The sequence below is a fragment of the Methanosphaera sp. BMS genome (assembly GCF_003268005.1).
Classification (GTDB): domain Archaea; phylum Methanobacteriota; class Methanobacteria; order Methanobacteriales; family Methanobacteriaceae; genus Methanosphaera.
The window spans coordinates 346,028-403,698 of record NZ_CP014213.1; the positions used below are offsets into that span (position 1 = coordinate 346,028).

The window sequence follows — 57,671 nt, forward strand, 5'->3', positions numbered from 1 at the left end:
ATGATAATATATTCAAAGATGTAAAATCAATATCTGAAACAATAATTCATAACAATTCTGTAAGTGTGACAATATACAATAACACCTACATTAACTCAACTATAGACTTTGATAATCTTAGTATAGAAAATCCTGGAAAAGTCTTTGCCGGTGATAACATAACATTAAAAGCTAATATAGCACTAAGTCACCCTGAATATTATGATGAAAATCTACTAAATCAAACACAATACAACTGGTACATAAACGGTGAAAATATAATAACAAACAGCACAGAATACAACATAACCGTACCAGAAGACATGATGATAATCCATATTACCCCAACGATTACCAACACACGTAGTGACTTATTAGTTCTTACACCAACAGTTGTAGGTGATAAAATAATTACACCAGAAAATATAAACAAAAATCTATTTGAGGGAGAACTAATTGGAATAAGTTCAAACACTAGATTAATATTCCAAGGAGACTTTATAAATCTAGGAGAAATATATTCCAAGACAAACGCTACTGTATTCGATGGAACAAATGCAACATTTGTCAACACATCATTTGTAATAGAAGCAAATGATAATACAATACAAAATATGAACATTAACAACACAGATACTTCAAACTACATAATAACTACAATGGGAAACAACAATCTCATAAGAAACAATATTTTAACTCAATATAACTCTGATGGACTAACTGCAGCAATAAAGGATGCAAACAGTAAAAATACGATAATAACAAACAACAGTATAAGCGTAACCGGACCTGCAAGAGACATTACATATGGAGAAGGAGCATCAATTGCTAACACACAGGCAATACTATCAATAAATTCAGAAAACTCCATAATCGAATACAACAACATAACAGTACAAAACAGTACAGACTCTGAACTAGCACCATTTGGTACAATAGAAGCAATAACAGCACCACAAGGAACCAATAACACAATTCAGCACAACAATATAATAGTGACTGGTTCCAGATTTGTATATGGAATAAACACACTAGATAATATAATAGAAAACAAGATTATTTTCAATAACATAACTGTTACAGGTTATCGTTATACTGATGGAATACAAGTGGGTAATGGTGCACAAAATAACATAATCGCTAACAACAACATAAACCTCACATGTCTTAACACCACAGAAGTCGATGAAGCAGCAATAAGCTATGGTATAATAGTAACAAGCCAGGGAGGACAAATATCTAATAATAACACCCTAACTCAAAACAATATCCTCATTAATGGGGCAGTAAACTATGGAATGGAAATTTATACAGCATCAAACACTAACATATCTAAAAACAACATCACACTAAATGGAGTAAAATCTATGGGAATAGGATATGCACATTCACCTAACAGTACTGTAACGGACAACAAAATTATCATAACTGATGATACAACTCAAACATTAAATTCAGTAACTGAAGAAATACAACCATTAAGTGTTGGAATAAGAATACAACAAGACTCAGAAAACATCACCATAGAAAACAACACAATAAAAACCAATGATGTGGCAAAAACTGATAAAACTATAAATACTGAAGATATTAATACCATAGCCAGATATAATAAACTAACATCAAGTACTGGGTATGGACAAGACACAATTATCACAATCCCAGAAAATGTGTTGATACGAGACAACAAACTACCAACAATAACAACAATGCAAATAGCAAATGTAATCCTAGCAAACAAACCAGTAGAAATAACTGCATATGTCACTGATGAAGACAATAATCCAATAACCGGTGGATATGTAACATTCAGAAAAGGATGGGACAACATAGCAAACATAACAGTAACAGATGGAATAGCAACTTCAACATTTACCTTTACAGAATTAGAAACATTCACATTAATCACAACTTACTGGCCGACAAGTACAGAAGTAATAGCAAGCAGTGATGAAAAAACAATCACAATAGAAGATGCTCGAACAATAATTAGTATCGATGAAGTAAGTGCTACAGCAGGACAAACTGTGACACTAACAGCTAGAGTTACAGATCAATTGGGTAACAACTTCAACGGTGGTAAAGTGACATTTAAAGTAAACGGTAAAACAGTTAAAGATGCAAACGGTAAGGTGGTGTATGCCAAAGTTGTTGATGGTGTAGCAACAGCAACCTATGAAGTACCAATGGATGCATCAGGTAAAGACCTCAACATTACAGCAGTATACTCCGGTTCAACCAAGTACGACAAACAAACAACAACCACCACAGTCACAGTAATAGAAGCAACACCAACACTCACAATAACACCATTCAATGAACCAGTAACCACGGGCTCAACAGTAACACTCAAGGCAAAAGTAGCACTCGGAGACACACCAATAACAACAGGTAAAATTGTCTTTAAAATCAATGGTAAAACAGTTAAAGATGCTAACGGTAAGGTAATTTATGCTAAAGTAGATGTTAATGGTGAAGTATCAGTAGATTATAACCTTGGTGATCTTAAGGTTAATACCTACACTGTTGAAGCTGTATTTACAGCAAGTGGTTATGACAAACTAACAAGTAATACAACAATGACTGTTGTAAAAGCTTAAAAGTAAATAAATTACAAGTAAATAACTAAACCTCAAAAAAAATGTAGGATGGAAGTAATCTCATATACTTCCATTACTATTTTATTCTTTTTATGCTTTCTTGATTTATTAACATGAAAACAGCCTCTTAATGATTTTATTTTATAATGACTGGAATTTATTTTAAGATAAGTATATATACTAATAAGATAAATAATATTACTCATGCTAGTGACTTTCAGTTGATAACGGAAGCATAGTAAAAACATGGAAAATGTTATTGTTAGAATCTTTAACAGATTCTTTTAACATAACATTTTATAAAAACTAATTTTAAATATTTATCTATTTTATTATAAGAGACTTTTTTTAACCATTTCATAAAATTTAATAATTTATTACTATAAAATAATATATTGTAGGTATAGATGAAGATCCTCTATTGTTTTATAGAAAAATTGTTTCCATGTGCAATTATCTATTAAAACACTAATATTGAAAAAATGGGGGTGAAACTATGGATTCCGTTATCACACCAGTATTAACTTGCATAATGTTATTACTTGGAATAATAAGGGAATCGATTCTCTTATACATAGTAATCAAAGGTTAATCTCCAATTCAGTAAACAATCGATAGTTAAACGATTAAGGATACGGATATACCTACACTCTTTTAACTTACTACCTCATTTTAACATATATTTACTCTGCTTATTTTAAAACATGACACAACACCACAAATAACCAACTGAATACTCGACACTAAAATACCACTAAAACTCAAAAAAGGAATATACAACCTAACAATCAAAACAGGAAACAACAACTACTACAACGGACTAAACAAAACAGTGAAACTAACAATAACATAAAGCATAATAATTTATACTACCTGCACAACTTTTTTTACCAATACTACCAGAAGCACCACACGTCATAATAAGAGAACATAGTCTGTTTTTAAAAATAATAGAGAAGTGACCAAAATTCTCACAACACACAGATTTTCATATTATATATCCATTAATCTTAATTTTTTCTATTGAATATATATAAAACTTATTTTGTTAATTTACCATTATGACTGCTTTTTTTAAAAATTTTTTCAATATTCCTCCATTGTCTTTTTTTCATTCATTTGACAATATTTCCATCGTATTTTTTAATTATTTTTCTTAAAAAGTATTTATATAATAAACTACATATCATTAATTAGTTATAATTAAAATAAAGACTATGACTTTAGTTATACCTAAATTTAAGTATTTTTTTTAGGTATTTTTATGTATTGGTTTGTTAATGTTGTTTTTGTTTGATTATAACTGGTTTTAGTAAATTTTTTTTTTAGTGATGAAAAATGAGGTCTGGGAAATTTGATGAAAGTTTGAAAAAGTTTATTGAAAGAAAGTACATCGAGGATATTCAGGAGGATTATCTTGTGTTTTTTGTGATGTTCTTTGTGGAGATGTATTGTCATTCGATTTATGAGGATTTTGAGTCTAAGGGGTGTGGTCGTCCTCGTTTGCCTGTTAAGAATATGTTGACTTTGATTTTATATTGTCATATAATTAAGATGTTTTCACCAGGTAAGATTGCAGATTTTACACGGACAGATTCTGTGTTTAAGTTGATTATGGAAGGAATTAATGTTTCTCGTACTAGTGTAAGTCGTTATCGTTGTTATTTTTTAGATTATTACACTGAAATTTTATCTAAGAGTCTTTTGTTTGCATATGATTATGATTTAACGGATTTTTTTCGTGTTGCAATTGATGGAACAAAAATCAAGGCTTGTAATTCTTCTTTTAATTACATTACAAAGAAGGATTTAAGAAGGTTATTGCGTATACTTAAAAATAAGCGATATGGTAAAGAGGAGGTTTTGTTGCTTAAAAAACCTGCTCAACAATTTTATAATAATGGTAATATGACTGTAGAACAGAAAATAGCATTTTTAGAAGAAGCTAAAATTCAGATGAGAATATATGGTAAAAAGAAGATTCCATTATATGATCCTGATGCACGATGGATGTTAAATAAGAAAAATAAAATAGAAATATCTTATAACATACAAACATGTGTTGACACACAAGCGCAATTGATAATGGGAGTTTATAACTCTCAAAATGCAAATGATTACTTTGAATTATCGTCAACAGTGAAAATAGCAATAGAAAATAGTCCAGTAAAGCCAAATGAAGTGTTAGCCGATGCCGGATATAACAGTGAAACTACCTTTGTATTCCTGAATAAAGAAGAAATCGAAGGATATATCTATAATTCAACACAATCACGAATAGATAAAGGCAAAAGACGAACTAACCCATTTAGCATGGATAATGTAACCATACATTATGAAGAAAATTATATTGAATGTTTCATGGGTTATCCAATGTTTAATCTATACGCATACCCCGTCTCTGATGAAAAGAAAGAAAAAACGGGACTACCTTTGGATACTAAAAGAATATATGTTAATACAGAAGCCTGCAAGGATTGTCACTTAGAAATGAGTGTTTAGGAAAACAAAACCATAAAACATACACAATCTATGGTTCACCAGAAAAAAGAGAAATGACCATGAAAATGAAGACAGAAGAAGCTCAAAAGGTTTATAACGAACGAGCACCCACAGTAGAATCACCCTTCGGAACATTCAAACAATTCTACCATATTGACATACTATTCTTCAGAGGACGAGAAAAAATCCAAAACATAATGAATCTCTAAGCAATAAGCTATAACCTTAACAAACTCTATGAAAAACTCTTAAACAATTTAATAACAGAAGATGAAAAATATATATCTTTTGTTAAAGAAATAATAACCAAATATAAAATATAACCTAAAAATAATCCCATATAATAATGGATAGGTAAAACCCCAAACTACACAGGATAACCCACGCACTCAAAAAAAATACATATACATTTAAATAGTATGATTTAACATAGGAAATATTACACTAAAAAAATTTACTAAAACTTGATGGATCTTTCCACAAGTTCCATCATTTATATTAAACTTCAAAAAACATGATAAATACTTATTTTATTGAAAAAACACTATTTTTAAAGTAATTTAACATATCAAAAATCAAATGAACTATAATTTAATTATAAACACAGTATATTTTGTATATGGAAAAAATAAGTACTTAACTAATTTTGGTCAGGTCTCTGTTGAAGTGGTCCTGATTCATATTCCCCTTTTTTCAACACAAAACTTTATCTGTTTTTTCAACTTTCCCATTCACGTGTAGCTATTGTGGATGAAATCCAAATTGTTTTAGAGTAACTTCTCATTTTCTTATTTTCTAGTAGATAGCCTTTATTAATCATTAATTAGATAAATAAATGTATACTATATTAGATAAAATATAAATTTTGATTATTTGAATTTAAATGATTATCAAATTCATTATTCATTTTATAAAAAAACAATTGGGATTTTAGATTATTATGACAGAGTATATTGAACGTGAAAATCAGAAGTTTAAGAGCTTTATGAAAGATGAGATTGACGGCGGATTAATGGAATTTCTAGAAAAGGAATATGGATATATCTATGAGTCCATAGTGGATGAAGAATATATCATAGAATACCCTGATTTTTCAACATTCTTTGAACTGACCTATGACAATAAGGTTGTAGGATTCTACACGACCGATACCATATTTGACAACAAGGTACTGGTATGTATAAATGAGTTTTATGTACTGCCGGAGTTCAGGTCAAATAAGATCTTCCTATACCAGATTATTAACCTCCTGCAAACACCAAACATAACTGTAGTTCTAAGAAAGCCTACAAGAATAGTTGTTGATATTTTAATCAGCAATGGACTGGCATTTGAATTTGCAGACAACCTGATATTTACCTACATCAAGTTTATAAATAACTATGGAAGCGTATTTGTTAACAACAAGATTAAAAAGGCATATCATACGATTGACTCCAAATACCTCGGATTGAATGTAATGGGAAACGTCTATGACTACAAGCACTGCATGACCATATTTGATGATGTGAATGAGATTTTTGTCAAGAAGCCATCTACGATATGTTTTAGTATGCCTAGAAGGTATGACGTTAAACAATACAATCTAGTTCCAAAGCTTAAAAAGATTGACAAGAATTATCTAAGACAAATACGAAGAAATATTAATAAAAACAGGGACAGGGTATATGAGATATCCACAATCATATACAATAACATATACAGCGGCCTTAACGTGGATAACCTTATAGGAACAGAGGACATGCTACATGAATATACGATAGAACTGCTAGAGGAACATGGCCTAACAGAGGATGATGGACAAAAAATAAGAAGTAAGATACAGCAAGCCTTGGATGAGGAAGAAATACTTCCTAACACCATAAGAAGAAGATTCGAGTACCTTCTCTTAAACCCTGATGCAGATGCACTGGCAGGGGAGGATGACACAGAGGGAGTATGTCCTTACTGTGAAGGTGAAGTAGCATATAGCCTTGAAACATGTGAAATCTGTGGATACAACTTCTATAAGGATGCTGATGAACAAACAACTGATGATGATATTCAAGAACGAGAAATAGATGAAAAGACACAACTTGAGGTTGGCTTCCTTGAGTCTATAGACACAGATGTATATGATGTTGGGGAAGTCTTTGATGCACAGTTTGAGGTAGCCGCAAATGAAGCACTAGGATTAATAGACATGTACCAGAACGAGCCACTGAGAATAAACATAGAGGAAGTACATCACATAAAGGATGGTCTTGTATTGGATTATCTCTTGGAAAACGATTACATAGAACAGAAACAAAACGACAACTATGATGAATATGTCTATAAGATAACCAAGAAGGGAAGAAGACACTATAAACAAAACCCTATAACTAATCTTTACTCTTCAAACCTTCAGGGATTTGACTACTACAAGTTCAAGAAGTACTACAATGACAACATAGCAGACACTAAAAAAGAGGAAATAGTGGAAAACTACATACAGAACATAGAAGCTACTGCAATAAGTCAAAACGACTATGCTACATATAATCAGATACTATTGAACAATCTATTAACATCAAGAAACATACAGGGAGACAAGGAGTTTCTCATACAAATGTTAAAGGCCATGATTTGTCAGTTAAATGAATATAAACTAGCAGAGGATAAAAAAAATCTGCTTCCTATAAAATTCGAAATGGACAATTACATGCAACTGTTTGATGTGATAAACGAGGATTATGATTTAATAGAGTTATATGTAAAGGCATATAATGACATAGAACTTGAGGATTTAAAGATAAATAAGGAAGATAACCTGGAAGCATTACAGAAACTGGCAGAGACAAAAGATCTCTTAAGATTCAATCTTGCTATAATGGAAAGCAGTGATGATGAATAATCTAATTTCACCCCCTTTTTCCAATATCTTTTTTTTGATGAATATTTTTTTTGAAGTATTTTAATTAAATATGCTATGGGTTTAAGAGAAAAAGATCATTCCAACAGAAACTATATATATACCGGAGATATATAACAATTTAATGTGATATAAAAGTTAGGCATCTTTTTTGTTATGGAGCTTAACGCTTTCCGCTGTTAAACGTTGTTTTCATGTTTGTTAAAGTTGTAATGAAAACAAGGTTATTTTCAAACAAATGAGTCTTGTTAAAAACTCAAATGCTTGTAAGTTTAGTACTATTATTAGTACTAATACTTCAAACATTGTAATCACCTCATTAAAGAATACAAAAGAGAAAAAATAAGCTTTTGTGCAGCGTTCTACTACTGGGTTATTTTTATAGTGGAAAGCTTTGCTACTTTTGCAGAACACAGATACCATCTGATAAATTTTAAAAATAATTTTTAGGAGAATAAAATAATCTAGGTTACTCCCCTAAAAAAAATATATTAACGCACACTACTTCCAGCCAGCAGACTCTTTAAGAATAATAGTATTAAAAACTACTAATAATATGTTGAATTTTAAACTATTTAAAGAGTATTATTTATTTATATTAAATTTAAAGTATGGAATTTAGTTTTTAAAAAATTTTACTTCGCTATACCGCATATAACGAAGAAAAAAATGATGATAAAACAAAACATTTATTTCTATAATTTAAATAGTCCTCTTCATAATATGTTTTGCATATTAAGTAATTCACATATTATCATAAAAAACGACAAACAAGGGAAAAATATGGTGAAGAAAATAACAAAATGATTTTGATAAAATGTTTAAAAAATAATAATTAAAAACGGATTTATGATGATAATGTAAAACAATATAACTTACATCTCGTTTTGAACAAAATAAAAAAATGAAATACCTAAATTACTAGTTACAGATTCCTAACGACATTTATTTCTAAATTATCTTATCATTAACCCATTAAAATTGGAAATTAACTCTATTAAATATTAAACTAACTTCCACAAAAACATATAAAAAAAGAAATATAAAGAGTTTAAATAGATGTGGCAGAGCAATTCTATTTTGATATGTTTCAACAAGATTTAGTTGATGTTATATTCAGAATAATCAAAATTTAATAGTATTTTGTTTAATATATTCCAATGCTGTCAAGTTAAGATAGTTTTTATGTGAAATTTTTTTTGTATTGTGTTTTTTTTTAGAATGATCTTTTGTTGTTGTCGTTGAATTTGTGTCCGTAGTCTACTGGTTCTCGGGTTGTTGTTTTGGTTTCTTCTTTTATGGGTATTAGGTTTTTTTGTAGTATTTTGAATATTTTTTGTATTGCTTGTTGTTGTTTTTCTTCATCAGGAGTTAGTAAGTTGAGTAATTCTTTTTTTACTAGTCCTACTGCTATGTTGAAGTTTGTTGAGTATTCTTTGTATTGGTGTTTGTTGTTTTTTTGGGGTTGTCGTGTTATTTGTTGGTTTGCGTCGTGTTTGATTACTGTTGCTATGTTAAATACGTATACGTCTGAGTAGAAGTCTTGTTCTATGATTATTTTTCTGCGGCCGGAGAAGTTTTCTGTTTCTAATTTGTTTTTTAGTTTGTCGTAGTTGGTTTCTATTGTCCATCTTTTGTTGTATATTTCTTTAAAATCTTGTATTGTCATTGTTTTATCGAATACATTGGTTGTTAGTGTTTCTATTTCTCCGGTTGGTAATTTTATGTTTATTATTCTTATTTTGAGTTTTTGTTCTTTGTTTGCATAGTTTCTTAATTTTTCGTCTTGTATTGTTTTTATGAATGATTTAGTTAGTGGTACTTCAATTATTTCATCATCAGTAGTCATTTTATATCTTTGATCTATGAATGTGTCTTTTTTTAGTCGTATTACGAAATATGAATTTAGTTGCATTATTTTTAACATTAGTTTTTTTGAACCATAACCTCTATCACATATTGATATTGTTTTTTGAAGGTTAATCTTATTTTTAACATCTTCTAAATGGTCAATGGCAAGATTAGGTTCACCAGACTTTCTGCTGGTAATGGTAGAACTTAAAATAAATTCATTTAGTACATCAACCATTGTAGATACTCTGGCAGTAGCCGTATGTTTGGAATGATCAATATTATCTTCAATACCAAAATCTTCACGGATAGTAGGATAATTCGGCAAATCAAATATAGAACCATCATGAGCTGCTAAATAATAACCTTTAAATGTTTTTAATTCGGGTTCCGTATATATTCTTTTTAATAAATCACCATTTATATCAATATATGCCTGTGGGTCAATAATCATCCTTCTTTCAGAAATAGCCTGTTTAGACACATCCATATCCATTTCACCCCAAAATTCTTCCATAAAATACAAGGCCTCTAATGCAGTTGTACGTCCACGATTCCATGGAACATATTTCATAATACATTCCTGAGGCAACTTACGATTACGAACAAAATTATTTTCTCCTAATATATATTTTTCACAAACATAATTATTAAAATTTCCTAAATTATCCAACAAATGATTACATAAAAACATAATTACCATCAAAATACTATTACTCAAATCCACACAAAACAATAATAAAAAACAAATATAAACACAATGTGAATTAACTAAATAATAATATATAATAAGTAATATATAAATCAAACTATAATTTATTCTTAAAATAATCTCAAATAAAATAAACACTTATAATATTCAATATAATTAAATACACTATGGGATTAAGTAAAATTAAAGTAAATAATGGTTAGAATAAGTAAACTAAGGTATAAAAATAAGTAAAAATCTTAACTTGACAGCATTGGTTTTTATTGTAAAGTTTATATATTGAATTATAAATTATTACTTAGGAGTAAATTTGTATGATTATTAGGACTACATTAAATAATTTTTATCAGACAGCAATCCCGAAAAGAGTTAGAGAAATTTTGGATGTTCAAGCTGCGTCTTATGTTGAATGGGATTTAGATGAAGAAAATAAAACAGTTACAATGAAATTTATAAAGAAACCATCCTTATTGGATATAAGTAAAATTAGCAGGAAGTGAATATAGAAATGACTATGGGTTACTTAATTGATCACACATTAATTGAAGCACTTTTTGATCAAACTCATGAAAATCATGAACAAACGTTATCTTTAATTTATTTTCTTGATCAAAAACAATTATACATTACATTCAGTGAATTAATTAAGGTGATGAACTTCTGTAAAGAATATGATAATGAAACAAAGAAGGAAATGTTCCGGTTAATCACAGAAATTACAAAGGTATTAAATATTTATGAGAATGAAATATTTAAGAAGATATTGGGCATATATGTTAGATTCAATGGTAAATTCGATTTTTCAGACTGTATAAATATTTATTATATGAATTACCGTAAATTTTGGAATTTTGTATCCTTTGATGATAGATATGACAAGGTTGATAAGGTCAAACGCATATATAATGTGAAAAATGGAGAAATTATTAAGAAACAATAACGAGAATCAGATAAATAGATTAAACTTCTTTAAATATGTCAATAATTCAGAAACTTGAAAAGATTTAAAAAAAGGACTATTAATTACATTAAATTTGATAATATTTGTGATGGTATAATACCAACAAATTTATATATATTATAAGGGAGATAATAACATATGAAAAGAAATACTAACCAAGATATTTGTTTGTATGAAAAAAGAATAATTTTTCAGGAAACTATACGTGGATGGTCAATCGTTATAATGCCCGATAATATTTTAATAGATAATTATGAACATGGATTTCCACATATTCACCCCGATAGAGTTATGATAAAGACTAAAACACTATATGAAACATTATTTATTGTAAAAGCCCATATTGAAAAATATAAAAAAGTTGAATTGGATTTATTGAGGGAGGAGTTATTGAAATGATGATAACATTAATCAAAAGACAAAACGGTACCGATGTAATTAAAGATTTAATCCAAAAATATGGTTCTAAAAAAGAATTAGAACGTTTATTTAATCAAACAAATAATATGGAAATGTTAATTGATTTAGAAAATTGGAATTATTTCTTAGAAAATCCCCATGAAACTATTGAAAAAGGAAAAGCTTTAGTTACTAATAAAATTAACTTAACCCAATTAGATTTTGAAGTCCTATCTGCAATTAAATACAATGAAATAACTTCTATTAGAGATTTAGCTGATAAAATGCATAAAGATGTTAAAACTATTCAACCTAAAGTTCATAAATTATCTGAAAATGGTTTTATTCAATTAATTGATGGAAATAAAAATAGTAAGATTCCCATTTTGAATTATGATGAAATAAGATTAGAAATATGATTTTTTTTCATCATCATATTTTTATATATCATTTTGATATAACGTTTCTATTTCTTAAGTCCTATTTTTACTTTTATAATCTTCATTAATCTTTTAAGAATACTATTAACCGCATTTTGAAGATTATCCTTATTACAACTAAAATCTCTTCACATACTTCTTGAACCGTTAACAACATTTCAAAAGTTAAACCTTCTACAAGCTTAGATTTATTAAATAATTCATTAATGTGAAAGATACATCATTTTCAAAGATGATAATAAAAAAAATAGTTTTAACTGTTTATACCCATAAAGGAATTAACTATTTATTATTCTTCTCTATACTCAAATATAAATAAGAATAAAATGGAAATTTTTTTCTTCGTTATACCGGACTTAAAAAAAATGGGGTTTTCAATAAATTCAATTAAAGATTTAGTATTTCTTTATACATTTCTTTTAATTCTTTTTTGTTATGTTCTGTATAATATTCATTTTCTTCATCATTTCCTATTGCAAATAATAATAATTCATAAAAGACTTTATTTAGTGATTTGCCTTTCTTAGTCAGATGGTATTCTGTATTTTTAGGGTCATCTTCATCGTTTTCTTTATATATTAGTCCGTTGTTTTCCATTGTTTTTAGACATCTTGCTAATGATTTATTGTCTAGTGTTTTCCTGTTGGCTTTAAATTCATTGAAATGACTTTTTCCTATGAATAAATCCCTTAATATATGTAATGTCCATTTGTTGCTGATAATTTTAGTTGCTGTTTCAACCGGATTTCTTTCATACTTTTTTTCGTAGAATTCTAATTTTTCTGGATCAATATTCATATATTTTTTTATATATTTTTTATGATTTATTTCTTTTTTAAGATGACATTAATGCCACTTTATCTTTAAATATTCATTTAATTAAATTCATATATTGAAAAAGGATTATTGTAATAACAATTTAAAAGGTGCTTGAATGGGAAATAATGAGAATGTTAAAAATAATGGTAATAGTGTGGTTATGACTACTTTTTTAGCCGTTTTGTTTGCTGTTGCGGGTGGTCTTGCAATTGGTAACTTATATTGGGCTCAACCATTGCTTGTGCAGATTATGACAAGTTTTGGTTTGTCAGCTGCAAATGGGGGATTATTGGTTACTGCTACTCAGATAGGTTATGCCTTGGGTATTTTATGTATTGTGCCTTTGGGTGATTTTGTTCAAAGAAAAAAATTAATTTCTATTGTAATGTTCTTATCAGTGCTTACACTAGTTGCTTGTGCTTTATCACCTTCTTTTATCATATTGACTTTATCTTTATTTAGTATGGGTCTTGTCACTATATCAGGCCAAATTATATTACCTCTTGCAGGTGATTTAAGTAAACCTGGTGATCGTGGACGAATTGTGGGAATCGTTTCCTCCGGTATTACTACGGGTATTTTGTTTTCTAGATTTGCCAGTGGTATTATTGCTGGTTTATGGGGTTGGAGATCTGTTTATATTATTGCAGCAGTTTTAAACCTGATAATGACAATAGTCATATTGTATGTTTTACCGGAAATTCCAGTTAACAATAATCTTGATTCATATAAGAATCTTATCATCAGTGTATTCACAACATTTAAAAGACATAAAGTACTGCCCAATATACTGTTACATACTGGATTAATCTTCGGTTTAATATTTAATTTATTTTGGACATCATTAACATTCTTATTATCTGGAAATCCATTTAATTACAATACATTCCAGATAGGGGTTGTTAGTTTATCCGGACTTGTCGCTGCAGTATTGGGTGTAGGCCTGGGAAAATTACAGGATAAAGGCTTTAGTGTACCTGCACTAGGAATATTTGTATTAACAACTTTAATAACTATGATATTCGGATATATTTTCTCTGATTCCATAATTGCAATAGTACTTGTTGCTGCAATATTTTCCATAGCGGTACAGGGAATAAGTGTTTTATCTCAAGCAAGATTATTTGCCTTAGCAGATAATGAACGTAGCAGGCTAAATACTGTATTTGTAGTTAATAATTTCATATTCGGAGCTATTGGAAGTGCACTTGCATCATTTTTATGGTCATTTGGTGGATGGTCTTATGTAATGTTGGGTGCAATAACGATTTCAGTAATAGCATTTATAGTATGGTTATGTTCAAGAAAATCATTTATAAAAATGGATAAAAAATTTGGAATGTAACATCCCACCTGCTTGATTTTTAAATGGGTGTCCGCCAAAATTAATTTTACACTGGAAATGGTACAACTTCAAATTTTTTAAATTCAATTATTTTTATAATTACCTTATTTTTAAGAGTTATACCTATATGTGAAGATATACTTTTAATTATTTTTCATATAAATATTTATTTTATTCTTATTATTGTTAATAATCCCTAATTATTTAGTTAAGTTTATATAGTAGGTTATACATAATTATTATTATAAAATGAATTAAATGGATTGTTTATTTATGGTTATGAAAAATATGGATAAGAAACAAGCTAAACTAATTATTAGAACTAATGATTACAATGTTCCAAGTGATCATATTTCTCGTTTTGTTGTTGATTTTATCGAAGATGCTTATGAAAAATTAGACATTAAAGTAAATGAAAATAATAAAGGTAGACCTTCTTATAACCTTTGTTCAATGATTAAATTACTTGTTTGGGCTAAATTAGAACATATGGATAGTGCGAAAATTATTGAAGAGATGGCAAAATACCATGATATATTTAAGTTTGTTTGTGATGGAATTACTCCTTCAGAGCGAACAATACAAAGATATCGGGATGAATACGGAGAATATTATGAGTTATTTCTACAAATGACACTGAAAAAAGCATCAGAAGAAAAATATACAGAATTTAATCACGTGGCTATCGATGGAACTGTGAAAAAAGCATGTAATTCTAACCACAATACAATCTCAGAAAAAGAAACCCAACTATTACTTCAATACTACAAAGGAGTTCAAATTGATGAAGATAAACTTGAAAAACTTCATAAACCTGCTAAAAAATTATATGAAAATCCAAATTTAAGTAACGAAGAAAAATTAGAAATATTATACGACATAGAAACAGAATTTACACTCACTGGACAAGATAAAATACCAATGAACGATAAACAAGCACGTAAAATGAAAGGAAAAAAAGGAAACTTCTTAATAGCTTATAATATACAATCAGCAGTTGATTATGAAACAAAATTAATTTGTGCAATAAATGTCACACAAAGTCCAACAGACCATTACCAACTACCAGCAATAGCAGATAAAGCAATAAAAAATATAGAAAAAATACCAGAACATATGAGCGCAGATACAATCTATTTAAATCCCACAAGCTTATCTTACTTTAAAAATAAGAATATTGATGGATTAATACCAACAAGAAAACAATCCAAAGAAATAATAGGAAAATTAAACAAAAATCCATTTCATAAAGATCATTTCGAATATATCGGAGAAAAAGATGTATTTAAATGTCCATCAGGACAATATTTAATATTTTACAATCAATACACAATACCAGACAAAGACCCAGAAAAACCAGCAAAAATAAAACGATTATACAACAATTACACAGCATGCAAAAACTGCAAATATCAAAAAGACTGCATATCACAAAAACAAACACACAGAACCATCACAGAAAACGGTAACAGATTACAAATAGAAATGTACTTTAAAATGGAAAAAGAAGAATATCAAGAAGAATATAGTAAAAGACCATGTGTTGAAGGACCATTCGGAACATTCAAAGAATTTTATCATATAGAACAAGAAGTTGTAATAGGAAAAACAAAAACAGAAGAAAGAATCTACTTAGATGCATTAGCATATAACATAAAAAGATTATACAACTTAAAATACAATAAAAACAATCAAAAAGAAGATATAATGAATTTTTGCGAAAATATATCCGTTACACACCAATTAGCACTTGATGTAAATATATTTTAAAAAAAATCAAAAAATCATTTTTGGCGAACACCCAAATTCAAATAAAAAAGCTAAAATTGTAAAAAAAATAGGAGTATAAAACATAATGAAGTTCGTTAAACTTCTCTATAACGAAGTAAAAGACGATACATTAAATCTGAAGATTGACCACGAAAAAACAGTATAACTGGAAGATATGATAATCTAATCAATCAACACCCTGCAAAGAAAAATTGTTGTATTAAAAAAAACCCATCTGCATTATGAAAAAAGCAGATAGACCCAAAAGGAAATGTTACATTTGTTTTGAAACCTAAAAAAAAAGATTTTGAATAAATCAAAATCCCAAATAGAGGTACACTTATAGAAGACTATACATGTGGTTTGAACATACTGTTTGCAGTCATCATTGTATTCAATAACAGTATAACAATCAAACAAGAATTCAATAATGAATTGAATCAAGCAATTAGTCTTTTATTGTGTATAGATAAGGGAATAACGTTGTGGCTTTAGCCACGTTTTTCTCCTTTAATTTATTGTTTCATGTTTTTGTATTAAATAATGGTAAATCATGTTGAATGATTAAATAAGCACTATGGAATATTATATCCTCAAATGATATCCATAATAACTTTTACCATTACTTGGCTTAATTAAAAACATTACAAAAATTAAGCCAACTGATATTTATGTTAATAAAGAATATGAATATTCGTATTTGTTAAGATAATCCCTGTGTAGGTGGAGAAGTTTATGTCTAGCATTCCACTAATAACTTTAACATTAAAAAATCTTAACCTGACGACATTGGTGAAAAACATACTTTGGAGAACATTCTAGCATCAAAAAAAATATGGAAATAAAATCTTTATAATGATGAGAATGTTTTGTAGGGTATGTATATTATGTTATCTTCTTTAATAATCTTGTTTGTATTGTTTGAAATAATTATTCCATGGGGACTTCCATAATTTTTAATAGCAGCACTTACCTGTTTTCTATCTTTTTTTCCTCGTCCTACCTCTATAGGAATTGGACTTTGAAAATCTTTCTGAATTAAGAAATCAACATTTTTCTTATTTGAATCGTAGAACAAATATTTATGTTGAAGAGGTGTGTTTGAAAAATTGTTATATAATAATGTTGCTATTAAATTTTCAAGTAAAACTCCCTCATATTCTTCATTTCTTGTTGTATTATTACCAAATGTTAATGTTAATGCATGTTTTAGGCTGCTGGATGCAAAGTAATATTTCCATGATTTTTTAGATCGTTTAGATGCAGTTCCAAAAGCTTCAACATGAAATATTAAATGAGTTTTTTCAAGTGTATCCAGTATATTTTTTATATTTGACAAGGAAGTCTGTAAACGTTTGGATAATTTTTGTTGTGATAAATCATTAGATCTTTGTAATGCAAGCTGTGTTAAAACCCTTTGTATATTCACTTGGTTTTCTGTTGTAAAATTTCTAATATTGGCCATATCATTATGTACAATTTTTGATATGACATCCATTAAATATACTTGTTGTTCATATGTATTATTTATATGAAATAATGATGGAAAACCACCATATTTTATATATAATCCCCATTGATTCGTGTTATATTCAGGAATATTTATTAATTTATTCTTTAATTCATTTTCATATCGGACTGCATCTTTAATATCTGCATCAAATAAAAGTTTATCCAATATATTTCCAGGCATATTAATATTTAAATTATATTTTAATTTTAAATACTGTGAATAATTTAATGGAGGAATATCATATTTAATCATTCTTCTTGCAGCATCAGCATTAAGTTCAAGATTCAATGCATTTGATCCGGTGAAAATCATGAAAATCTTTTGGGTTTTATCAAATATTATTTTTCCAGCTAAAGCCCAATTCTTATCATATTGTGCTTCATCAATTAATAGAAAAATATTTTTATCTAATGTCATTATCTCTCTTTCATGATAATACTTTAAAAAAGCATCAACAACGTCTTTAATAGAATAATTACCAATATAATTTAATTCTTCACAAGAAAAATACAATATTTGATTAACCGATACATTATTTTTAAAAAGATAATCATATACCTGAAATAACAAGGTACTTTTACCAACCCCACGTAGTCCCGGTAAAACTATGAAACGATGAAAATAATCATCATTTAAAAATTCATCAATATATGATTTTAATTGATTAAACTCATTTCTCTCTTTAAATCGAGTATTGTTCATATATAGCTTTTCATTTAATTGATTAGGAAAATTAATTAATTGACCGTCAATATATTCTATCAATAAATTGTCATAATCCATAATACTCACTTCCCCTTCCTTTTAAGTAACCATGACATTATATATATAATCAATAATATATAATCTTATTCATTTCAGAGAATAAGATTGTATTATTCTTATTCATTTAAGAGAATAAGATTCTATTATTCTTATTCATTTCAGAGAATAAGATTGTATTATTAACATTTCTATTTCGAATTGAATTAAAATCACATCCAAGTAAATAAAGAGGATAAAAAGGATATCATTAAACTCCCATTAATCCAATTATACATTAGACAAGTTTATAGATAAAATAATCATAAGTACACATCAGCTTCCTACAATACAATAAAAGAAAATATAAAATTCCCAAAAAACGACAATAAAACACAAATCAACACATAAAAAGCATTATACCTTATTTTCCAAAAATGAGAAAATAGGATATCTTTGTATATCATGAGGTTAAATGTATTATTAAAATCAAGAAAAACCGACCGAAAGTCGAAAAATTATTGATTGGAATATGAGGTTAATTATAATATAAAAAACAGTTAATCGTTTATTTTTGGAGGTAACTATGAAAAAAGGGGAAAAAGGAAACAGGAGTTGTTAAAGATTGCCTATGATATGTTTCTTACACAAGGATATGAAAATACCCGAGTTGACCAGATTATAGAAAAAGCACAAATAGCTAAAGGCACTTACTACTACTATTTTCAAAGTAAAGAGCAGATGCTCGAAGAAGTCATAGACATGATGATTGATGATGAGACCGAAATGGCAAAGCAGATTATCCTAATGGACATACCAGTACCGCAAAAAATAGTTGGAATAATCACATCAATGAAACCTACCGAAGAAGAACAGCCAATAAAAAACACCCTCTTCCAACAGGAAAATGTGTTAATGCATTATAGGGTCAGAAAAAAATTAATCGACGTTCTTATTCCGCTTTTATCTGAAGTTGTGGATGAAGGAGTAACTGAAGGCATATTTGAATGCGACAATATAGCCGAACGTGTTAAGATGCTGCTTATCATCAGCGATGGCATGTTTAATGAGGGTACATTTACCGAAAATGATATTTACGTCTTTATAGAAATGACTGAAAAACTTTTTGGAGCAGAAAAAGGAACGATGAATTTCATTTATAATCTGATTGATAAGAGCGATATGGAGGTGGTCGAATGAACAATACCGGAAAATACAAATATAAACCAGTGCTCTTTTTTGCATTGGCATATATCTTTACTTGGATTTTTTGGATTCCGGCAATCTATTTGCCCGAAAGCATCAGTCCATTACTCCTGTTGTTAGGTCTTATGGCACCAGCCATAGTCTCTACAATTTTTATCATGCTGTCAAAATCAGATGCACTCAAACAAGACTTTAAAAATAAGATGTTAGGCTTTTACAAAGTAAAGTGGCTCAACGTAGTTTGGGCTGTAATTGTATTTGCCATTGTAATAGGTTCTTCGATCCTCTTGTCTGTAGCATTTGGACAGTCATTGAATCAGTTTTCCCTTACTGAAGACTTTTCCTTTACAGGTGTTGGAATAGCCGGGCATTGATTACCATTACGATTGCTTCAATTATTGAGGAGGTAGGATGGAAAGGATACTGTGAGGATTCAATCGGTAACTATATGAACTGGTTTTGGGAATCCATGATTTTTGGAGTACTATGGTCTTTATGGCATTTTCCATTACTCTTTATTCAGGGAACGTATCAGGCTGGACTTATGGTAAATCCTCTTTATGTGGTTAACTTTTTTGTAAGTGGAATCCCCATGGAATTTGTCATTACATGGGTCTATCTTGAAAGTGACCGTTCAATATTGGCTTGCATGATATTTCATTTCTTTGTCAATTTCATGCAGGAGAAAATAGCGATAACTCCCGAGACAAAATGCCTGGAGACGATAGTGATAACAGTGCTAACAATTATCATAGTCCTGGTTAAAAAAGACATGTTCTTTGAAACACGTCACATCGGAAAACTGCCCGAATACACCGACAGGTAGCAATAATAGATGTTTTTCACATATAGCTGTGTGTAATATGTGCAGGTGGTGCTTAGATTGAACTACTAGACAATTGTTATACAAAGCTTGTGGAGTCATACCTTCATTTTTTTTGGAAATTGAGTCATGCTTTACATATCATCTAAGCTACCATTAAAAAATTAGAATTGTAATATAAAATAACTTCTTTTAATCAATTTTTGAAAATAGAATTTTTCCAAAAAAAATCATTTTTGGCTAACACTCTATTAAAATGTAAGTTTAACAAAAAATAATAAATAAAAAAATCATATTTCTAATTTTATTTCATCATAATTCAAAATAGGAATTTTACTATTTTTATTTCCATCAATTAATTGAATAAAACCATTTTCATATAATTTATGAACTTTTGGTTGAATAGTTTTAACATCTTTATGCATTTTATTAGCTAAATCTCTGATAGAAGATATTTCATTATATTTAATTGCAGATAGAACTTCAAAATCTAATTGTGATAAATTAATTTTATTTGTTACCAAAGATTCTCCCTTTTCTATGCTTTCATTTGGATTTTCTAAGAAGTAATTCCAATTTTCTAAATCTATCATCATTTCCATATTATTTGTTTGATTAAATAAACGTTCTAATTCTTTTTTAGAACCATATTTTTGAATTAATTCTTTAATAACATCGGTTCCCTTTTGTTTTTTAATTAGTGTAATCATCATTTTAACAATTCCTCCCTTAACAAATCTAATTCAACTTTTTTATACTTTTCAATATGGGATTTTACAATTAACAAGGTTTCATACAAAGTTTTTGTTTTAATTTCTGCTCTATCTGGATGAATATGTGGAAAACCATGTTCATAATTGTCTAATAATATATTATCCGGCATAATTACTATTGACCATCCACGTTGTGTTTCTTGAAATATTATTCTTTTTTCATATAAATAAATATCCTGATTGGTGTTTCTTTTCATATAATAATATTTACATTATAATATATATATATAAATTTGTTGGTAATATACCATCATTAATTTTAATGAAAAGTTATATTAAACATCAATCAACATAGTACGATGTCATACTGTTTTGCCTTAAATAAAATTTATTTTGATAATAAAAAGTTTTATCTACTGATATGGATTGAAGTAGAATTATTATAATTATATATAAATCAGAGATCTAATGATTTTTTATATCCTATTTTAGTCATAGTTTAATCTTAAGTGGGGGGATGATTTTAGAGGGAAAGGTAAATCGTTGTACCAGTAATAATTCTTTGTCTTATAGGAATTCAAGGAGTTTTAATAAAAAAATAAAAAAGAGGTGGTTAAATTATTGTTTATGGAGTTATTTATTTGAATTTTTTTAGAAATCAAATTAAGAATTCCACCAATTTTATTTTGAATATCTTTAGGAGGATGAGGTATTTCTATTTTTCTAATAAATTTCATAGGTATTGTTGGTTGTGAACTTCCAACTAAATAATTTTCCATTTGTTTTAAAAAGCCATAACTTTGCATATAATTTAATAAAAAATCAGGATTAATCTGTTTTGGAGTTATTTTAGCTAAATTAGGTGCTAAATGATATTTATCATTTTCAATAATTTTTACAGAATCTCCCCATCCATTTCCAGTATAGGTTAATAAAATATCATTTTTGTATAATTTACTCCTTGTCAATTTTTCAGAGGTTTTATTATCTATATATTTAACATCAGTTAAATCTAATTTGTTATTTTTAATATTTAATGCACGTAATGCTATAATTTCACCTTTATCCTGATATTCAATATATTTAGAGAATTCAAAACCTGCTAGTTTAGTTACATCAGCTACTTCTTCTAGTTTAATATGCTCATACATTTTATAACACCTTGAAAAATAAAGATTTAAAAATAAAAACAATATTTTTTCTCTTCGTTAACCATGTATATAACGAAGTGGAAAACATAAAAAAAATAGTATCTGGTAAATGCTAAGAGATAACTCGTTACAGTCGGATAAGTTAGAGAGGTTGCTCTCTCCTCCTCTCCTCAGAACCGTACGTGTCACTTTCATAACATACGGCTCAAGCATATTAGTTATCTGAAGAAACTAAGTCAAATTAAAAAAATTATTTTATATTCCATATAAGCATTGGTAATTATTTTTAAATTTAAATCTTTCAAAGTACTCATTGAATTCACTTTTATACGGGGTTGCTTTATATTTAATGCACCACGCATATTTAATATGAATCCAACTCATACGTTTAAGTTGATTACCTGTTTCAGGATTAGTAAACAAATACTTATCTTTTATCGTTTTATCCCTACATGGTTTAAAGTGTTTACCTTTAATCCACTTATGAGACTTCTTAGGATATAATCTCTTAAGAAGACGAATAATACGATATATAATAAACCAATCCATCTTTTCAAAGGTTCTTTCTGCAGCTGTCATTCTCCAATAATAAGCAGTACCAATTATAAGATTATTTAAGGAGTCAATAAAACTTTCTATGTCTCCCCCATAAGCTTTTATAAAGATACGCCGTGCTTTATCTTTGAATGAAACAATACTACTCTTTGACGGTTTTGTAAGAACCACTTTTCTATTTCTACTGAAATATGATTTAATATTGATTCCTAGAAAATCAAAACCATTATCAATATGAGTAATTCTAGTTTTATCCTCAGCTAAAGTTAAACCCCTCTTTTCCAAGTAAGAATTTAACAGTTTCGGCACTTTACATGCATCCTCTTTTGTTCTACAAAGTATTACAAAATCATCAGCATAACGCACCATAACATACTTAGACACATTACTGTATGTATACGAGCCATCTTTTCTGCGGATACGAGTGTATTTAATATCTAATGCTTCCTCCATTCCATGCAATGCAATGTTAGCAAGAAGCGGAGATATAATACCCCCCTGAGGTGTACCACTATCGGACTTATAAAATACATTATCGTCTAAGTATCCTGCTTTTAACCAGAGACTAATGGTTTTAGAGGCTGGAAAATACCGTACTTGTTCCATGATATAATCATGGTCAAGAGTATCAAAACAAGATTTAAAATCACCTTCAAATATCCAAGGACGATTAAATCCACGTACATGACTGTGAATCTTTGCTATAGCATCACTAGCACCTCTACAAGGCCTGAAACCATAACTATTGGCTTCAAAATGATGCTCCCAAATAGGTTCCAAGGCAATTTTACATACCATTTGGAACACACGATCACGTATGGTTGGAATACCCAAAGGTCTTAATTTACCATTCTTTTTAGGAATATAAATCCTACAAACAGGCCGAGGCCTATGTAGATTAATTTTACAATCCTTAAGCTGGTAAAATAGTTTCATACGCTCAGCATTTGTCATGACAATTTCAGAGTCAACTCCTGCCGTACGTTTACCACTATTTATTTGAGTAACTACTCTTATAGCCCACAATAGTGTTCTATTATCATTTAAAAGTAGTCTACAATGGCTTCGAACTCTTCGATAGTCACCAGATTCTTCAGCACGAATTATCCGCTGTTGTATCTTATATATGCTTCGACTTACATAGTTCCATTTAATATTGGACCATTCACTGTCGAGTTTGTCCAATTCCGTGGACTGACACAAATTAATATTTGCACAGTTTTCTTCATCTGAAATTTGACTCATAAATTAATCACATCTAAGAATACAAATTCGTTTTAATTCATGTTATACACCTGTTAAAGTCAGCATATCCACAAGAGTTAATTATTTGTTAAATTCCCCTTTATCTTAACGATAATGTGGCATTAGCTTCCTTAACATCCTTTAGCCAGTAAGGTCTTAGAATTCCCTCACAGAAACCCCTACCAGTAATGTATTACTGGACTTTACTGGGCTTACCAAGTTTATCTTTTGTTAGACTACGACACAACTTAGGCCCTCCCATTACACCGACAGACATACGGGTTGTAATCTATAGACGTCCTTTTTTACTTCGTCTGACCTGCCTGCAATTACAACACATCCTTCAATCATCCTAACGTGTTGTTCCCTTTCACGATGCTTATAAGAGTTCATTTATCATTAGCCAATATTGGTCTTTCTCTCGCCCTCCACTTCATGGATGCTAGAAGTAAGATTAGGCTTTACCTATCATGCAACCCACCCCACTGTTACCAATGACGCAGTTTCAAGGGAGAATAACCCATACAACAGGATTAAAAGTATCCGTTAATTAGATACTATACTAACACACACTCAAAACAAAGTTTCGAGTGAGAACAAATTAAAGACAATCGCTTGTCGCACAAAAAATAAGGGGGGTCGGGATAATTCACGAACAAAGTCATTTTTTTCTAATTTTCTCCCAAATACCATATTTTTTAAAATGAGAATAAATGAAAATTATTGCTAACAGTAATCCAATACTAGCAAATAGTATCATACGTTGATCTTTTGTAAAAACTGCAAATATAAAGAATCCAATGAAAAAAATACTATAAATAAAATTTTTTCCCTTTGGAACTGAATCTAAATGATAAAATTCTGAAAAATTATACAAACGTTTATCAATTTTTTCTAAAAAATCCATAATACTCATATAATCACCAACTACTCAGGAATAGATAAACCAAAGTAGGAATATCCCCAATCAATAGCATTAGAATAAAAGATACTACTACTTTCCTCTTCAATCATTTCTATAAAACTATTATATGTATTTATTTTTATACTTGACATTAGTATAACTCTTCCTTCATCAAATAAGGGTAGTCCTACTTTGTCTAATAATTGTAATCCTTTTGCAACACTTCTTATCTCTCCATATGGTACTATGGCTGATCCTATAATCGTTGGTGCTGCTTGTGTCCAATAATATGGGTTTAACATATCGGATGGTTCATCTGCTCCGGCAGCATGTAAACATAAACCAATACCCATACCAACTATGGCTGCTCCTACAACTACGGGTAGCATGGTTCCACCTTAAGCTAACACTATTGTCATTCCGGCTGTTATTGCAGTACCTCCAGCCCAATCTTCAAAGAAACTAACCATCTCATCAGACATGCTTTGACTTAACTCTAAACCTTCCTGCATCATTTCAAGATTTTCCTGACCCATACGATAACCAATCGCATCAATGTAATTGGTTAAATTTCTAAGAGCCATTGAAAATGCATCTGTTCGTTCATCATGATAACAATCACCTTGACCATCTATTGTTGTGGCACCCTTTAAATATTCAGGATTTCCAAAAAACAATGTTTCGAAAAAATTTGAAGTGTATGTCCAAACAATCCCTGTATTTAATTCAATGATAAACTTATACTCTGTATCATCAGATGGAATTACTTGAATGGTGTTATTATCTTCATAATATGTTATATTTAATGTTGATTCATTTAAAGACTGATAAAATATTTGAAAAGCACTAGTGGTGCTTTGACCTGAAGCTTGTAATGCCATTCGTTCACATTCAGATAACATTAATGTAGATATTAATCTAAAGTATAGTTTATTAGATTCATTTCCCCATATGTTCAAACCCAATGTTGGATCAGGTGTTGTCATATAAGTCATTCCAGTAAGATGTACTCCAATAAGTATTTGAGCTTCTTGTTGTCTGGAAAAAGCTATATTCAACTTGTCTGCAAAAAATTTGCTTGTTTCATCATAGAAGTATATGGTTGAAAGTGCTGTTAAATAGGTTCCATAATATGATTTAAGTACATTAGTATTATAGTTATCTTTAAGATTCATGTAGGACTTCAATATACTTGTATTTATTAATTTATTAGTTAAAACATATGTTTGTATCGTGTTAAAAGATATATCTGACTTATGCTCTGAAGTCAATATTTCTGTTTTGGATATCATGTCTGGATTATGGTTTGAGATAAATCTAGTGAAAAATTTTTTACCTCCTTCCATATTATAAAAATACATGTCAACAATTTTTGTACGTTTATTATTATTAAATGCATAAATACTGGTAATATTGTTATTATTAAATAATTTACTAATACTAATCGTGTTAATATCACCATACACACGATTATAATATTTAATAACTAAATTATAACCATCTTTATATAATAATACTCCATTTTCATTTACAGGAGCGTTATTTGATATTGTTGTAGTATTTATTCTATAATTGTAGAAATAATATTTTCCATTGTTTAAATTATTAATGAATGTTTGATTAGAGGTGTATAATTTAGTATTACCTAGTGAAATCCACATGCTTTCATATGGAATCTCCATTGAATAAGTATAATTCATTACGGTTTTAGTTCCATTATGTGGATTATAATTAATGGTTTTAGAGTATTTATCACCATATTGCGTGTATACTTCAATATTAGTATTTGTATCTGTTGTGAAACTGCCGGGGTTGTTTATAGTTTCTTCTGGTGTTTGTGTTTGGTTGTATTGGGTTATGTTGAATTTTCCTGGCTGATTGGATTGTATGATGATCTTCTGCTGTCCGTTGTTCCATATATTGGATGCGTTGAATATTGTTATTGTTGGTCTTTCATCTGGATGTTGTACTGGCTTGTAATTGAATACCTTTGACTTATATAGTTGTATGTCATCCTGTGTGTAGTATTTGAGTCGTGTGTTCTTGTTCAGGTTTATTTTATCATTGTTCTTGGCGGTTTTTACTGTTGAACTGTTTAATGGGTTGGATCCATCAGTGGTATAGTAAACTGTGCAGTTTAGTTTGTTTGTACTGAACTGTATTCTCTGCACATTATTTACGAGCGTCGTTAATGGTCTTATTGCTGTTACTGGTGGTGTTATTATTTTATCTGGTTGATAAAATATTACACTAGATGTAAATCCTTCATCATCTACAAGGATAGCTCGTACTTGTGTTTTTATGGATATCATTACCTTTGTGTTATTATTCCATGTGTTGCAACTGGTGTTGGGTTGTGAACCATTTCTTGTATAGTATATTTTACCTGGTTTGTTGATTTTGACTGTTATGTTCTGGTAGTTGTCACGTACGTCGGTGAGGTTTTTAATGCTAACTACCGGTTTTACTGCATTCATCCTATAACTGTATACATTACTTGTTATTGAGCCATAGACTGAGATAAATCGTAGGTCAGTATTATTATTTATTTCGATAGGTGCATTGTATTTGGTACTATCTATGGTCGGCGTGCTGCCGTCGGTTGTATAGTATATGCTGGTTGTGGGTAGGGTATATGAGATGTATACCTGTTGTTTTTTATTGGTAATCGGCGTTTTGTATACGATGTATGGTGTGGATTCCTCACCGAGTTTCATTGACAGTACCACGCCACATTCACCGTTAGCTTTAACTGCAAAATACTTCAAGGTCTTACTACTATCATAAATAAATGCCTTGGTATACTTGGTACTACTGCTTGTTGGTGTTGCACCATTTAATGTATAATAGACGGTACAGTTATTTACTCCACTAAAAGTAGTATTATATGTTGTTGATGTAAGCTTGTTTAACACTACCTTCACACTCAAAGCTGTGGTGGTGTTACTTACAATAGCAGGGGTATCTCCACTTCCCCTAGTATTACCTTGGTTATGGCGGGTTGAATCTGTGGATTTGTCATTTTCCTCGAATTCTTCCTCATCTTCGTCAATTGACGTATCGTTTAATTCTATTATCTCTGAATTTTCATATCCGTCCTCGAAATTATTATCAGGAATAATTTCATCATCATATAAATCTTCATCCATGTCCTGTTTTAAATTATTATCATAACTTGCACTTGCAGTAGTACTTATGCTGGAGTCACTTGATTTGCTGACATCCATGGCACATACTACACTAATACAAGAGAGAATAATAAACAAAAACAAGATTATCTTCTTATAATTAATAAATATTAGCCTCCATTCTTTTTATTTTATTGATTATTCATTTATTAAAATACTTATTTTGTTGTTAATTGTAAAAGTCAATTTGATTTTCTTTATATCAAAATCGATTAACAACATCACAAGTTATGTCTTAGGTTATTAATAAACATTACTATTAAAATAAAAATCGAACTCTTTAAAAAATTGTGTGGGGTTGAGATTATTTTAGTCTTGGAGTAATATATAAAAATATCTTCTGAATCAGTTGAAAAATAATAAATGTTTGATAAAATTACTTGTTATGGGTGGTGGATATAATGAAGTGGAAATATTAAAAAATACTACGATGTCTAATAAAATGCTAATAGATAACTTCTTACAAAAAAATAAGGGGGGTCGGGATAATTCACGAACAAAGTCTTTAATAGTCTTGTCATAGTTATTGTGATATAATTTTTTGCCCATGAATTTTCTAATTTTAAAATCTTGTCATTATGTCTGTTTTATGTTCCAAGTATTCTGTTAAAGTTTTATAATTTCCAAGTGTCTCTTTATCCAACATTTCTTTCCATAATTTATTGGCTTCTTTGAAGGTGATTAGTTGAGAATCTATTGCATATTCAAGTATGTCTCCCGTTTTTATCCAAGGTATGTTTTCTGCTTTTACAGTCAAAGCAACATCTCTTGAATTGTTACTTGCCAGTATTCCATCATATATTTTTGCAAGAGCCAGTGCGGATGCTTCACCATTTTCGATGATTTCTTTAATGTAAATGTTATGTTTAAATTTGTAAAACATTATTATTTCTTCCATGCTCTCTACATTTTTTATTTTAATGAATTTTTTTCAATCAGTAGATTTACTTCCTTTTTAATATCATATGGTGCTTGAAGGAATTCTTCATAGACATAGCTCGGTATTGTAATATATTCAAATAATTCCTGTAGGATATCTGTTCTATTTATCATTATAAAACAGCTTAAACAATCAGTATCTGCGAATATTGCATTGTTTTGCATGGTTAGCCTCATTTAATCTTTCCATACCTTATCTTCACAGAATGCATCTAGTAATAGTTCATCTCGTTTTGCAAATGAGATTATATCATCCTCATACAATGTATTTAATAAGTATATATAGTTTCCATCTGTAGTATTGCCTTGTGTGTATGGCTCGTATAGTTTCGTATTATATCCAAGTTTGCGTACATTGTTTACCGGGTTATTTTTGTATTTATTATACTGGTTGTATGTGATTTTTTCTAAATTTCTAAGTCTCCACATTAATGCATGGTGGCTAATTTGGAAGTATTGCTCTGCATGTATTATTTCATCAATCGTCCATTCTGTTATATTGTTTACCTGTTCATAATAGCTTAAAGCTCCATGAGGAAGCAGTAGACATGATGCAAACTGATCTGCTTTCTTTTCAATCTTATCATTGCTTTCATTTAGGCATGTGACTAATCCTTCATCAAATCTCAGATGATATATTTCATGACCAAGGTTAAATCGTTGTCTTGCATATGTCTGGGTGGAATTAATAAATATTACCGTTTCATCATCAAATTTGCTTGAAGCACCACTTACCTCATCGCCCATATCCATAAACACTATTGTCAGGTTTTTTATTTTATTTTCTGCCACAGCGAATATGTCTATTGGTACATTTTCATCTATAAACCATTCGCGTCTGCATTTATTTGCCTCTTCATTCATTTCAAAATGATATTCCGAGTTAATCATCCGTATAATTCTCCTCATACAATTCTTTCATATATTTAAGATTATTGATTATTCTATTCATTCGTGCTATTGTTTTTAAATTGATGGATTTGTTATCCTTTCTGAATGCTATAGTGTTTTTATCATAATTTCCTTTGCCAAATATTAAATATTCTTCTGAAACATTGAATAAATCACATAGTTTTAATATTTTTGTAATGTCCAAGTTTCTTTCATTTGATTCTACCTTTGCCAGTAGGCTTTGACTGATATCTAAGAATTCACCTACTTCCCGTTGAGTAAAATTATGCTTTTGTCTTAAGTATTTTATTCTCATACCCATGCTATCTTCCATATTATTTTCACCTCTATTAAAATAATGTGTCATTAATAATTATAAGTATTACTTTAATTAATAACAATAACAATTTTATAATATTCTTAATAATTACTTTTATTAAGAAAATAAGTAGTATAACATCTTAATTCATAGCATGATTATATAAGTCATCATTATAACATTATTAAATATGGTTATTTTAATGACAATTAGAGTATAAATATTTAATTTCAGAATTAACATTTTTGATTCTTAAATCATCTTATTAAACATTCTTTTTACACTTTGTTATATTAACTCTCTATATTAATTGGAGGAATCTTATTGCCCAGTAAATGATTTGTTGTATATGGATATAGCGAAGTATAAAAATATAATCCACATCACAAACAAGACAAAGACAAGACAATATGAGAATAAGGAATATGTCGATACAAAAGAACAGGTAACTAATTGTCCATGTTTTATATTTAAAGAACTCTAGCCGTTTGTTTGTATTTTTATTTAGTGTTGTTGTTTTTTGAAAGTTTTTTCCAGTATCTTTTTAAATTTAATTTATGGTGAATATTGTCGTATGATTGGTGTTGTTTGTGATGTTTTGTTAAGTATCTTTTTGTGTAATTATATTATTCAATTTATTTTTTTTATATTATTGTATATTATTCTATATTTAACATCGAAATATTTAAATAGTATTATTATTATACTATTTTTAGTGAAAATATTTTAATAATAATGCTCGTATCATGTGAATTGTAAAACACATATTTGATGTTGTTTTGAAATATTTTTTCATGATGGTCGAACTGTAATTAAAAATATTTGTAGGTTATAAATTCAGTTATTCTATTTTAATATGGAAAAATAACATTATTTAATCCTTCAGAAGGGTGTTTTGGAATTGATATTTGTAGACAGATACAGTAATACAAATCAATGTCAAATATCTTCCATTTTGTAAATAATCATCTTTAGGCTCTGTAGAAAACCTTGCTTTGAGTGAAGTATGAGTAATAACTCAAATATAATTTTTTACAGAGGGAATATATTCTATTTCAATATTATCCTTTCTTCATCAATATACAATTCTCACTCATATTGAGTAATTGTATTTGTCATTTGATTCCTGCCTAATTGCCGCCAACGCAGCATAGTAAGTGGTACAGGCGATCCCCGGGAAACCCTCGGTTCATATAAATAAATATAGTAATCAATATTGTATTTGATTAATTATTTTTAATCCTTCATGATGTATATTTTTAGCAGCATTAATGTCCCTATCATGTCTATTACCACAATGGGGGCATGTCCATGTTCGGTTGTTTAGTGTTAGGTCTTCTTTGTGGTATTTACAGTTGTTGCATGTTTTGCTGGATGGGTACCATTGGTCTATGTGTATTAGTTTTCGTCCGTGTTCGTATGCTTTTTGTTCTAGTATTCTGATGAACATGTGCCAGGATTTTTCTTGTATACTTCGTGATAGTCTGCTGTTTTTTAGCATGCCTTTAATGTTTAGTGTTTCCATAGAGATTACGTGATATTTTTCTGTTAATCGTTGTGCTATCTTATAGAAATGATAGTCTAGTATGTTATGTCTTTTTTCATATGCTAAGGCTATCTTCTTTTTGATTTTATTGTAGTTTTTGCTGCCAATTTCTTTTTTGGATAGTTTTCTTTGTAATCTTTGTATTTTCTTGTCTAATTGTATGATCTTGTTTTGTTGTGGGAAATGTATTATTTCGCCCGTGTTTATTGTGACAAAACGTGATATTCCCAAATCTATACCACAACTGCGATTATTAATCTTAAAAACATGTCTTGTGACATCTTTACATAAAATAGATACAAAATATTTACCGGATGCTTTTTGTTTAACAGTGACAGATTGTATTTTGCCGGATATCTTTTGATGTGTACGAAATCGTATCCAACCTACCTTGGGAAGACGAATACGTTTACCTTCAATTCTGATGTTGTTATTGATATTATTGGTTTTATAAGATTGTACTGGATTATATTTACTTTTATAGCGTGGATACTTGTTAAGGTGTTTAAAAAATCTGTCAAAAGCATTTTCTAAATTTTTCAACGATTCAATCAAAGCTTGTGAATCAACTCGTTTTAACCACGTCTTAGACTTCTTCAACTCAGTCAACATAGTCGAACAATCATAAAAAGACAAATACTCTCCATTATCTGAGTATACTGTCTTTTTAGCATCCAGAAAAGTGTTAAAAACAAAACGGCAACAACCAAACTGATTAATAAAAAAACTCTCCTGAACCTCATCAGGATAAATACGAACAACAAAACTCTTATACATAACAACTATCTACACACCAAAAATAATGAAATATTAAATACATATAATAAAATATTACTAATGGTATAGTTAATAATTTTATTTAAAGTAGTATATAAATATTTTGATAAAAGTATTACTTTTAATTGTTTTTTCATAGGATTTCTACAGAGCCCATCTTTAATTAAAAGTGGTATTTAGTGATAGTATTAGTTATTGTCCGATTTTCACGGCTAAACACCCGTAGTTATATGATGTTAATCATTTATTATGGAGTTATAACAGTAATTATATGAAATGAATTATATACTATATTACAATAGATTATGATGGTGATTATTATGGTTAACTCTACTCGCATATATCAACAAAAATCTTTTAATGTTAAATATAATACTATCAAATTTTCTTCTGAAATAATTAATAAGGTTGTCCTGTTTAATAATAAGGTATTTGAGGAATTTAAATCTCTGGAAGAAAATGGTGTTTTCGTTAATGATAATTATTATGAATACATTACAGAATTAAATCAGAAAGTTTTTGATTCATTATCAATAAACAATTATAATGATTTTTATAAAGCATTAGGTGCTATTAAAAGTTCGGAATTATTGGTGGATAATGCCATTGCAAATAATGATTTAGAAGCTTTAACTGAAGGATTATATGGTTTAGGTTTTCTTTTAGAAGATTTGAATTTATTTGGGAGGTAAATTTTAGTTATATTATGATGGAAATAGTTTTTAATAGAAATAATTTTAATAATAGAAGAAAGTTTTATGATGATGTCTACTTGAACAGATTGGTTGATTTATCTATTGCGAATTATAACATATCATGATTGAATATCTTTATAAGATACATGTTTTATTCTTATAATGCTCTTGACTATGAAGAGATGTTATCATCATTTAACTTAATGTATAATGAATCAATCTCTTGTCTTTTTGAAGTATATGGATTATTTTTACAGTGGAATGTTTATGAAAAATATAATCTCGGAGAAGTAAGAGGAGCTTTTCTTGAATTGTTAACATTCAAGTTATTGAAAAATATTCATGACAATTCCAATATACATAGAGAGTCATATGTTAAGCTGGATGACTATCGAAGTCATTCATGGGATATAATTGTTGAAATAGATGACATTTTAGAGTTATATGAGTGTAAGTTTTCATTCGAATCATTAAAGAGAGGTCAATTAAATCAGATATTCGGTTCTATAAATAATTTAAATGCTAATGTATTTCTAATATTTTACCAATTAAAACGAAAATTAACTGATAATATTGAAATATGGTGAGAAAATACTTCTAAAGATAAGTTTGATTACTTGATTAATTCTGTAAATATCATCACGTTGGAAGATTTTTCAGATGGAAATCCCTTTTTAAAATAAAACATTCACCCTTCCCTCAACTTTTTTATAGTGCGACGAGCAATTGTCTTTAATTTTGTTCTCACCTAAAACAGTGTTTTATGTGTTTTAGTATTGTAATCCTTTTGGGTTACATTTAACCTTGTTGTATGGGTTATTCTCCCTTGAAAACTGTGTTACTGGTAACGATAGGTAGGTTGCATGATAGGTAAAGCCTAATCTTATTCCTAGCATCCCTAGAGTAAAAGCGAAAGAAAGATCAATAATTGGCTAATGTTAAATGAACTCTTATAAGCATCGTAAAAGTTGGCAGTGCGATAGGATGAATAAAGGATGTACTGTATTTGCAGGCAGATTAGACGAAGTTATAAAAGTACGTCTATATGTTACAACCAGTATGTCTGTTGGAGTAGTATACGTTAACCGTTAACAATCAAGCCCTAGAAAATAGGATATCGATTAAAACTAAAAATAGTTCACAACACAAAAATACAAAAGCGTCAACCGATATCCACGATAAAAAATTTACCAAATACATATAAATAAGTATTAATAAAATAAATATCAAGCTTTAATCAATTTAAGAAATAAATCTACTTGAATTGATAAAAGTTTCAAAATTACGATTTAAATCATATAAAAAAAACAATAAGGGATGAATGAATATGAACAGGAAAATAATAAAGATGTTCATACTTGTTACGCTACTGGCACTGCTTGCAGGCATAGCAAGTGCAACAGACGTATCCGATGATACGGATGCTGGTGGTATTACAGAAGAAGTATCGCTACAGGATACACAAATGGTATCACAGACAGATACCATAACAAAAGAAGCAAATGTAAATGATAACTTACAGGCAGATGAAAGTAAAATCAAAAAAAATAAGATAAACAAGACCAATCTTAAAAAAGCAGAAAGATATGCATCCTCTTGGGATGAACTTACTCGAAAAGTTTCTGATGCAACAGAGGATACAACCATTACCTTAACTGAAGGAACATATACAAACACAGGTACAATCACATTGAACAAAGAATACATATTAACAATAGATGGAAATGGACAAACAATAAATGGAGACCAGAAGCAGGTATTTTTTATTGCAAGCGGAAGTTCTCTAATTCTAAAAAACATAACAATAACAAATGGCAGATCATATAATGGTCCAATATACAACAGCGGAGCTTTAACAATCACCCATTCCACACTCTACAACAACAACGCAAACAGGTTTGGTGGAGTAATATACAACAACGCTGGAGTTACAACCATAACCAACAGTACACTAAACAACAACAACGCAGAATATGGAGGAGCAATATACAACACCAACTTAGGAATTATAAACATAACCAACAGTACACTAAACAACAACACTGCAACAGGACAAGAATATTATGCAGGGGGAGGAGCAATATGTACTTGGCATGCAACTGCAATCATAACCAACAGTACACTAAACAACAACAACGCAGAATATGGAGGAGCAGTATACAACTGGTATAATACTGCAATCATAACCAACAGTACACTAAACAACAATCATGCACGTGATTCAGGAGGAGCAATATATTCTACGGGAATTGTGAACAGTACATGTAACATATTTAGCAATAATACTGCCGGTAACGAAGAAACGATAGATTTAAACGAATATAATTATGGAATACTTAACGATAACACATACAATAATACAAGTATTGCATTAAACCTTGAACTATCCGTTGAAGATGATAAAACAATATTTGTAGAAGGTGAGGAGATAGCCTTAAATATTAATATGGGATTAGAACATCCAAACTACTATGATACAAATGTTTTAGAACAAATAGGTTTTAATAAAGATTTGAACAAAACATTTTACATCAATGGTGTGGAAAATGTTACAACTAAAGATGAAAACATCATATTAAGCAATTTAGAACCAGGTACCTACACAGTTAATTATGTAATTGAGTGTAATATGCGTAATTATACGTCAAACAATGTGATAGTCAAGGTTTTCAGTTCAAATCAAATTAACGAAATGAATGTGACAAACTACACTGAACTAATAAATACTATAGAACGAGCAAAAACCGTAGGATATAATACTCTTATAATTAATTTACTGTCCGGCAATTATAATGCTACAGGAAACATAACTTGGAAAGACTCTGATACAAAAAATATCGTCATAAAGGGAAATGGATTAACATTAGATGGACAAAACAGATACCAATTTATACAAATAGCAAGTGGACACAATCTGACGCTGGAAAACATTACCTTAACAAACTACACGGCACAAAATGGGGGAGCAATACAAAACCAGGGAACACTAACAATAATCAACAGTACATTAAACAACAACCATGCTTATACTTCAGGAGGATCAATAGAGAACAAGGGAAATACAACTATAATCAACAGTACACTAAACAACAACAACGCAGAATATGGAGGGGCAGTATACAACTGGTTTAATACTGCAATCATAACCAATAGTACACTAAATAACAATCATGCACGTGATTCAGGAGGAGCAATATATTCTACGGGAATTGTGAACAGTACATGTAACATATTTAGCAATAATACTGCCGGTAACGAAGAAACGATAGATTTAAACGAAACAAATTATGGAATACTTAACGATAACACATACAATAATACAAGTATTGCATTAAACGTGGAACTATCCGTTGAAGATGATAAAACAATATTTGTAGAAGGTGAGGAGATAGCCTTAAACATTTATATAGGTTTAGAACATCCAAATTACTATGATACAAATGTTTTAGAACAAATAGGTTTTAATAAAGATTTGAACAAAACATTTTACATCAATGGTGTGGAAAATGTTACAACTAAAGATGAAAACATCATATTAAGCAATTTAGAACCAGGTACCTACACAGTTAATTATGTAATTGAGTTTAATATGCGTAATTATACGTCAAATAATGTGATAGTCAAGGTTTTCAGTTCAAATCAAATTAACGAAATGAATGTGACAAACTACACTGAACTAATAAATACTATAGAACGAGCAAAAACCGTAGGATATAATACTCTTATAATTAATTTACTGTCCGGTAATTATAATGCTACAGGAAACATACTCTGGAAAGACTCTGATACAAAAAATATCCTCATAAAGGGAAATGGACTAATACTGGACGGACAAAACAGATATCAATTCATACAAATAGCAGCAGGACACAATTTGACGTTGGAAAACATTACCTTAACAAACTACACGGCACAAAATGGAGGAGCAATACAAAACCTGGGAACACTAACAATAACCAACAGTACACTAAACAACAACCATGCACGTGATTCGGGAGGGGCAATATATTCAGAGGGATATGTGAACAGTACATGTAACATATTTAGCAATAATACTGCCGGTAACGAAGAAACTATAGATTTAAACGAAACAAATTATGGAATACTTAACGATAACACATACAATAATACAAGTATTGCATTAAACATGAAATTATCCGTTGAAGATGATAAAACAATATTTGTAGAAGGTGAGGAGATAGCCTTAAATATTAATATGGGATTAGAACATCCAAATTACTATGATACAAATGTTTTAGAACAAATAGGTTTGGATAAAGATTTGAACAAAACATTTTACATCAATGGTGTGGAAAATGTTACGACTAAAGATGAAAACATCATATTAAGCAATTTAGAACTAGGTACCTACACAGTTAATTATGTAATTGAGTTTAATATGCGTAATTATACGTCAAACAATGTGATAGTCAAGGTTTTCAGTTCAAATCAAATTAACGAAATGAATGTGACAAACTACACGGAATTAATAAACACTTTAGAACAAGCAAAAACCGTAGGATATAATACTCTTATAATTAACTTACTGTCCGGTAATTATAATGCTACAGGAAACATACTCTGGAAAGACTCTGATACAAAAAACATTATCATAAAGGGAAATGGACTAATACTGGACGGACAAAACAGATACCAGTTCATACAAATAGCAAGTGGACACAATCTGACGTTGGAAAATATTACCTTAACAAACTACACGGCACAAAATGGGGGAGCAATACAAAACCAGGGAACGCTAACAATAATCAACAGTACATTAAACAACAACCATGCTTATTATACTTCAAAGGGAGGAGCAATACAAAACCAGGGAACACTAACAATAACCAACAGTACACTCTACAACAACAATGCATCCATTTTTGGAGGAGCAATATACAACGACCAATATGGAAATATAATCATAACCAATACCACACTTCACAACAACACCGCAAGCGAGGGAGGAGCAATATATAACAACGAGGGAACTACAATCATAACAGACAGTACACTCTACAACAACACCGCAGGCGAGGGAGGAGCAATATATAACAAAGAGGGAACTACAATCATAACAGACAGTACACTCTACAACAACACCGCAGGCGAGGGAGGAGCAATATACAACTACTACTTGGGAAATACAACCATAACCAACAGTGTATTCTACAATAACAACGCAAACGAAGATGGGGGAGCAATATACAACGTTAATGGAATTTTTAATATTACAAACAATATCTTTTATAAAAATACACCAACAAACTTCATCATAAACCAGGACAACCACATACAAATAAAACATGATGATCGTTTCATCAGCATTGGTGATTTCAGTATCATAGTAGATGATGAAAAAGTATTCAATGGTTCTAGTGCTGATGATTTTAATAAGTATACTCTAGGTGATCATTACATTAAATTAATACTCAACGGTACAGGAACAAATACAATTAATAACGTATTCATACTTAGAAAATCAAAGACAAAAAATGTAAACGGTTATCATGAATTGATAGATGCAATAGGAGAAGCAAAACTTGAAGAATATGATAAATACATAATTAATCTGGGTTCTGGAGATTATAATGCAATATCTAATATAAGATTGAGTGATTCAGCTACAAAGAATATAATCATAAATGGTAATGGACTGACACTTAATGGAAAGAAAGAATTTCAATTCATACAAATAGCAGAGGGATACAACCTGATATTGGAAAATATCACGATAACAAACTACACGGCACAAGAGGGAGGAGTTATATATAACAATGGAAATTTAAGCATCAGAGATTCCACACTAGAAAACAACCAAGCAACAGAAACAGAAAGAGGAGACATTGGAAATGCTCTTGCTAAGGGAGGAGTTATATATAACAATGGAAATTTAAGCATCACAGATTCTACACTAAGAAACAACCAAGCAACAGCAACAGTAGCAGCGGTAGTAGCAATAGGAGGCTCTGGAAATGCTTATAGTTATGGTGGAGCTATATATAACAATGGAAATTTAATCATCACAAATTCCACACTAGAAAATAATCAGGCAACAGCAATAGAAGAAGACTTGGGAAATGCTTATAGTTATGGTGGAGCTATATATAACAAGGGAAATTTAAACATCACAGATTCCACACTAGAAAACAACCAGGCAACCGCAACAGGATTCTTTACAACTGATGCTGAAGGAGGAGCAATATTTAACTGGAATGGAAATACAACCATAACCCGCAGTACACTCCATAACAACAACGCAAAAATTGGAGGAGCAATATATAACGACCATGGAACTGCAATCATAATCCAAAGTACACTCTACAACAACAATGCAACAAGTGGAGGAGTAATATACAACTACTTTGGAATTTATGAGGTTATACATACTATCTTTTATAATAATACACCAGCAAACTACATAATAAATGATGAAAAGTATATCCAATTGGATAATTATAATGATAACTATATTCCAGGGGATGTCACTTATGCCATTTACCTCGATGACGAAGAGGAATGTGTATACACCGGACAGTTAAATGGTTATACTGTGCCTAGAAATCATATGATACGTTTAGTGGTAAACGGTACTGATACAAGTGCTTTTGTCGATAATACATTCATATTATACTTCTATGATAAAATGTTAAGAAACTACTCAGAACTAGTAGAAGCCGTTGAAGATGCTAAAAGATCCGATGAAGAGGAATATTACATTTACCTATTACCAGGTGACTACAATGCAACTGATGATATGACCTGGGGCAGTGCAAGTGGCAGTACACGTAAATTAATCATAAATGGAAACGGACAAACACTAGACGGTATTAAAAACCATCAATTCATGACAGTAGATGAGGGTTATAATTTAACATTATACAATATCACACTAAGCAATTACACGGCAACACAAGGAGGTGCAATAAATAACAATGGTATTCTTAGTATAACAGATTCCAGCCTCACAGACAACACTGCAACAGGACAAAATGGATATGGAGGTGCAATATTCAACTATGGTACTCTTAGCATAACCGACTCCAATCTCACAGACAACACTGCAACAGGACAAAATGGACGTGGAGGAGCAATATACAACAACCGTGGTACTCTTAACATAACAGGTTCCAGCCTCACACACAACAACGCAACAGGACAAACTAGATTTGGATATGCGGGTGCAATATTCAACTATGGTACTCTTAGCATAACCGACTCCAACATCACATACAACACCGCAACAGGACAAGAATATGGATATGGAGGTGCAATACACAACCTTAATGGTACTCTTAACATAACAGGCTCCAACCTCACAGACAACATCGCAACAGGACAAACATATGATGGACGTGGAGGTGTAATATTCAACACTGGTAATCTTAACATAACAGACTCCAATCTCACAGACAACACTGCAACAGGACAAAATGGATATGGAGGTGCAATATACAACGATAATGGTTATTCTCTTAGCATAACAGGCTCCAAGTTAACAAACAACAAGGTAACAGGACAAACATATGATGGACGTGGAGGTGTAATATACAACAATGGTGGTACTTTTAGCATAACAGGTTCCAACATCACAGACAACACTGCAACAGGACAAAATAGAGATGGACGTGGAGGTGTAATATTCAACACTAGAGGTACTATTAACATAACCAACACCAACCTCACACACAACACTGCAACAGGACAAAATGGAATTGGGGGTGCAATATACAACCATGGTACTCTTACCATAACAGGCTCTAACCTCAACAACAACACCGCAGCTGGACAAAATACTGGAATTGGAGGAGTAATATTCAACGATGGTGGTACTCTTAATATAACAAACTCCAACTTCACACACAACAACGCAACAGGACAAGAATATGCAATTGGAGGTGTAATCTACAACACTGCTATGGGTACTCTTTCCATAACCAACACCAATCTCAACAACAACACAGCAACAGGACAAAATGGACTTGGAGGTGCAATATACAACCACAATGGTGGTATTCTTAACATAACCAACACAAACCTCACACACAACAACGCAACATATGGGGGAGCAATAGTTAACAATGGTACCAGTAGTAATTTAACAATTACTGATTCCAAACTAGAAAACAATAATGCAAACAAAGATGGAGGAGCAATCTACAATAAGCAGGGTAATGCTTTGATTGAAGGTAACACTTTCATAACTAATACGGCAGGCACATCAGGATCTGCAATAAAGGATGATAGTGGAAGTGCTACGATTCATGATAACATTAATGCAGATACATCCACCTACAGCTCAACAATATATACAGATGGAAGTGATGTTAGTATGATAAGCAATGTATTCTATGAACTTAATACCAACATTAATATATCATCCAATAATAGTAATCCTAGTGTGTTTGAAGTGGTTAACTTGACTTTCTTACTCAAAGATCAACTAGGAAACCCACTTGCAAATCAGATTATTAACATAACAATCAATGATATAAGATATAATATCACTACAAATGATGAAGGATACAATACTCTGGAGTACACCATTCAAGCTAATGAAACGATAATTAATGCAATATATCCTGGAAATGACAAATACTTCTCTAACACTGCATCGCTAGTTATGTATGCTCAAAAACTGGGCACACAATTATTAGTAGATGATGTGAATGCCAAGGTAGGTGAGGAATTTACAATAAACGGAACGCTCAACACTAAAAACAATACTCCAATAAAAGATGCAACAATAAAGATAACAGTCAATGATAAAACAAACACCACAACCACAAATGAAATCGGACAATTCAACATGACCTTCACACTAGACAAAATGGGAAAATATCCAATAACAGTAACATACCTTGGAGACAAGATATACAATCAATCCATCAACAACACAGCAAAAGTCACCGCAACAAAAACAGACACAAAACTAACACTAAACGTATCCAACACGACAGCAGTAAACAACACAAAAATAAACATAACAATAAAATTAACAGACAACAATAACAATCCAATAGAAAACCAAGACATAAACATCACAATAAACGATGAAATAATCACAGTAAAAACAAACAATAATGGAACAAACACCACAGAATACACCACTAGCAAAATAGGATCACAAACAATCACCGCTACATACCATGGAAACAACATGTACAACAATAACACAACAACAACACAAATAAAAGTGATAAAAATAGATACCAAACTAACACTAAAAGTATCCAACACGACACCGGTAAACAACACACCAATAACCATAACAGCCATACTAACCGATATAAACAACAACAAACTAGCAAACCGGAACATCACATTTACAATAGATGATAGAACATACACCACACCAACAAACAATGAAGCAATAGCAACACTAAACTACACGCCAACAACCCCTGGAAAACAAGCAATAACAGCAACATACAATGGTGACAGCCAATACAACAACAACACTGCAGCCACCAGCATAACAGTCAAAAAGATTAACACTAGAATAGATTTAAAAGTATCCAACACGACACCAGTAAACAACACACCAATAACCATAACTGTTACACTAAAAGATACGGATGGTAACAAACTAGCAGGCCAGAACATTACAATAATAGTTGCCGGTAAGACATTTAACATTAAAACAAATGCTAATGGAGTAGCCATACAAAGCTACACGCCAACCAGGGTAGAAACCCAGACAATAACAGCTAAATACAATGGTGACAGTCAATACAATAACAGCAGTACAACTGCAAGTGTAACTGTCAAGAAGATTACCACGAAGCTAACACTTAAAGTATCCAACAGCACACCGGTAAATAATACATCCATAACGATTACTGCTACATTAACAGATGAGAATAATAATAATAAAGTGGCAAATCAAAACATTACAATAACTGTTGGTGGAAAGACATTCAAAGTAAAAACTAACAGTAATGGAATAGCAACACAAAGTTATACTCCTACAAAGGTAGAAACCCAAACAATCACTGCTACATATAAAGGAGACAGTCAATATGTAAACAGTACTGCTACAGCAAACATAACCGTCAAGAAAATCAACTCAAAATTGACAGTAAAAGCATCCAATACAACGCTGACACTAAACACGTCAATAAATATCACAGCAATACTAACAGACGCTAACGGCAACAAATTATCAGGACAGAATGTTACAATAAATGTTGCCGGTAAAACATATACGGTAAAAACAGATACTAGTGGTGTGGCAACAAAAGCATACACGCCAACAACCGTTGGAAAACAAACAATAACAGCCACCTACAAGGGCGACAGCAAGAACAACAACAGCACAGCAACCATGAACATAACAGTTAACAAGATTAACACTCAACTAACACTAAAAGTATCTAACAATACACCAAAAGTAACAGACACGATAACAATCACAGCAACACTAACAGATAAAGACAACCAAAAACTATCAAACCAAAACATAACAATAACTGTTGAAGACAAGACATACACGGTTAAAACCAACAACAATGGAATAGCAACACAAACACACAAACTAACACGGGCAGGATCCATTAACATCACGGTCAAATACAATGGAAACAACAACTACAACCCAAGCACTACATCCACTAAGGTCACTGTAAAAGAAAACATTCTAAACACCAGAATGAAAATAACCGTAAACAATACCAAGCCAAGAGTAAATGATAATGTACTGGTAACGTTCACATTAAAGGATGAGAAAAACAATCCAGTCAAAAATCAGGAAATAAAAGTGTCAATGAACGGAAATAACACTACAGTAAAAACCAACAACAACGGAGTAGCAACCACCAACTACACGGTAGCCAAGAAAGATAAACTTGTAAACATAACGGCAACGTATAATGGTAATGCTACACTAAAAGCCACAACAGGCAACCTGACAATAGATAAATACTATAAGGTGGACATGGAACTACTCACAGGGTCATTTGACTCCAAACCAGGTCAGACAGTAAAGCTCATAGCACACATCAAGGATAATGGCGTAGACATTGACGGTGGACAACTGGTATTCAAGTTAAACGGTGTAAGCCTCAAGGATGAAAACGGCAGTGCAGTAATAGTAAACATCAAGAATGGACTGGCAGTACTCGAATACAAGATACCAGACACACTTGGTGCACGTACACATAACTTGACGGCGGTATATGCTTCTAATACTTATGGAAGGGTTGAGCTAACGACTCCTATGACAATTGGTAAGTACACGACACACATCGACGTAAACCCACTATACACAACCACGGATAAGATTACAATCAAGGCACAGATTGTTGACCAGAACAACCAGGCACTAAACAAACAAACCACCATTAGTATAAAAGTAAACGGTAAAAGCTACTCATTAAACACAATAAACGGTACAATAGACTACCAGATTAGTCAAACATTAAAAGACGGATACTACAACATCACAATAATTAGTGGTGAAAACGGTAAATATCTAGGAGCAAACGTAAAAACAGTACTCATAAAAAGCAACTCTACGATAAAGACAAACTACATAAACAACACCCTAAACAAGGATACGACAGCTAAGAGTGGAGACACCAAAACCAGCAACATCATGAGCATACTCACAGGAGCAAGCACGGTTAAACCAGGTGACAGACTAAAACTAATAGCACACCTATCCGAGAATCAAGTAGACATAACAGGTGGACAACTTGTATTCAAACTAAACGGAGTAAGCCTCAAGGACGAAAATGGTAACGCTGTAGTAGTAAACATCAACGATGGACTAGGAGTACTTGACTATAAGATACCAGACACACTTGGTGCAAGAACACATAACCTAACCGCGGTATACTCCTCCAAACAGTATGGAAGAGTAGAACTGACAACACAACTAACCATGAACCGCCTAAACACGCACATCGAAGAAGAACCAATCTACACCACTGGCACAACAAGCTACATAAAAGCAAAGATACTAGATGACAACAACCAACTAATCAACAAACAAACAAGCGTAGTAATAAAAGTAGACGGAAAAAGCTACGCATTCAACACATCAACAGGAAGCATCAACTACAAAGTGCCAACAACACTCTCCAAGGGACTACACCAGATAACAATAATCGCCGGTGAAAACGGTAAATACATCTCTTCACGTGCCAACACAGTACTCATCAAAATATGAAAAAACCCCTTAACCCCCTAATAATCTTTTTTTATTAGCGTTTCAACCTTTTATATTATTCAAATTAGTCATAATAGTCCGCTTCTAATAATTATGATAAAAAATAGGTAACAGAGTAATTATCCGAATATTAAAAAAAACCAACCATCGACACGAGAAAATAAAACAATAACACGTTAGAAAATCAGAGAAATATACAAATATTTAATATGTATAATGTCTAAAGCTATTATCATATAAAACCTAAATAAAATGTTTAGCTTTTATGAAAACATACACATAAATAATATGTTATTTATGAAAATTATTAAAATAAGTGATGTGAACAAAAATGGAAAAAACCAAAATAATCCTGCTACTAGCCATCCTACTGGTATTGCTGGTAGGAGCTGTAAGTGCAAGCGATGTATCAAGTGATACAAGTGATATGCTTGAAAGTATTGGTACGGATGCACCTGCAGCAGTGGAAGTAGCGGTACAAGAAAAAAGTACACCCAATATGGATGTACAGGAAAAAGTAGTAGAACAAAAAGAGAATAGTTTAAACGGAGTGAAAAATTCAAAAAGAGATAATAATGATTATTATAGCGAACAATCTATCGAAAAAAGCATATATGATACTCCCAATATAAAAAGGGAGGCAAATACCGGAACATTCACACAATTAATCGATTTGATAAATCAAACCCAGGAGGGCAGCATTATCGAATTGGATATGGATTATGAATATGACGGTGCTTCAATCGACGGCGTATCTATCACTAAATCAATAACCATCGACGGACACGGATACACATTAAACGGTAAAGATTCAGGTGCAATCATGGACATAACCGCCGGTACGATAGTATTGAAAAATATAATATTCACAAACGCTTCCCTCAAAAGGAATATAAGTGCTGATCTTGGTGCTGCAATTTATAATGATGCTGATTTAACAGTGATAAACTGCACATTCACCAATAATAATGCCACCAACATGGGCGGTGCCATTTATTCCAAGGGTAACCTTGTCATACTTGATTCAACATTCATAAATAATCACGCCAAGTATGGTGGTGCTATAGAGAATAATGTAGGAAACCTCACCATAAATAATTCAACATTCATTGAAAACTCAGGAATATTTATCGGAGCTATTGATATTACCAAGGGAAACTGTACTATAACAAATTCCACGTTTGAAAAAAATACAGCCATGATGGCCGGAGCAGTATATGATGATGATGGTATCCTAACGATTTCTGACAGCATATTCACCAATAACAGTGCCAGCATTGCTGGAGCAGTACGTGGTGGTACTTGTATTAACTGTACGTTTACCGAAAATTCGGCAGTGTTTGTCGGAGGAGCATTATCCGAAAGCGATGCAATTAATTCCACTTTCATCAGGAATCATGCGGAAACTGGTGGAGCAATGAGTGGTGGAAATATAATTAACTGTGAATTCGTAGATAACGAAGCAGAAGAAGGAGCTGATACATATAACACAGATTCTACTGGAACTTTCGAAGAATTATCTGAGTTAATCGACAATACTCCTGAGGGTGATGTACTTGAATTGGACATGAATTATGGATATTATGGCGGTTCAGTTGACGGTATCCAGATTAGTAAATCCATAACTATTGATGGAAAAGGTCATACCATCAATGGAAAAAAGTTGTCACGAATATTTACTATCGTTAACGGAAATCTCACATTAAAAAATGTTACAATAGCAAATGCAAATGAAGGAAAGGCCTCAGTAATATATTCAAATGCAGAAACTATAATAAATATCGTCAATTCCACATTAATAAACAATAAAGGGGATTATCTAATTTACATACCTGATGGTTTCTTTAACATAGCAGATTGTGAATTCTATAATAATGCTCCACAGTGGGAAATTATATATTGTGAGGGAGAGTATAAGAATATTGCACTGAATATTACAAATTCAACATTTAATAATCCACAATTGTACTTCACATTGGACATTAGTTCAAGAGATTTAAACGTTATAAATTGTACGTTTGAAAATGCAGAATTTGTCTTATCTGAAATTCCATCACTGAATATCGTCGATTCCACATTTAATTGTGGTGATGAAATGGGTATTTATTCACTTATGTATACTAACGGATCTATTATCAATAATACATTTACATGTCATTCAGTAGATTTCGATACATCAAATTTAAACGTTTCATATAATATATTCATTCAATCTGAAGTATCATCTTCCAAGTCAAACGTTAACTTTTCAAACATTGAAATCAATGATTTTACTGGAAAATTTAATGGAGCATTAAGTATTGAAAAGTCAAATATAAGCATAACGGATTCCAGTTTTGCTAATGATTCTGCTGAAAGGTATGGTGGTGCAATATACTTCAACCAAGGTAATTTAAACATTTCCGATACAGTATTTGATAACAATAGTGCCGGATATGGTGGAGCATTAATGATAATGAATTATGACTCCATAAACATAGAAAACAACACCTTTAAAAAAAATCATGCGATAATTGGAGGTGCAGTATATTCATTTTATGAATTCAATCAAAACAATACCTTCATCCGTAATTCAGCAAAAGATTGTGATGATGTGTATCAGTTTACTACCAAGGATTCACTCGATTCATTGGTATTCAGAAGCAGAAATTACACTCCATTACAAACTAACATTACTGAGATTACAGAACTTCCATCATACTACAATCTAAATGATGATGGCTATGTAACACCTGTTAAAGATCAGGGATTCACTGGCAGTTGTGTGACTTTTGCAGCAATAGCTGCTCTTGAATCTGCAATTTTAAAAGCAAATAATACCGCTATGGATTTATCCGAAAACAACATGAAAAATTTGATTCACCGATACTCAATTTATGGTCAAAAATTTAATTCACCTAATCTATCAACTGCAACTGTTGCTTTAATAGATTATTTAACTAGTTGGATTGGACCTGTTTTAGAAAGTGAAGATGAATTTGATGAAAACAGTATATTCTCAGTAAAATATGATACTGTATTACCAGTTCAAAATATGGCATTCATAGGAGAAAATGATAACCATAATATTTCCTTAATGAAAAAATACATAACAGAATACGGTGGCATTATAATAGAATTATATATGAACGCTAGTATAGATAATGACTATAAACAATACATCAATACTGCATACCCTACCGATCATAATGTCTGTATCGTCGGCTGGGATGATGATATGGAGATTCCAAATGCTCCAAGTAAAGGTGCATGGATTGTGAAAAACAGTTATGGTACTGATTGGGGTTATGATGGATACTTCTATCTTTCATATTATGATACACAATATAATGTAGAAGTGGGTTCTTCATATGTATATAATAATCCAAACTATAATGCTATTGCAATAATCTTCAATGACACGGAAAAATATGATAAAAACTATCAATATGAGCTAGGATTATCTGCATTCTTTAATACTGAAGATGAGTACTCCTGGTACAAAAACGTGTTCTACTCAACCGAGGAGGAAACGCTTGCGGGAATATCCACATTCTTTGAAAAACAGACTGACTGGCAGTTATACATATACCTAAACGATGAATTAACACTAACACAGACTGGTACAAACAATGCCGGCTACTACACTATCAAACTCGACGAATACATACCACTACAGAAAGATGACAAATTTGAAGTAGTCTTCAAAATACTAACACCAGATACGAGAATACCAATATCACTTGAGAATGATTTCATATACGGATTGTATCGTGAAAACCTATCATATGTCAGTAATGATGGAGAAAACTGGCAAGACTTGACAAATATAACATGGAAATCATTATATTTGACATTCAACTCACAAATAGCATGTATCAAGGCATTCACAATACTGCCAACAAACACACTAAAAGTAGATACAACCGAATTTACAATAGGTCAGCCAGCAACAATACAGGCAAGCATATACTACGGCAGTCAAATAAACACGACCATAAACAAGGGAAAAATCACATTCAAGGTAAACGGTAAAACACTTAAGGACGCTGACGGTAAGGTAATCTACGCTAAGGTAGTAAACGGTACGGCTATTATCGAAGATTATGTTGTACCAAGTGATTGGGCAAAAGAAAACACGACCATACAGGCGGTATATTCAGGTTCAAGTGATGTTGCAAAGATGACTAGCGATAAAGAAACAGTAACAATCAACACCGAAGAAACGACAATCACCACATATGACGTCACAGCTTCTATAGGTGACGAGGTTAAACTCACTGCGACAATCAACTCACCAAATACGATAAACAATGGAAAAATAGTCTTTAAAATAAACGGTAAGACTGTTAAAGACGCTAACGGCAAAGTAATCTATGCCAAAGTCGTCAACAATCAGGTAGTAGTAAATTACACAGTGCCTGCGGATATGAAATCTAAAAGTTATAATCTTACAGCTGTTTTCATATCATCGGAGTATGAACGTATTGAAGATACGAAGACCTTGACCGTGATATAATTAAAAACGTTAACGTATCATGTTTTATTTTTAATTATTTATTTTTTTTCTTTTTTTTTTAGTTTCTTTCCCCATTAAATTGTTCTACAACCCTTTTTTTATTCAGATTAACCAGTATCAACTTTATAAAAATATTCTCATAATCATGAATTCTTTTAATGTCACTATGATTGTTTTTCAATCTTTTTATAGCAAATGATGTCATAAGCAATCTAGTTTAGGTTTTTTATGTGATCAGTGTAGCTTTTTCTATTAGCTAAAAAGAAGAATATCACATAGGAATACTTAGAGTCTTATAATCCTCAAGACTCATATGCATTTTTTCAATTATCCAACTAAATCCCTAAAAATAAACACACCCCAATAAACAAAAGAAAATTAAGAATATTTGATAAAAGACGGAATTTAATAAGAATTATTTTAAAAAAAATAGGAAATAATAATCAAATTACATTGAAATTAATGAATTTCATATATGTTAACATTTTTATAAAATGTCTAATAAATACATTCATATGCAGGATTTTGTATAAAATATTTAGGAGGCTTTTTATGAAGAGAAAACTCGTTCCTGTATTAATATTTCTCGTGTTGATCTGTTCGCTTGTTTGTGTAGCTTCAGCAACGGACATGAACAACATTGATGATGGGATTGATTATGAAATCGATTCCCAAGACAATAGTATTGCTAATGAGGTTAGCATTACTGATTTAAATGAAGTAAAAAATCTAAAATCAAATGCCAAGGACTTTTCCAGTGAACGTTCTATTGAAAAAAATACACAGGATAGGTCTAGTCTAAAAGAAGATGAAAATACTGGAACATTCACACAATTATCCGATTTGATAAATCAAACCCAAGAGGGCAGCATTATCGAATTGGATATGGATTATGAATATGACGGTGCTTCAATCGACGGTGTCTATATCAATAAATCAATAACAATTGACGGACACGGATACACATTAAACGGTAAGGATTCCGGTGCAATCATGGACATAAATGCCGGTACGATAGTATTGAAAAATATCATATTCACAAATGCTCGTATTGACAGAGACATTGATGGTGACGTCGGAGCTGCAATTTTTAATGATGCTGATTTAACAGTGATAAACTGTACCTTCACAAATAATTACGCCGGTAACTTGGGCGGTGCAATTTATTCCGGCGGTACATTAGTAGTACTTGATTCAACATTTACAAATAATTCAGCAAAGTATGCAGGTGCAATACGTAACTTTGGGGGTACTCTCAGCATAAGCAATTCAACATTCAGCGAAAACACAGCAGCAATTGGCGGAGCAGTAAATAATCAAGAAGGAGACTGTTACATAAGAAACTCAACATTCGAAAACAATACTTCTATGATAGGTGGAGCAGTATACAACGCTAACTGTATTAATTCCACATTTACCCAGAATTCAGCATCAATTGGTGGTGGAGCATTAGCTGATTGTGATGCAATTAACTGTACATTCATCAATAACAGTGCCCTTGTTGGTGGAGCTATGAGTCATGGAAGTGCAATTGACTGCATATTCATAAACAATACAGCAGAAGAAGGAACTGATAGCTACGATACTGATTTTCCAGGAACATTCGAGGCATTATCCGACTTAATCAACAATACCCAAGAGGGTGGTGTACTTGAATTGGATATGAATTATGGATATTATGGTGGTTCGGTTGACGGTATCATAATCAATAAAACAATAACCATAGATGCAAAAGGACATAGCCTCGATGGAAGGAAACTATCCAGGATATTCACAATCCTTGACGGAAATCTTACATTGAATAATATTACATTAGCAAATGGAATTGACGAGGAAGGATATGCCTCAGCAATATACTCACAAGCAGATAACATAATAACCATTGCCAATTCCACAATCAAAGACAATACAGGATACTATATAATCAACATTGATGGTGGATTTCTTAACATAATAGATAGTGAATTATATGATAATACTCCAGAGTATGTACTTGTAAATGTTCATGGTGACTACAAGAATATAACGATGAATATTACAAATTCAAGATTTGATAATTCTTTAGAGTATAGGGATACATTGGATGTCACTTCAAGAGATTTAAACATAATAAATTGTACATTTGAAGATAAAAGCTTTACCCTTTTTGAGGTTTCATCATTAACTATCGCTAATTCCACATTCAATGGTGATAAGGGGGTTGCTTACATTATATATGCTAACGGATCATTCATCAATAATACTGTTACAGATGGTAGGATAGTTTTTAATGAGGGAAACTTCAACGTCACGGATAATACATTCAACAATACCCGTATAGGCTGTAGCATTTCAACAGTTAACTTTTCAAACAATGAAGTTGTTGAACAAAAAGAAAGCAGTACCGGAGCATTAACTATTGATAATGCAAATATAAGCATAACAGATTCCACTTTCGTTAATAATGCTGCTGAAATATATGGTGGGGCATTATACTTTAATCAAGGAAACCTAAACATATCCAACACAGTCTTTGATAATAACTCTGCCGGAACGGGTGGAGCACTACTGATAATGGATTATGAATCCATAAAAGTAGACAACAACACTTTTAAAAATAATCATGCAACTGTCGGAGGAGCAGTATATTCATTATATGAATTCAATCAAAACAACACATTCATCAATAATTCGGCAAAAACAGGAAATAATGTATATCAGTTCACTACCAAGGATTCAATTGATTCACTAGTATTCAGAAGCAGAAATTACACGCCATTACAAATCAATTATACTGATGAGATAACTGATCTTCCATCATACTATAACCTAAACGATGAGGGTCTTTGTACCCCTGTTAAATATCAGGGAAGAAGTGGTGCATGCGTATCCTTTGGAACATTAGCTGCTCTTGAATCCTCCATATTAAAAGCCAATAATACCATAATGGACTTATCTGAAAATAATATGAAAAATCTGGTTCACAACTACTCAATTTTCGGTAAATACTATAATAGGGTTAAACAAGGAGGAACTTATAATGATATAATATACTATCTTACAAGCTGGTTAGGCCCTGTCCTGGAAAGTGAAGATGAATTTGATGATAACAGTATCTTCTCACCAAGATATGATACCATATTGCCAGTTCAAAATGTAGCATTCATAGGGGACGATGATATACTCCTGATATTTCATTAATCAAAACATCCATAATAAAATATGGTGGGCTTATGATAGCAGTGGATTTAAACGCCAGTAGTGAAAATGATTATAAGCAATATAAAAAGTATACAGGTTCACCAGATCACTTTGTATGTATCATCGGATGGGATGATGAGATGGAGATTCCAAATGCTCCGGATAAAGGTGCATGGATTGTGAAAAATAGTTATGGTGAAGAGTGGGGATATGACGGATACTTCTATCTTTCATATTATGATGAAACATATGACAATGGAATAGACGTTGGAAGTGTGTTAGACTTACTTGATTTTAGACATTATGACGCCAGTGCAATAATATTCAATGACACGGACAAATATGATAAAAACTATCAATACGAGCTGGGATTATCCACATTCTTTAACAACGAAACAAACTACTCATGGTATAAAAATACATTCTATTCAACCGAGGAGGAAACACTTGCAGGAATATCCACCTACTTCGAAAAGCCGACCGACTGGCAGTTATACATATACCTAAACGATGAATTAACACTAACACAAAGCGGTACAAACAATGCCGGCTACTACACTATCAAACTCGACGAATACATACCACTACAAAAGGATGACAAATTTGAAGCAGTCTTCAAAATACTAACACCAGAAACCGCAATACCAGTATCCATAAAGGGCGACTTCATCTATGGAATCTACCATGAAAACCTATCCTATATCAGTACTGACGGAGAAAACTGGCAAGATCTGGCAAATATGACATGGAAGACATCAATATTTAGAACGATAAACTCACAGGTAGCATGTATCAAGGCATTCACAATACTGCCAACAAACACACTAAAAGTAGATACAACCGAATTTACGATAGGTCAGCCAGCAACAATACAGGCAAGCATATACTACGGCAGTCAAATAAACACGACCATAAACAAGGGAAAAATCACATTCAAGGTAAACGGTAAAACACTTAAGGACGCTGACGGTAAGGTAATCTACGCTAAGGTAGTAAACGGTACGGCTGTAATCGAAGATTATGTTGTACCAAGTGATTGGGCAAAAGAAAACACGACCATACAGGCGGTATACTCAGGTTCAAGTGATGTTGCAAAGATGACTAGCGATAAAGAAACAGTCACAATCAACGCCGAAGAAACGACAATCACCACATATGACGTCACAGCTTCTATAGGTGACGAGGTTAAACTCACTGCGACAATCAACTCACCAAATACGATAAACACCGGAAAAATCGTGTTCAAAATCAATGGTAAAACAGTTAAAGACTCTAACGGCAAAGTAATCTATGCCAAAGTCGTCAACAATCAGGTAGTAGTAAATTACACAGTGCCTGCGGATATGAAAGCTAAAAGTTATAATCTTACAGCCGTTTTCATATCATCGGAGTATGAACGTATTGAAGATACGAAGACCTTAACAGTGATATAAAATAAATTAAGAAGAAAAGGATATGATTACTTTAATTTCTTAATTTTCTTTTATTCACCTTTCTTTTATCTATAATCCATAAAAAAAGTTGTGGTGAATAAAAACATGGATTTAACACGTCTTAACCTCCTCTTTCCTTCTTTTTTATTAGCAATCTGATACTACTATTAAATTGATAGACTAAACTGTTTTATATTTATTAACATAAGAAATATTCAAACAAACTAAACTACGAAGATTAAAAACCATCAAATGATATAAGGATAATATACATTTACCATTACCACCTACACCCCCTTTTTTTAATAACACCATGTGTATCCCATTTTAATCATTATATAACAGAAAACATGTTAAAAGCCGAAAATAAAAATAACCACCCCTCTGAGAAAATAAAACAATAACAAGCATACAAAACTCAACGAAAAATACAAATATTTAATATGAATAATATCAAAATCTAATATCATATAATACCTAAATAAAATGTTTAGTTTTAATGAAAACATTTTATACTATGTTATTATGAAAATTATCAAAAAATAATATGCCAGGTTGATAAAAATGGAGAAGACCAAAGTGATTCTGCTACTAGCCGTACTGCTAGTACTACTAGTAGGAGCTGTAAGTGCAAGTGATGTGTCAAATGATACACTAGGTGCAGATGCACCTGAAAGTATAGCTACGGATACACCAGCATATGAAGAAGTAGCAGTACAAAAACAAGCTACGCCAGAAATGGATGTGCAGAAAAACACAGTAAAAAGTAATGAAAAATTACAAGATGAGAAAACTCTCAAAACAGCATCATCATATGATGTAACTACCTATCAGGAATTGCATGATGCATTAACAAATTTGGATGATGAATATATAACAGTCAATATTAAAGATAACATAAAACTTAACGGTACCATAATGGTTGAAGCTATAGATGTTACTTCTCCTATATATGTAACTATCAACGGAGAAGGAAAAACGATAGATGGAGACCATAAACACTACTTCATGAATATACATTCACCACTGCTGGAAGTTACTATAAACAACCTCACAATCAACAACTGTACTGGTGCTCCTTCTCTAGTTGATGGTTCTCAATTAACTGCCGGTGGAGCAATCAGAAATTATGCTACTTTAACCGTAAACAACACACGATTTGAGGGCAACAATGCTGAATTGTATGGTGGGGCAATTTGGAATCATGATACTTTAATTGTCGATAACAGTGAATTCAACAACAACACTGTACATGCTGATAACTTCGGATCCAACAATGGAGTTGGACAAGGTGGAGCAATTTATGGAGGTTTTGTAATCGTCAACAACACACGATTTGCCAGCAACAATGCAGAGGGTGGTGGAGCAATCTTTATTGATTCTGGTAATTTAACTGTGGATAACACAGAATTTACGGGCAACCATGCAGAAATGGGTGGTGGAGCAATCTACATTGGCAGTACTTCAACCGTAACTAACACGGTATTCAACAACAATACCGCAGAGAGGTTGGGTGGAGCAATCAATAATGGTGGTACTTTAATTGTAGATAACACAGAATTTACCAACAACAATGCACATGGATTATATATAGAATATGATGAGATAGTTGGTGGTTATATGATGAGTGGTGGTTATGGTGGAGCAATCAGCAATGCCGGTACTGGTAATTTAACCGTGAATAACACAGTATTTACGGGCAACCACGCAGATAATTATGGTGGAGCAATTGACACTACAGCATATAGTAATTTAACCGTGACTAATACACGATTCAACAACAACCACGCAGACTGGTGGGGTGGAGCAATATACTACACTAATGCTAGCGAACCCTCCGGATTAGGGGAATTCCATCCTCATGAGATTGGTAGTTATAATATTGCAGACACAACCTTTTATAATAATACTCCGGCAAACTTCATCATAAACCAAGATAACTATATAGACCTGGAAGAAAATGCTAATTACATTAACGTTAGCAATATGGCTATAATAGTAGATGGTGAAGAAATATACAATGGCCCACTCTATATAGACGGGGGAAATGGCCCGGAGCGAATAGCTTATTGTGATATTCCCGAAGGTAATCATTTTGTTAAACTAATAGTCAACGGTACAAATATAATCAATAATGAATACATACTCTCAGATACGATAGACGTAACCTATCAGGGTTTAATAGAGGTAATAGAAGAAGCAACAACGGATATAACTATTAAACTAAAAGATGATGTATCATATAATGTACTAGAAACAATCACATTGGATAAGCCGGGCATAACCATTACAATTGATGGTAATGGACAAACGATAAATGGAATGCAAAAACAGGTATTTCATATTAATAGTGGATCTTCATTAGTTCTGAATAATATCACAATAACAAACGGCCAAGCAAATATGGGAGGAGCAATATACAATGAGGGAACACTTATAATCATCAACTCCACACTATCAGACAACAATGCAACTTTGGGAGGAGCAATAGAAAACAATTATGGAAATTTAACCATCACAGGCTCTACACTAGAAAACAACCAAGTAACATCAATAGTAGGAGATACATTTGAGGCTTATGCCCGTGGAGGAGCAATATACAACTTGTATGGAAATGTAACTATCACAAACACAACAATAAACAATAACCAAGCAACAGCAACAGGAGAAGACGTAACTGCTAATGCTCATGGGGGAGCAATATCCAACTTGTATGGAACTGTAACTATCACAGACTCCACACTAGAAAATAACCAGGCAACCGCTACAGCAACAGGAAACTGGGATGTAGCTGCTAATGCTTTTGGAGGAGCGATATTCAATACCGGAACTTTAACCGTCACCGACTCCACAATAGAAAATAACCAGGCAACCGCTACAGCAACATCAACAGAAGAATATATAACTGTTA

General features: G+C 31.3%; 38 protein-coding genes (2 of these 38 running past the window's edge). 21 read left to right on the plus strand and 17 right to left on the minus strand.

Translation table 11 applies throughout. The annotated features are described in order from the left end of the window. From AW729_RS01170 to AW729_RS01180, 4 genes are all read left to right on the plus strand, one after another. A protein-coding gene (locus AW729_RS01170; protein ID WP_112123356.1) for an Ig-like domain-containing protein crosses the window boundary here: on the plus strand, window positions 1–2,579 show its 3' portion. The gene continues 1,975 nt to the left of window position 1, outside the view; only the last 2,579 of its 4,554 coding nucleotides appear in the window; the start codon falls outside the window, past its left edge; it ends in the stop codon at window positions 2,577–2,579. A 1,338-nt stretch (window positions 2,580–3,917) separates the two neighbouring features. Next, complete coding sequence (locus AW729_RS11120; RefSeq protein WP_162685714.1) at window positions 3,918–5,081, plus strand: hypothetical protein; 1,164 nt, start codon at window positions 3,918–3,920, stop codon at window positions 5,079–5,081. Beyond that, on the plus strand, window positions 5,057–5,290 hold the full coding sequence (locus AW729_RS01175) for a transposase (protein WP_162685715.1): 234 nt from the start codon (window positions 5,057–5,059) through the stop codon (window positions 5,288–5,290). The genes AW729_RS11120 and AW729_RS01175 overlap by 25 nt, the downstream gene beginning before the upstream one ends. 731 nt (window positions 5,291–6,021) lie before the next feature. After that, window positions 6,022–7,956, plus strand: a complete 1,935-nt coding sequence (locus tag AW729_RS01180) for a hypothetical protein (protein ID WP_112123358.1) — start codon at window positions 6,022–6,024, stop codon at window positions 7,954–7,956. A 1,234-nt stretch (window positions 7,957–9,190) separates the two neighbouring features. Here the strand turns inward: AW729_RS01180 and AW729_RS01185 are convergent. After that, window positions 9,191–10,399: an IS4 family transposase gene (locus tag AW729_RS01185; protein ID WP_162685716.1), complete on the minus strand. Its 1,209-nt coding sequence runs from the start codon at window positions 10,397–10,399 to the stop codon at window positions 9,191–9,193. A gap of 452 nt (window positions 10,400–10,851) precedes the next feature. Between AW729_RS01185 and AW729_RS01190 the strand changes: the two genes are divergently transcribed. The 4 genes from AW729_RS01190 to AW729_RS01205 all read left to right on the plus strand — a co-directional run bounded on the left by AW729_RS01190 (window position 10,852) and on the right by AW729_RS01205 (window position 12,316). Continuing rightward, a complete protein-coding gene (locus tag AW729_RS01190) occupies window positions 10,852–11,037 on the plus strand; it encodes a hypothetical protein (protein WP_112123360.1) in 186 nt (61 codons plus the stop codon). 8 nt (window positions 11,038–11,045) lie between these two features. Beyond that, the gene (locus tag AW729_RS01195) at window positions 11,046–11,477 is read left to right on the plus strand and encodes a hypothetical protein (protein ID WP_112123361.1); all 432 of its coding nucleotides are present in this window, start codon (window positions 11,046–11,048) and stop codon (window positions 11,475–11,477) included. Window positions 11,478–11,636: 159 nt separating this feature from the next. Then, the gene (locus AW729_RS01200; RefSeq protein WP_112123362.1) at window positions 11,637–11,897 is read left to right on the plus strand and encodes a hypothetical protein; all 261 of its coding nucleotides are present in this window, start codon (window positions 11,637–11,639) and stop codon (window positions 11,895–11,897) included. Further along, window positions 11,894–12,316 (plus strand): hypothetical protein, encoded by a 423-nt coding sequence (locus tag AW729_RS01205; RefSeq protein ID WP_112123363.1) that lies wholly within the window; start codon window positions 11,894–11,896, stop codon window positions 12,314–12,316. The genes AW729_RS01200 and AW729_RS01205 overlap by 4 nt, the downstream gene beginning before the upstream one ends. 408 nt (window positions 12,317–12,724) lie before the next feature. Here AW729_RS01205 and AW729_RS01210 read toward each other — a convergent pair whose 3' ends face one another. Beyond that, window positions 12,725–13,135 carry a helix-turn-helix domain-containing protein gene (locus AW729_RS01210; RefSeq protein WP_112123364.1) on the minus strand — a complete coding sequence of 137 codons (411 nt, stop codon included), beginning with the start codon at window positions 13,133–13,135 and terminating at the stop codon, window positions 12,725–12,727. A gap of 136 nt (window positions 13,136–13,271) precedes the next feature. Between AW729_RS01210 and AW729_RS01215 the strand changes: the two genes are divergently transcribed. Next, window positions 13,272–14,501 (plus strand): MFS transporter, encoded by a 1,230-nt coding sequence (locus AW729_RS01215; RefSeq protein ID WP_112123365.1) that lies wholly within the window; start codon window positions 13,272–13,274, stop codon window positions 14,499–14,501. Between the two features lie 273 nt (window positions 14,502–14,774). Beyond that, window positions 14,775–16,271 (plus strand): transposase, encoded by a 1,497-nt coding sequence (locus tag AW729_RS01220; protein ID WP_112123366.1) that lies wholly within the window; start codon window positions 14,775–14,777, stop codon window positions 16,269–16,271. An 850-nt stretch (window positions 16,272–17,121) separates the two neighbouring features. Here the strand turns inward: AW729_RS01220 and AW729_RS01225 are convergent. Further along, entirely contained in the window at window positions 17,122–18,567 is a 1,446-nt protein-coding gene (locus tag AW729_RS01225) for an ATP-binding protein (RefSeq protein ID WP_112123367.1), read from the minus strand. 573 nt (window positions 18,568–19,140) lie between these two features. Here AW729_RS01225 and AW729_RS01230 point away from each other — a divergent pair. From AW729_RS01230 to AW729_RS11370, 3 genes are read left to right on the plus strand one after another with little or no spacing between them, the layout of a single operon-like run. Then, complete coding sequence (locus tag AW729_RS01230; protein WP_257791400.1) at window positions 19,141–19,725, plus strand: TetR/AcrR family transcriptional regulator; 585 nt, start codon at window positions 19,141–19,143, stop codon at window positions 19,723–19,725. Continuing rightward, on the plus strand, window positions 19,722–20,105 hold the full coding sequence (locus AW729_RS11365; protein ID WP_204355184.1) for a hypothetical protein: 384 nt from the start codon (window positions 19,722–19,724) through the stop codon (window positions 20,103–20,105). Before AW729_RS01230 ends, AW729_RS11365 begins: the two co-directional genes overlap by 4 nt. Continuing rightward, the gene (locus tag AW729_RS11370) at window positions 20,102–20,557 is read left to right on the plus strand and encodes a CPBP family intramembrane glutamic endopeptidase (protein WP_204355185.1); all 456 of its coding nucleotides are present in this window, start codon (window positions 20,102–20,104) and stop codon (window positions 20,555–20,557) included. The genes AW729_RS11365 and AW729_RS11370 overlap by 4 nt, the downstream gene beginning before the upstream one ends. Before the next feature lie 287 nt (window positions 20,558–20,844). Here AW729_RS11370 and AW729_RS01240 read toward each other — a convergent pair whose 3' ends face one another. The 12 genes from AW729_RS01240 to AW729_RS01290 form a co-directional block, all read right to left on the minus strand. Beyond that, a complete protein-coding gene (locus AW729_RS01240; protein WP_112123368.1) occupies window positions 20,845–21,267 on the minus strand; it encodes a hypothetical protein in 423 nt (140 codons plus the stop codon). After that, on the minus strand, window positions 21,264–21,524 hold the full coding sequence (locus tag AW729_RS01245; RefSeq protein ID WP_112123369.1) for a hypothetical protein: 261 nt from the start codon (window positions 21,522–21,524) through the stop codon (window positions 21,264–21,266). Before AW729_RS01245 ends, AW729_RS01240 begins: the two co-directional genes overlap by 4 nt. 330 nt (window positions 21,525–21,854) lie before the next feature. Continuing rightward, window positions 21,855–22,418 (minus strand): restriction endonuclease subunit S, encoded by a 564-nt coding sequence (locus AW729_RS01250; RefSeq protein ID WP_112123370.1) that lies wholly within the window; start codon window positions 22,416–22,418, stop codon window positions 21,855–21,857. A 255-nt stretch (window positions 22,419–22,673) separates the two neighbouring features. Then, the gene (gene ltrA / locus AW729_RS01255) at window positions 22,674–24,218 is read right to left on the minus strand and encodes a group II intron reverse transcriptase/maturase (RefSeq protein WP_112123371.1); all 1,545 of its coding nucleotides are present in this window, start codon (window positions 24,216–24,218) and stop codon (window positions 22,674–22,676) included. Window positions 24,219–24,479: 261 nt separating this feature from the next. Beyond that, window positions 24,480–24,611, minus strand: coding sequence for a hypothetical protein (locus AW729_RS11595; protein WP_257791401.1), 132 nt, complete (start codon window positions 24,609–24,611; stop codon window positions 24,480–24,482). Between the two features lie 268 nt (window positions 24,612–24,879). Further along, window positions 24,880–25,134 (minus strand): hypothetical protein, encoded by a 255-nt coding sequence (locus AW729_RS01260; RefSeq protein ID WP_112123372.1) that lies wholly within the window; start codon window positions 25,132–25,134, stop codon window positions 24,880–24,882. An 11-nt stretch (window positions 25,135–25,145) separates the two neighbouring features. Beyond that, the gene (locus AW729_RS01265) at window positions 25,146–25,511 is read right to left on the minus strand and encodes a hypothetical protein (RefSeq protein WP_112123373.1); all 366 of its coding nucleotides are present in this window, start codon (window positions 25,509–25,511) and stop codon (window positions 25,146–25,148) included. Window positions 25,512–25,520: 9 nt separating this feature from the next. Further along, on the minus strand, window positions 25,521–28,349 hold the full coding sequence (locus AW729_RS01270; RefSeq protein ID WP_112123374.1) for a chitobiase/beta-hexosaminidase C-terminal domain-containing protein: 2,829 nt from the start codon (window positions 28,347–28,349) through the stop codon (window positions 25,521–25,523). Window positions 28,350–28,872: 523 nt separating this feature from the next. After that, window positions 28,873–29,193 carry a hypothetical protein gene (locus tag AW729_RS01275; RefSeq protein WP_112123375.1) on the minus strand — a complete coding sequence of 107 codons (321 nt, stop codon included), beginning with the start codon at window positions 29,191–29,193 and terminating at the stop codon, window positions 28,873–28,875. Between the two features lie 29 nt (window positions 29,194–29,222). Beyond that, window positions 29,223–29,426: a hypothetical protein gene (locus AW729_RS01280; protein WP_112123376.1), complete on the minus strand. Its 204-nt coding sequence runs from the start codon at window positions 29,424–29,426 to the stop codon at window positions 29,223–29,225. Next, on the minus strand, window positions 29,427–30,140 hold the full coding sequence (locus tag AW729_RS01285) for an ImmA/IrrE family metallo-endopeptidase (protein ID WP_162685717.1): 714 nt from the start codon (window positions 30,138–30,140) through the stop codon (window positions 29,427–29,429). Next, window positions 30,133–30,474, minus strand: coding sequence for a helix-turn-helix domain-containing protein (locus tag AW729_RS01290; RefSeq protein WP_162685718.1), 342 nt, complete (start codon window positions 30,472–30,474; stop codon window positions 30,133–30,135). Before AW729_RS01290 ends, AW729_RS01285 begins: the two co-directional genes overlap by 8 nt. A 334-nt stretch (window positions 30,475–30,808) precedes the next feature. Here AW729_RS01290 and AW729_RS11600 point away from each other — a divergent pair, with 334 nt between their 5' ends. Then, the gene (locus AW729_RS11600) at window positions 30,809–30,943 is read left to right on the plus strand and encodes a hypothetical protein (RefSeq protein ID WP_257791402.1); all 135 of its coding nucleotides are present in this window, start codon (window positions 30,809–30,811) and stop codon (window positions 30,941–30,943) included. Window positions 30,944–31,669: 726 nt separating this feature from the next. Here AW729_RS11600 and AW729_RS01295 read toward each other — a convergent pair. After that, window positions 31,670–32,782, minus strand: a complete 1,113-nt coding sequence (locus tag AW729_RS01295) for an RNA-guided endonuclease TnpB family protein (protein ID WP_112123379.1) — start codon at window positions 32,780–32,782, stop codon at window positions 31,670–31,672. Between the two features lie 320 nt (window positions 32,783–33,102). Here AW729_RS01295 and AW729_RS01300 point away from each other — a divergent pair, with 320 nt between their 5' ends. After that, window positions 33,103–33,474, plus strand: a complete 372-nt coding sequence (locus tag AW729_RS01300; RefSeq protein ID WP_112123380.1) for a hypothetical protein — start codon at window positions 33,103–33,105, stop codon at window positions 33,472–33,474. Between the two features lie 149 nt (window positions 33,475–33,623). Beyond that, entirely contained in the window at window positions 33,624–34,064 is a 441-nt protein-coding gene (locus AW729_RS01305; protein WP_162685719.1) for a hypothetical protein, read from the plus strand. Between the two features lie 183 nt (window positions 34,065–34,247). On the opposite strand, the gene AW729_RS11605 is transcribed toward AW729_RS01305, so the two are convergent. After that, the gene (locus AW729_RS11605; RefSeq protein WP_257791403.1) at window positions 34,248–34,373 is read right to left on the minus strand and encodes a hypothetical protein; all 126 of its coding nucleotides are present in this window, start codon (window positions 34,371–34,373) and stop codon (window positions 34,248–34,250) included. Between the two features lie 431 nt (window positions 34,374–34,804). Here AW729_RS11605 and AW729_RS01310 point away from each other — a divergent pair, with 431 nt between their 5' ends. From AW729_RS01310 to AW729_RS01330, 5 genes are all read left to right on the plus strand, one after another. Beyond that, window positions 34,805–45,649, plus strand: a complete 10,845-nt coding sequence (locus tag AW729_RS01310; RefSeq protein WP_112123382.1) for an S-layer family protein — start codon at window positions 34,805–34,807, stop codon at window positions 45,647–45,649. Between the two features lie 331 nt (window positions 45,650–45,980). Next, entirely contained in the window at window positions 45,981–50,147 is a 4,167-nt protein-coding gene (locus tag AW729_RS01315; protein WP_112123383.1) for a lectin like domain-containing protein, read from the plus strand. A gap of 552 nt (window positions 50,148–50,699) precedes the next feature. Further along, on the plus strand, window positions 50,700–53,327 hold the full coding sequence (locus tag AW729_RS01320) for a C1 family peptidase (RefSeq protein WP_162685720.1): 2,628 nt from the start codon (window positions 50,700–50,702) through the stop codon (window positions 53,325–53,327). A gap of 11 nt (window positions 53,328–53,338) precedes the next feature. Further along, complete coding sequence (locus AW729_RS01325; RefSeq protein WP_257791430.1) at window positions 53,339–54,760, plus strand: lectin like domain-containing protein; 1,422 nt, start codon at window positions 53,339–53,341, stop codon at window positions 54,758–54,760. Window positions 54,761–55,324: 564 nt separating this feature from the next. Continuing rightward, window positions 55,325–57,671, plus strand: partial view of an S-layer family protein gene (locus tag AW729_RS01330; RefSeq protein ID WP_112123386.1) — the beginning only. It continues 5,375 nt past the right edge of the window; the window shows 2,347 of its 7,722 coding nt (coding positions 1–2,347); the start codon lies at window positions 55,325–55,327; its stop codon lies beyond the right edge, outside the window.

Bases quoted from the DNA above. Each gene is read 5' to 3' on its own strand.
- AW729_RS01250 (WP_112123370.1), bottom strand. From the start codon at position 22,418: ATGTATGAGCATATTAAACTAGAAGAAGTAGCTGATGTAACTAAACTA.
- AW729_RS01295 (WP_112123379.1), bottom strand. From the start codon at position 32,782: ATGTATAAGAGTTTTGTTGTTCGTATTTATCCTGATGAGGTTCAGGAG.
- AW729_RS01280 (WP_112123376.1), bottom strand. From the start codon at position 29,426: ATGAGGCTAACCATGCAAAACAATGCAATATTCGCAGATACTGATTGT.
- AW729_RS01205 (WP_112123363.1), top strand. From the start codon at position 11,894: ATGATGATAACATTAATCAAAAGACAAAACGGTACCGATGTAATTAAA.
- AW729_RS01215 (WP_112123365.1), top strand. From the start codon at position 13,272: ATGGGAAATAATGAGAATGTTAAAAATAATGGTAATAGTGTGGTTATG.
- AW729_RS11600 (WP_257791402.1), top strand. From the start codon at position 30,809: ATGGATATAGCGAAGTATAAAAATATAATCCACATCACAAACAAGACA.
- AW729_RS01190 (WP_112123360.1), top strand. From the start codon at position 10,852: ATGATTATTAGGACTACATTAAATAATTTTTATCAGACAGCAATCCCG.
- AW729_RS01315 (WP_112123383.1), top strand. From the start codon at position 45,981: ATGGAAAAAACCAAAATAATCCTGCTACTAGCCATCCTACTGGTATTG.
- AW729_RS01275 (WP_112123375.1), bottom strand. From the start codon at position 29,193: ATGTTTTACAAATTTAAACATAACATTTACATTAAAGAAATCATCGAA.
- AW729_RS11605 (WP_257791403.1), bottom strand. From the start codon at position 34,373: ATGCTAGGAATAAGATTAGGCTTTACCTATCATGCAACCTACCTATCG.
- AW729_RS01195 (WP_112123361.1), top strand. From the start codon at position 11,046: ATGACTATGGGTTACTTAATTGATCACACATTAATTGAAGCACTTTTT.
- AW729_RS01290 (WP_162685718.1), bottom strand. From the start codon at position 30,474: ATGGAAGATAGCATGGGTATGAGAATAAAATACTTAAGACAAAAGCAT.
- AW729_RS01240 (WP_112123368.1), bottom strand. From the start codon at position 21,267: ATGATGATTACACTAATTAAAAAACAAAAGGGAACCGATGTTATTAAA.
- AW729_RS01260 (WP_112123372.1), bottom strand. From the start codon at position 25,134: ATGAGTATTATGGATTTTTTAGAAAAAATTGATAAACGTTTGTATAAT.
- AW729_RS01180 (WP_112123358.1), top strand. From the start codon at position 6,022: ATGACAGAGTATATTGAACGTGAAAATCAGAAGTTTAAGAGCTTTATG.
- AW729_RS01285 (WP_162685717.1), bottom strand. From the start codon at position 30,140: ATGATTAACTCGGAATATCATTTTGAAATGAATGAAGAGGCAAATAAA.
- AW729_RS01210 (WP_112123364.1), bottom strand. From the start codon at position 13,135: ATGAATATTGATCCAGAAAAATTAGAATTCTACGAAAAAAAGTATGAA.
- ltrA (WP_112123371.1), bottom strand. From the start codon at position 24,218: ATGAGTCAAATTTCAGATGAAGAAAACTGTGCAAATATTAATTTGTGT.
- AW729_RS01320 (WP_162685720.1), top strand. From the start codon at position 50,700: ATGAAGAGAAAACTCGTTCCTGTATTAATATTTCTCGTGTTGATCTGT.
- AW729_RS01270 (WP_112123374.1), bottom strand. From the start codon at position 28,349: ATGGATGTCAGCAAATCAAGTGACTCCAGCATAAGTACTACTGCAAGT.
- AW729_RS01200 (WP_112123362.1), top strand. From the start codon at position 11,637: ATGAAAAGAAATACTAACCAAGATATTTGTTTGTATGAAAAAAGAATA.
- AW729_RS11365 (WP_204355184.1), top strand. From the start codon at position 19,722: ATGAACAATACCGGAAAATACAAATATAAACCAGTGCTCTTTTTTGCA.
- AW729_RS11595 (WP_257791401.1), bottom strand. From the start codon at position 24,611: ATGAACTCTTATAAGCATCGTGAAAGGGAACAACACGTTAGGATGATT.
- AW729_RS01305 (WP_162685719.1), top strand. From the start codon at position 33,624: ATGTTTTATTCTTATAATGCTCTTGACTATGAAGAGATGTTATCATCA.
- AW729_RS01185 (WP_162685716.1), bottom strand. From the start codon at position 10,399: ATGAAATATGTTCCATGGAATCGTGGACGTACAACTGCATTAGAGGCC.
- AW729_RS01310 (WP_112123382.1), top strand. From the start codon at position 34,805: ATGAACAGGAAAATAATAAAGATGTTCATACTTGTTACGCTACTGGCA.
- AW729_RS11120 (WP_162685714.1), top strand. From the start codon at position 3,918: ATGAGGTCTGGGAAATTTGATGAAAGTTTGAAAAAGTTTATTGAAAGA.
- AW729_RS01245 (WP_112123369.1), bottom strand. From the start codon at position 21,524: ATGAAAAGAAACACCAATCAGGATATTTATTTATATGAAAAAAGAATA.
- AW729_RS01220 (WP_112123366.1), top strand. From the start codon at position 14,775: ATGGTTATGAAAAATATGGATAAGAAACAAGCTAAACTAATTATTAGA.
- AW729_RS01300 (WP_112123380.1), top strand. From the start codon at position 33,103: ATGGTTAACTCTACTCGCATATATCAACAAAAATCTTTTAATGTTAAA.
- AW729_RS01265 (WP_112123373.1), bottom strand. From the start codon at position 25,511: ATGCTACCCGTAGTTGTAGGAGCAGCCATAGTTGGTATGGGTATTGGT.
- AW729_RS01225 (WP_112123367.1), bottom strand. From the start codon at position 18,567: ATGGATTATGACAATTTATTGATAGAATATATTGACGGTCAATTAATT.